This window comes from Streptosporangium sp. NPDC000095, from assembly GCF_042899335.1.
In the GTDB taxonomy this organism is placed as follows: domain Bacteria; phylum Actinomycetota; class Actinomycetes; order Streptosporangiales; family Streptosporangiaceae; genus Streptosporangium.
The window spans coordinates 285,508-341,404 of sequence record NZ_JBIAZS010000003.1; the positions used below are offsets into that span (position 1 = coordinate 285,508).

54 protein-coding genes, 1 tRNA gene and 1 riboswitch (2 of these 56 running past the window's edge) are annotated in these 55,897 nt (G+C 68.6%); of the genes, 27 read left to right on the top strand and 28 right to left on the bottom strand.

The window, feature by feature from the left end; genetic code table 11:
- The 3 genes from ACFY3V_RS09575 to ACFY3V_RS09585 all read left to right on the top strand — a co-directional run.
- Positions 1–263, top strand: partial view of an NAD(P)-dependent oxidoreductase gene (locus ACFY3V_RS09575; protein WP_389771771.1) — the 3' portion only. The gene continues 754 nt to the left of window position 1, outside the view; 263 of the gene's 1,017 nt are visible here — the last part of the coding sequence; its start codon lies beyond the left edge, outside the window; it ends in the stop codon at positions 261–263.
- 3 nt (positions 264–266) lie between these two features.
- On the top strand, positions 267–1,157 hold the full coding sequence (locus ACFY3V_RS09580) for an NAD(P)-binding domain-containing protein (RefSeq protein ID WP_362926151.1): 891 nt from the start codon (positions 267–269) through the stop codon (positions 1,155–1,157).
- A gap of 186 nt (positions 1,158–1,343) precedes the next feature.
- A complete protein-coding gene (locus tag ACFY3V_RS09585; RefSeq protein ID WP_350945207.1) occupies positions 1,344–1,616 on the top strand; it encodes a GlsB/YeaQ/YmgE family stress response membrane protein in 273 nt (90 codons plus the stop codon).
- 384 nt (positions 1,617–2,000) lie between these two features.
- Here ACFY3V_RS09585 and ACFY3V_RS09590 read toward each other — a convergent pair whose 3' ends face one another.
- Positions 2,001–3,032, bottom strand: coding sequence for a sporulation protein (locus tag ACFY3V_RS09590; protein ID WP_350945208.1), 1,032 nt, complete (start codon positions 3,030–3,032; stop codon positions 2,001–2,003).
- 104 nt (positions 3,033–3,136) lie between these two features.
- Positions 3,137–4,012, bottom strand: a complete 876-nt coding sequence (locus ACFY3V_RS09595; RefSeq protein WP_350945209.1) for an ion transporter — start codon at positions 4,010–4,012, stop codon at positions 3,137–3,139.
- Between the two features lie 248 nt (positions 4,013–4,260).
- Here ACFY3V_RS09595 and ACFY3V_RS09600 point away from each other — a divergent pair, with 248 nt between their 5' ends.
- Positions 4,261–4,842 carry a hypothetical protein gene (locus ACFY3V_RS09600; protein ID WP_389771776.1) on the top strand — a complete coding sequence of 194 codons (582 nt, stop codon included), beginning with the start codon at positions 4,261–4,263 and terminating at the stop codon, positions 4,840–4,842.
- 216 nt (positions 4,843–5,058) lie between these two features.
- Here ACFY3V_RS09600 and ACFY3V_RS09605 read toward each other — a convergent pair whose 3' ends face one another.
- Positions 5,059–5,718, bottom strand: a complete 660-nt coding sequence (locus tag ACFY3V_RS09605; protein WP_350945213.1) for a class I SAM-dependent methyltransferase — start codon at positions 5,716–5,718, stop codon at positions 5,059–5,061.
- A 348-nt stretch (positions 5,719–6,066) separates the two neighbouring features.
- Between ACFY3V_RS09605 and ACFY3V_RS09610 the strand changes: the two genes are divergently transcribed.
- Complete coding sequence (locus ACFY3V_RS09610; protein ID WP_350945214.1) at positions 6,067–6,216, top strand: hypothetical protein; 150 nt, start codon at positions 6,067–6,069, stop codon at positions 6,214–6,216.
- Positions 6,217–6,311: 95 nt separating this feature from the next.
- Here the strand turns inward: ACFY3V_RS09610 and ACFY3V_RS09615 are convergent, their stop codons facing one another.
- Entirely contained in the window at positions 6,312–6,758 is a 447-nt protein-coding gene (locus ACFY3V_RS09615) for an ATP-binding protein (RefSeq protein ID WP_389771781.1), read from the bottom strand.
- Positions 6,759–6,826: 68 nt separating this feature from the next.
- Entirely contained in the window at positions 6,827–7,180 is a 354-nt protein-coding gene (locus ACFY3V_RS09620) for a hypothetical protein (protein ID WP_389771785.1), read from the bottom strand.
- A 223-nt stretch (positions 7,181–7,403) separates the two neighbouring features.
- Between ACFY3V_RS09620 and ACFY3V_RS09625 the strand changes: the two genes are divergently transcribed.
- The 6 genes from ACFY3V_RS09625 to ACFY3V_RS09650 all read left to right on the top strand — a co-directional run bounded on the left by ACFY3V_RS09625 (position 7,404) and on the right by ACFY3V_RS09650 (position 15,385).
- Positions 7,404–8,231, top strand: a complete 828-nt coding sequence (locus tag ACFY3V_RS09625) for a helix-turn-helix domain-containing protein (RefSeq protein ID WP_389771788.1) — start codon at positions 7,404–7,406, stop codon at positions 8,229–8,231.
- Entirely contained in the window at positions 8,222–8,428 is a 207-nt protein-coding gene (locus tag ACFY3V_RS09630) for a DUF397 domain-containing protein (RefSeq protein WP_389771791.1), read from the top strand. The genes ACFY3V_RS09625 and ACFY3V_RS09630 overlap by 10 nt, the downstream gene beginning before the upstream one ends.
- A gap of 43 nt (positions 8,429–8,471) precedes the next feature.
- Positions 8,472–8,678, top strand: a complete 207-nt coding sequence (locus ACFY3V_RS09635; RefSeq protein WP_389771794.1) for a DUF397 domain-containing protein — start codon at positions 8,472–8,474, stop codon at positions 8,676–8,678.
- A 220-nt stretch (positions 8,679–8,898) separates the two neighbouring features.
- On the top strand, positions 8,899–12,387 hold the full coding sequence (locus tag ACFY3V_RS09640; protein WP_389771797.1) for a DEAD/DEAH box helicase family protein: 3,489 nt from the start codon (positions 8,899–8,901) through the stop codon (positions 12,385–12,387).
- A complete protein-coding gene (locus tag ACFY3V_RS09645) occupies positions 12,384–13,817 on the top strand; it encodes a restriction endonuclease subunit S (protein ID WP_389771800.1) in 1,434 nt (477 codons plus the stop codon). The genes ACFY3V_RS09640 and ACFY3V_RS09645 overlap by 4 nt, the downstream gene beginning before the upstream one ends.
- Positions 13,814–15,385, top strand: a complete 1,572-nt coding sequence (locus tag ACFY3V_RS09650; protein ID WP_389771803.1) for an N-6 DNA methylase — start codon at positions 13,814–13,816, stop codon at positions 15,383–15,385. The genes ACFY3V_RS09645 and ACFY3V_RS09650 overlap by 4 nt, the downstream gene beginning before the upstream one ends.
- A gap of 164 nt (positions 15,386–15,549) precedes the next feature.
- On the opposite strand, the gene ACFY3V_RS09655 is transcribed toward ACFY3V_RS09650, so the two are convergent.
- The gene (locus ACFY3V_RS09655) at positions 15,550–16,074 is read right to left on the bottom strand and encodes a GNAT family N-acetyltransferase (protein WP_389771805.1); all 525 of its coding nucleotides are present in this window, start codon (positions 16,072–16,074) and stop codon (positions 15,550–15,552) included.
- A 248-nt stretch (positions 16,075–16,322) separates the two neighbouring features.
- Here ACFY3V_RS09655 and ACFY3V_RS09660 point away from each other — a divergent pair, with 248 nt between their 5' ends.
- Positions 16,323–16,769 (top strand): NUDIX domain-containing protein, encoded by a 447-nt coding sequence (locus ACFY3V_RS09660; protein WP_389771808.1) that lies wholly within the window; start codon positions 16,323–16,325, stop codon positions 16,767–16,769.
- A 119-nt stretch (positions 16,770–16,888) separates the two neighbouring features.
- Here ACFY3V_RS09660 and ACFY3V_RS09665 read toward each other — a convergent pair whose 3' ends face one another.
- The gene (locus ACFY3V_RS09665) at positions 16,889–17,272 is read right to left on the bottom strand and encodes a DUF427 domain-containing protein (protein ID WP_350945223.1); all 384 of its coding nucleotides are present in this window, start codon (positions 17,270–17,272) and stop codon (positions 16,889–16,891) included.
- Between the two features lie 101 nt (positions 17,273–17,373).
- On the bottom strand, positions 17,374–17,658 hold the full coding sequence (locus ACFY3V_RS09670) for an antibiotic biosynthesis monooxygenase family protein (protein WP_350945224.1): 285 nt from the start codon (positions 17,656–17,658) through the stop codon (positions 17,374–17,376).
- A 316-nt stretch (positions 17,659–17,974) separates the two neighbouring features.
- On the opposite strand from ACFY3V_RS09670, the gene ACFY3V_RS09675 reads away from it, so the two are divergent.
- The 3 genes from ACFY3V_RS09675 (at position 17,975) to ACFY3V_RS09685 (ending at position 20,998) form a co-directional block, all read left to right on the top strand.
- Positions 17,975–18,292, top strand: a complete 318-nt coding sequence (locus ACFY3V_RS09675) for a hypothetical protein (protein WP_350945225.1) — start codon at positions 17,975–17,977, stop codon at positions 18,290–18,292.
- 348 nt (positions 18,293–18,640) lie between these two features.
- Positions 18,641–19,387: a DUF4253 domain-containing protein gene (locus tag ACFY3V_RS09680; protein ID WP_350945226.1), complete on the top strand. Its 747-nt coding sequence runs from the start codon at positions 18,641–18,643 to the stop codon at positions 19,385–19,387.
- 380 nt (positions 19,388–19,767) lie between these two features.
- A riboswitch (cyclic di-AMP (ydaO/yuaA leader) is annotated at positions 19,768–19,917 on the top strand.
- Positions 19,918–20,167: 250 nt separating this feature from the next.
- Positions 20,168–20,998: a hypothetical protein gene (locus ACFY3V_RS09685; RefSeq protein WP_362926166.1), complete on the top strand. Its 831-nt coding sequence runs from the start codon at positions 20,168–20,170 to the stop codon at positions 20,996–20,998.
- A 177-nt stretch (positions 20,999–21,175) separates the two neighbouring features.
- Here the strand turns inward: ACFY3V_RS09685 and ACFY3V_RS09690 are convergent, their stop codons facing one another.
- The 6 genes from ACFY3V_RS09690 to ACFY3V_RS09715 all read right to left on the bottom strand — a co-directional run bounded on the left by ACFY3V_RS09690 (position 21,176) and on the right by ACFY3V_RS09715 (position 25,361).
- Positions 21,176–21,547 (bottom strand): hypothetical protein, encoded by a 372-nt coding sequence (locus ACFY3V_RS09690; protein WP_350945228.1) that lies wholly within the window; start codon positions 21,545–21,547, stop codon positions 21,176–21,178.
- A 12-nt stretch (positions 21,548–21,559) separates the two neighbouring features.
- Positions 21,560–21,940: a roadblock/LC7 domain-containing protein gene (locus ACFY3V_RS09695; protein WP_350945229.1), complete on the bottom strand. Its 381-nt coding sequence runs from the start codon at positions 21,938–21,940 to the stop codon at positions 21,560–21,562.
- A gap of 58 nt (positions 21,941–21,998) precedes the next feature.
- Positions 21,999–22,901 (bottom strand): hypothetical protein, encoded by a 903-nt coding sequence (locus ACFY3V_RS09700; protein ID WP_389771817.1) that lies wholly within the window; start codon positions 22,899–22,901, stop codon positions 21,999–22,001.
- Between the two features lie 4 nt (positions 22,902–22,905).
- Complete coding sequence (locus ACFY3V_RS09705) at positions 22,906–23,352, bottom strand: roadblock/LC7 domain-containing protein (RefSeq protein ID WP_362899724.1); 447 nt, start codon at positions 23,350–23,352, stop codon at positions 22,906–22,908.
- 86 nt (positions 23,353–23,438) lie between these two features.
- Positions 23,439–24,650, bottom strand: a complete 1,212-nt coding sequence (locus tag ACFY3V_RS09710; protein WP_350945232.1) for a DUF4032 domain-containing protein — start codon at positions 24,648–24,650, stop codon at positions 23,439–23,441.
- Between the two features lie 63 nt (positions 24,651–24,713).
- Positions 24,714–25,361, bottom strand: coding sequence for a class II aldolase/adducin family protein (locus ACFY3V_RS09715; RefSeq protein ID WP_350945233.1), 648 nt, complete (start codon positions 25,359–25,361; stop codon positions 24,714–24,716).
- Positions 25,362–25,692: 331 nt separating this feature from the next.
- Between ACFY3V_RS09715 and ngcE the strand changes: the two genes are divergently transcribed.
- From ngcE to ACFY3V_RS09745, 6 genes are all read left to right on the top strand, one after another.
- Positions 25,693–27,144, top strand: coding sequence for an N-acetylglucosamine/diacetylchitobiose ABC transporter substrate-binding protein (gene ngcE, locus ACFY3V_RS09720; protein ID WP_350945234.1), 1,452 nt, complete (start codon positions 25,693–25,695; stop codon positions 27,142–27,144).
- Between the two features lie 6 nt (positions 27,145–27,150).
- Entirely contained in the window at positions 27,151–28,062 is a 912-nt protein-coding gene (locus ACFY3V_RS09725; protein ID WP_350945235.1) for a sugar ABC transporter permease, read from the top strand.
- Positions 28,062–28,979 (top strand): carbohydrate ABC transporter permease, encoded by a 918-nt coding sequence (locus ACFY3V_RS09730; protein ID WP_389771824.1) that lies wholly within the window; start codon positions 28,062–28,064, stop codon positions 28,977–28,979. Before ACFY3V_RS09725 ends, ACFY3V_RS09730 begins: the two co-directional genes overlap by 1 nt.
- 109 nt (positions 28,980–29,088) lie before the next feature.
- Positions 29,089–29,691 carry a hypothetical protein gene (locus ACFY3V_RS09735; RefSeq protein ID WP_389771827.1) on the top strand — a complete coding sequence of 201 codons (603 nt, stop codon included), beginning with the start codon at positions 29,089–29,091 and terminating at the stop codon, positions 29,689–29,691.
- Positions 29,678–29,968 carry a 4a-hydroxytetrahydrobiopterin dehydratase gene (locus ACFY3V_RS09740; protein ID WP_350945238.1) on the top strand — a complete coding sequence of 97 codons (291 nt, stop codon included), beginning with the start codon at positions 29,678–29,680 and terminating at the stop codon, positions 29,966–29,968. The genes ACFY3V_RS09735 and ACFY3V_RS09740 overlap by 14 nt, the downstream gene beginning before the upstream one ends.
- 130 nt (positions 29,969–30,098) lie before the next feature.
- The gene (locus tag ACFY3V_RS09745; protein WP_350945239.1) at positions 30,099–30,674 is read left to right on the top strand and encodes a superoxide dismutase family protein; all 576 of its coding nucleotides are present in this window, start codon (positions 30,099–30,101) and stop codon (positions 30,672–30,674) included.
- 33 nt (positions 30,675–30,707) lie between these two features.
- Here the strand turns inward: ACFY3V_RS09745 and ACFY3V_RS09750 are convergent, their stop codons facing one another.
- Positions 30,708–31,694 (bottom strand): pirin family protein, encoded by a 987-nt coding sequence (locus ACFY3V_RS09750; RefSeq protein ID WP_350945240.1) that lies wholly within the window; start codon positions 31,692–31,694, stop codon positions 30,708–30,710.
- Positions 31,695–31,742: 48 nt separating this feature from the next.
- Positions 31,743–33,227 carry a serine hydrolase gene (locus ACFY3V_RS09755; protein ID WP_389771832.1) on the bottom strand — a complete coding sequence of 495 codons (1,485 nt, stop codon included), beginning with the start codon at positions 33,225–33,227 and terminating at the stop codon, positions 31,743–31,745.
- 184 nt (positions 33,228–33,411) lie between these two features.
- On the opposite strand from ACFY3V_RS09755, the gene ACFY3V_RS09760 reads away from it, so the two are divergent.
- Positions 33,412–35,247 carry a sensor histidine kinase gene (locus ACFY3V_RS09760; protein WP_389771835.1) on the top strand — a complete coding sequence of 612 codons (1,836 nt, stop codon included), beginning with the start codon at positions 33,412–33,414 and terminating at the stop codon, positions 35,245–35,247.
- Between the two features lie 135 nt (positions 35,248–35,382).
- Here the strand turns inward: ACFY3V_RS09760 and ACFY3V_RS09765 are convergent, their stop codons facing one another.
- A complete protein-coding gene (locus tag ACFY3V_RS09765) occupies positions 35,383–36,231 on the bottom strand; it encodes a fused MFS/spermidine synthase (RefSeq protein WP_350945243.1) in 849 nt (282 codons plus the stop codon).
- Positions 36,232–36,453: 222 nt separating this feature from the next.
- On the opposite strand from ACFY3V_RS09765, the gene ACFY3V_RS09770 reads away from it, so the two are divergent.
- Together ACFY3V_RS09770 and lat are read left to right on the top strand one after the other, a co-directional pair.
- Positions 36,454–37,122, top strand: a complete 669-nt coding sequence (locus ACFY3V_RS09770; RefSeq protein ID WP_350945244.1) for a hemolysin III family protein — start codon at positions 36,454–36,456, stop codon at positions 37,120–37,122.
- Between the two features lie 237 nt (positions 37,123–37,359).
- Complete coding sequence (gene lat, locus ACFY3V_RS09775; protein ID WP_362926171.1) at positions 37,360–38,661, top strand: L-lysine 6-transaminase; 1,302 nt, start codon at positions 37,360–37,362, stop codon at positions 38,659–38,661.
- 31 nt (positions 38,662–38,692) lie between these two features.
- On the opposite strand, the gene ACFY3V_RS09780 is transcribed toward lat, so the two are convergent.
- From ACFY3V_RS09780 to ACFY3V_RS09810, 7 genes are all read right to left on the bottom strand, one after another.
- A complete protein-coding gene (locus ACFY3V_RS09780) occupies positions 38,693–38,947 on the bottom strand; it encodes a LuxR C-terminal-related transcriptional regulator (protein WP_350945246.1) in 255 nt (84 codons plus the stop codon).
- Between the two features lie 153 nt (positions 38,948–39,100).
- A tRNA-His gene (locus ACFY3V_RS09785) sits at positions 39,101–39,176 on the bottom strand.
- Between the two features lie 76 nt (positions 39,177–39,252).
- Positions 39,253–39,855, bottom strand: a complete 603-nt coding sequence (gene orn / locus ACFY3V_RS09790; protein WP_350945247.1) for an oligoribonuclease — start codon at positions 39,853–39,855, stop codon at positions 39,253–39,255.
- A 22-nt stretch (positions 39,856–39,877) separates the two neighbouring features.
- Positions 39,878–41,002 (bottom strand): DUF2510 domain-containing protein, encoded by a 1,125-nt coding sequence (locus ACFY3V_RS09795; RefSeq protein WP_350945248.1) that lies wholly within the window; start codon positions 41,000–41,002, stop codon positions 39,878–39,880.
- 55 nt (positions 41,003–41,057) lie between these two features.
- Entirely contained in the window at positions 41,058–42,509 is a 1,452-nt protein-coding gene (locus tag ACFY3V_RS09800; protein ID WP_389771843.1) for a hypothetical protein, read from the bottom strand.
- Between the two features lie 42 nt (positions 42,510–42,551).
- Positions 42,552–44,261, bottom strand: a complete 1,710-nt coding sequence (locus tag ACFY3V_RS09805) for a serine/threonine-protein kinase (protein WP_389771846.1) — start codon at positions 44,259–44,261, stop codon at positions 42,552–42,554.
- A 296-nt stretch (positions 44,262–44,557) separates the two neighbouring features.
- Positions 44,558–45,232, bottom strand: coding sequence for a pyridoxamine 5'-phosphate oxidase family protein (locus ACFY3V_RS09810; protein ID WP_350945251.1), 675 nt, complete (start codon positions 45,230–45,232; stop codon positions 44,558–44,560).
- 67 nt (positions 45,233–45,299) lie between these two features.
- Between ACFY3V_RS09810 and ACFY3V_RS09815 the strand changes: the two genes are divergently transcribed.
- The gene (locus tag ACFY3V_RS09815) at positions 45,300–46,706 is read left to right on the top strand and encodes a PLP-dependent aminotransferase family protein (RefSeq protein WP_350945252.1); all 1,407 of its coding nucleotides are present in this window, start codon (positions 45,300–45,302) and stop codon (positions 46,704–46,706) included.
- Positions 46,707–46,841: 135 nt separating this feature from the next.
- Here the strand turns inward: ACFY3V_RS09815 and ACFY3V_RS09820 are convergent, their stop codons facing one another.
- Complete coding sequence (locus ACFY3V_RS09820) at positions 46,842–47,924, bottom strand: GNAT family N-acetyltransferase (RefSeq protein WP_350945253.1); 1,083 nt, start codon at positions 47,922–47,924, stop codon at positions 46,842–46,844.
- 195 nt (positions 47,925–48,119) lie between these two features.
- Here ACFY3V_RS09820 and ACFY3V_RS09825 point away from each other — a divergent pair, with 195 nt between their 5' ends.
- Positions 48,120–49,145 carry a phosphotransferase family protein gene (locus tag ACFY3V_RS09825; RefSeq protein WP_350945254.1) on the top strand — a complete coding sequence of 342 codons (1,026 nt, stop codon included), beginning with the start codon at positions 48,120–48,122 and terminating at the stop codon, positions 49,143–49,145.
- A 284-nt stretch (positions 49,146–49,429) separates the two neighbouring features.
- Positions 49,430–50,812 (top strand): xylan 1,4-beta-xylosidase, encoded by a 1,383-nt coding sequence (locus ACFY3V_RS09830; RefSeq protein WP_389771851.1) that lies wholly within the window; start codon positions 49,430–49,432, stop codon positions 50,810–50,812.
- Here ACFY3V_RS09830 and ACFY3V_RS09835 read toward each other — a convergent pair.
- The 3 genes from ACFY3V_RS09835 to ACFY3V_RS09845 all read right to left on the bottom strand — a co-directional run.
- Positions 50,809–52,035 (bottom strand): DUF418 domain-containing protein, encoded by a 1,227-nt coding sequence (locus ACFY3V_RS09835; RefSeq protein ID WP_362899763.1) that lies wholly within the window; start codon positions 52,033–52,035, stop codon positions 50,809–50,811. The two genes, ACFY3V_RS09830 and ACFY3V_RS09835, sit on opposite strands and share 4 nt — an antisense overlap.
- A 92-nt stretch (positions 52,036–52,127) precedes the next feature.
- A complete protein-coding gene (locus ACFY3V_RS09840) occupies positions 52,128–55,457 on the bottom strand; it encodes a hypothetical protein (RefSeq protein ID WP_389771856.1) in 3,330 nt (1,109 codons plus the stop codon).
- Positions 55,458–55,735: 278 nt separating this feature from the next.
- Positions 55,736–55,897, bottom strand: the final stretch of a protein-coding gene (locus ACFY3V_RS09845) for a polysaccharide deacetylase family protein (protein ID WP_362899767.1). 642 nt of this gene lie beyond the right edge of the window; only the last 162 of its 804 coding nucleotides appear in the window; the start codon falls outside the window, past its right edge — the gene reads right to left on this strand; it ends in the stop codon at positions 55,736–55,738.

Below are 55,897 nucleotides of genomic sequence, written 5' to 3' on the forward strand. Positions count from 1 at the left end.
TGGCGAAGGCGTACGACACGAACGACCACTCCGCCACCGCCTCGAACCTGGAGATGCAGGCGACGGGGTTCGTCAACCTGCTGGAGACCGGCAGGGACCAGGGCGTCGGCACCGAACTGCTGGAGCCCATGGGGGCGCTGCTCAACCGGGGGGTCGCCGCAGGCAGGGGCGGCGACGACCTCTCGGCCCTGATCGACCTGCTCCGCACGGACCCCGCGAGGAGGGGCCCGGACGCCGGATCGAACGACCTCGGATCGGAGTAGAAGATGACCCACGACCATCCCGTACCGGTGACGGTCCTCGGTCTGGGACCGATGGGCCAGGCGCTGGCCGGAGCCTTCCTGGACAACGGCCACCCCACGACCGTCTGGAACCGCACGGCCGCGAAAGCCGAGGCCCTCGTCGCCCGGGGCGCGACCCACGCCGACACGGTCGCCGACGCGGTCGCGGCGAGCCCGCTCACGATCGCCTGTGTGATCGACTACGACGCCGTACGGGCGATCGTCGAACCGGCCGCCGACGCGCTGAAGGGCCGCACCCTGGTCAACCTCACCGCCGACACCCCGGAGCACGCGCGCCGGATGGCCACGTGGACCGCCGAGCGCGGCGTCGACTATCTCGACGGCGCCATCATGACCCCGACGCAGACCATCGGCGGACCGGCGGCCGTCGTCCTGTACAGCGGACCTGAGGAGATCCACCGCGCCCATCGGCGGACGCTGGCAGGCCTGGGCGGAACCTCCGCGTACCTGGGCGCGGATCCCGGAAGGGCGGCGGCGCACGACCTCGCCCTGCTCGACCTCTTCTGGACGTCCATGAGCGGTCTCGTCCACGCCTTCGCACTGGCGTCCGCGGAGAACATCGCCGCCAGGGACCTCGCCCCGCTCGCCAAGGGGATCGGCGCCCTGCTGCCCGACATCATCGACGAGTTCGCCGAGCAGGTCGACAACGGTGAGCACCCGGGCGACGAGTCCACCATCGTGTCGGCCGCGGCCACCATGGAACACGTCGTCCACGCGGCCCGCGCCCGGGGCATCGACACCGGCGTGATGAGTGCCGCCCACGCCGTCGCCCGACAGGCGATCGACGCGGGTCGGGGCGGCGAGAGCTTCTCACTCCTGGCGGAGGTGCTCAAAAAGCCCGTACCGGCACCCTGATCGGCACTGTGACGGCCCCCTGACCGGCGACGCCTGCCGCTATGCCTGCGACAGGCAGCGGGGAAACCATGAAGAACGCGGGAGCGGCCGAGGGAACCACGACGAGCGCGAGATCGTTGGGCGTAGTGATCGACTCACAGCCTTCGACCGACGCGAGTCGGCGACCGCCTCCCAGGAGCGTGCAGCATGGAAGTGACGGGCATCATCTCCGCTCTCATCATCGGTGTCGTGATCGGAGCGCTTGGCAGGCTGGTGGTCCCGGGACGTCAGTCCATCCCGATCTGGCTCACCATCGTGATCGGCATCATCTCCGCGTTCATCGGCACCGCGATCGCGACGGTGCTGGGAGTGGCGGACACCCGTGGGATCGACTGGATCGAGCTGGTCATCCAGATCGCGGTCGCCGCCGGTGGCGTGGTGCTCGCGGTGAAGGCGTACGACAAGCGCCAGATCCGCTGATCTCTCACTGAACGATCCGGACCGGCCTGTCGTTGAAGGCCGGTCCACGGTGCTCAGGACGCCTGAACATCTGAGCGCCTGGGCCCTTGAGCACCCGAGCATCTGAGCGCTTGGGCACTCGACCCGAGCCCTTGAGTACCCGAGCCCTTGAGTACCTGAGCCCTTGAGCGCCCGAGCGCTTGGGCATCTGGGCGCCGAGAGGCACCGAGAGGAACCGCGGCGGGTCCGTCCTCGCCCGACCCGCTCACCGCCACGATCGTCGGCGCTTGAGCCGAGGGGAGCCGCGCCGGGCCCGTCCCGCTGCGCTGGCGAGACGGGCCCGGCGGTGTGGCCTCTCCGGTGGGACCTCGGTGAGATCGACGGGTCGATCTCACCGAGGTCCCACTACTCGTCCTCGCCCTCGTCGTCCTCGAAGATCTCGTCGACGATCTCGGCCGCGACGAAGCCGCCGACCACACCGGCCGCCCCGGCCGCGGCGACGCCACCCCAGCCAGGCCCGCTGCCGTGGCCACCGTGATGGCCTCCATGGTGACCGCCGTAGTGGCCGCCGCCCTGGTGGGCGTACGGGTCGTGGTGACCACCGTAGGGTCCGCCGCCGTGACCGCCGTAGGGGTCGTGGCCGCCGGCGTGGAAGCCGCCGTGCCCGTTCTGGGCGAGAGCGGCGAGCCAGCCGTTGATCTCGGCGGCCCAGTCACGGTGCGGGGCCTCGTCGTGGCTGGTCTGCCAGCGACCGAAGGCGTCCCCACCGGAGCTGTAGCCGCCGGAGCGCTTGTCGGCCTCCACGATGACGTCCAGGCCCACGGGACTGGCGACGAAGGTGAGCTCGACCTCGTTGATCTGCCCGGCGTACGCGGGCGGCGGGTAGAACTCGATCTCCTGGTAGAACGGCAGCTGCTGGCTGACACCGTAGAGGTGACCGTGCTCGATGTCGGCGCTCTTGAAGTGGAAGCCGAGCCGCACGAACGCGTCGAGCACGGCCTGCTGGGAGACGAGCGGTGCGATCTCGACCGGGTCCATGTCGCCCTTGTCGACGGCCGCGGCGATCGCGAGCTCGGTGCGCACCCCCATGACCATGCCGTGCAGGCGCTGGCCCATCACCTCGGTGACGGGAGCCTCCCACGGCACCGGCAGCTGGAACGGCACCACCCTGTCCTCGCCGCTGCGCAGCCGGAACGGCCCGCTGACCTGCGTACGGAAGAACTCCACCAGGCCCGTCTGCTCACCCTCGCCGTGCTCAGACTCCATCCTGGTGACCAGGCCGAGGGCGATGTACTCGATGTCGGCGTCGAAGTCGCCGCCCTTGACACGCACCTCGCCGCTCAGCAGCTCGCCGGGCCGCACCCTCGGCGCGGCCAGCACGGTGTCAACCGAGGGAGCTCCGACCCCGAAAGCCCCCAGCATCCGTTTGAAGATCACGGTTTCCTCTCTCTGTCTGGTGTGACGGTCGAGATGGAAACGATCACTCCGTGGCCCGGGTTCCCGATGTCCCATGCCGAATCGGCAGGTAAGAAAAACGTGTCTCACCTGGCGCGGAGGTCACAGGTGCACGATTCCTGCCGAGGTGCGGGTGTCATGTCCGTTGTGTCCACCGTGTCCGCCGCGTCCGCAGTGTTGGTTGTGCCGGGGGCCCGCATCGCCTCGACCGTGGCGTTCAGCCGGGAGAGTTCCTTCAGCACGGTGTTGAGCTTGTCCTCGGTCCGCTGCTCCTCGGCGGAGGTGTTGTAGTCGTCCATCGCGTTGACCACCACGGCGACGAAGAGGTTGAGCACCACGAAGGTCGTCATCAGGATGTAGATGACGAAGAAAGTCCAGGCCCAAGGGATTTCGTCCATCACCTGATCGGCGATGTCGGGCCAGGCCTCGCCCGTCATGACCTGGAACAGGCTGAACAGCGAGGTGGGCAGTTCGTCGAAGTAGTCGGGGGCCACCTCGCCGAACAACTGGGTGGCGAGGACGGCGAAGACGTACATCACCAGGGCGAGCAGCCCGACGATGGAGGCCATGCCGGGGGTGGCGGCGAGCAGGGCGTTGACGACCTTGCGCATGCTGGGAACGGCCGCGACCAGCCGCAGCGCGCGCAGGATGCGCAACGCCCGCAGGACCGAGGCCGGGCCGGAGGCGGGCACCAGCGCGATGGCCACAATGACGGTGTCGAACCAGTTCCAGGGATCCTTGAAGAACGCGCCACGGTAGGCGTACAGGCGGGCGACGAGTTCGACGACGAAGATCGCGACCACGATCCGGTCGGCGACGTGCAGCAGGCCCCCGATCCGCTCGATGAGGAAGGGGGAGGTCTCGGCGCCGATCGTGATGGCGTTGAAGACGATGACGGCGATGACGAAACGTTCGACGAGGGGGTTTTCGAGGGAGGAACGTACCCGTTCTCGGTCTGGCAAGTGGTCAGCTCCTGCTGGGGGCGAGACTGCGACAACGATGATCGTAAACACGTGCGAGCAGGGATCGGCGAGACGATCGAGGTATGACCTCCCTCACAACCGGACATTCGGGGCTGTCGGCCGCGCCCCCTCACGGCTCCGGCGGGGTGAAGCTCACGTGCGGCGGGAGCGGCCCGTTCCCGCCGCGAGATTCCCATCGCAAGAGATATGCAAATCCCCCGCAAGTCCGGATCAATAGCATCGCCGCCATGATGAAGAGAACGATCACGCTCGCCGCCGTCGCCGGAGCCGCCCTGCTGGTGGCCCAGCTCCCCGCGTCCGCGAGTTCCTCCACCGCGGAGCTCCGGCTGCGCGGCGGTCTGACGCTGAGGATCCCCGACTCCTGGTGGGTGTCCGGGACCGCGGACCAGCTCCGGGTGGTGACCGGTGCCTGTGCGCGGCCCAAGGGCGGCTACTTCCAGCCAAAATGTAAAAGCTTCTGGGTGATGGGGCCGAAGGCCCTCAAGTCTGGGGGAGAGGGCTTCCGGCGATACGACCCGACTCAGGGTCCGTACTACCCGGCCTCCGACGTGGCGCCCTGCGCGACCAACCCCAAGTACGGTCAGGTCATCGGTAAGGCGATCGCGGTCGGCTACCGCAACATCGGGGTGGCGCACAAGGCGCACTACCGGGTCTGGCCGGGCCGGTGCGTGACCTACAGCGGCGGCGAGCAGAAGTCGACGTTCAAGCAGCGCGAGTGGTATCTGCCCCAGTCGAAGATCCTCATCATCGACCAGTGGGCCACCCCTGGCCTCGCCACCATCCTGAAAAACGCCACCTGGGACAACTGACCACCTACTCGAACCGCCCCCTCCGGTTCCAGTGAGCCATCTCCTGGAGCCGGACGGCAGCCCATCCGAGTGTGACCTCACCGTTGATCAGCCGAGTGCCGACATCCCGACCAGTGGTTCGCCGGCAGTCGTTGAAGGGGGCTGTGGTCAGGATTGCGATGGATTGAACGAGACGCGGTCCGAGGTCGTCCCATCGAAGGTGGCGGTTTCTTGAGGTCAGGACCGCTTTCCTGCTCCCCAGTAGAACGGCCCAGAGGTCGAGTGAATCTTGATGCGCCATCCGATCTGCTCAAGTTGCCGTTCGAGGTCCGACGGGCGGTGCGGGACTTTGACGATCCGGTAAGCGGTCCCGTCCATGAGCCGGCGTTGTATGGTCGCGGATTGCTCGCCCTCGATGAGTTCGTCGGCGGTGCGGTAGCCGTCGTCGACGAAGAACACCCGCCCCTCCGGCTTTAGGCAGTCGGCCACCAGCGACCAGAAGGACGCGAAACGTTCTGGCGGAACGTGCGACAGCCAGAACCCGAAGAAGACGACGTCGTAACGACGGTCCGGCTGCCAGCGAAACAGGTCGGCCGACACGAAGCGCACCCGCTCGTCCTCGCCCACCCGCGTCGAGGCGAGAGCGAGCATTTCCGGAGACGCGTCCACGGCCGTGACATCGGTGGCGTGCTGGAGCAGTTGGGCGGTCCATCTGCCTGGGCCGCAGGCGAGTTCGAGCACGCTGCCGGTCGGCCGGAACGCATCAAGCGCCGCCGACAGCTCAGAGGCTCCGGGAAAGGGGAGAGCATGACGCTCGTATTCTGTGGCAATCGCCCGGTAGTAGATGATCTGCTCGTCGAGTAGCTCCTGCTGGTTTCCGCCATCAGCCGATTCCATGGTTCGACTATCACAAAATCATTCGGCGGGTTGCAACACCGACAAGATCGACGACTGATCTTCTCGGTGCTGTCCGGGAGGGCTTGGAGAGCGGCCTCCCGAATCAGATGAGAGAGGCTGCCGATCGTGCCGCCCGTCCGATCATGCAGGTAGGAGCCTCATAACCCACACCGAGCTCGGGGCTGCCAAGACCGCCCACGTGATCCCATGCTGTGACTACTCTGTATCCGGACAGGCTCGACAGAAGACGCAGGCGAGCGGATGGCGGATTCAGGAGGCGAAACAACGCTTCAGAAAGGTCGTGCGGTGAGCGAAGGTCCTCAAAGGGGTACTCGGCACGGAGAGCAGGTGGTCGACGTCATCGACATCACCGAATGCCGCCACCTCGAAGGGGACGCTCCGGACTTCAGGCGATTTCTTCTCGCGGCCCCCGACTGGGACGACGACGTGGACTTCCCGCGAAATCAGGACTTTCCCCAGGCAGTCGATTTCCGCTGAACTCTGGCCATTCGGAAAACAACGACTTATCCGGCACGTGGGTGTCCGTCGTCAACCCGTTCGACGTGCTGACCTGACCTCCGCCGCCCTGGGCACTACCCCGTGACCTGGTACCAGACCGACCTGCCCGTGCCGTCGTGGTGGGATCCCCACTCGGTGGCGAGCAGGTCGACGAGCCACAACCCTCGCCCGCCGTCGTCGTCGGCCTCCGGTACGCGTACGGCGGGCGCGCTCGTGGCGGAGCCTTCGTCGGTGACCTCCACGTGGACCAGCGTGGTGGTACGAGCCAGGTAGACGGTGAGGCGGCCCTCCGTGGTGCGTCCGGAGTCGGAGTGGGCGACCGCGTTCGTGGCCAGCTCGCTCAGCAGGAGCAGCACGTCGTCGAGCACCGGGGCCGCGACGCGTCCGGTCAGCAGGTCCCGCGCCCAGGCCCGCACCTCCGGTACGGATGCCACCCTGCCGGGAAAGACCTGCCGCCACGCGCTGTACGGCCCACCCGCCCACGGCATCGCGTCGTGACGTCCCGTTTCCCGGCATGACATCGTTGAGGTCCCCTCACCGCGATGCCCGGAACGGTCGCTCTCTTCCCCCGACGCCTCCGGCTCGGACCTCATGCGGTCACCGCCGACATGATCATGTCGGCCGCGTTGTCGGCTTCCGCCCAGACCCATTCGCCGCGCTGCCACAGCCGCGCCCACCAGGGCCGCCAGACGAACGCCCAGCCGCAGTGGCGCCGGACGACGGTGACCCTGACCAGTGCCGTGCCCGTCCGGATCTCCAGAATCGGCTGCCCGGCCACCGGAAGGACCAGCGAGGTGCACACTCCGAGGCCGTGCAGATCCCAGCTGAGCCGGGTCAGATGAATGAATCGCGCACGCCGCTCGATCGCCGTGACGCTTCTGTCCTCCGGATGCGTACGGTGAACACGACCGAGGCGCGAAAGGTCGCCGTTCTGATCATTCATAACTCGTTCTCGTCCCTGATTTAAAAGTATGAGGATGCTTTCTTTTTCGTCCTGTCGGATCGAGAGGACGTGTGATTAGATTGCCCGCGTGGCAGGTGGATTCATGGCTGGATTGACACCCCGGTGGATGCTCTGGAATGTCTGGCGAGGGTTTCCGCATACCAGGGCCTGGAATCGCCGCTATAACTAAAAATCCGTTTTTCTCTATTTCAGGAGGAATGCGATGAGCGACGAGATCCCCCCGGACCCGGGCTCCCCCCGCGCGCGCTTCGGCGCCGAGATGCGCCGCCTGCGCGAGGCCGCCCAGCTCTCCCAGGCCGCCGTGGGCAGACGTCTCGGCTGCACCCAGACTCAAGTGAGCCGCCTGGAGAGCGCCGCCCGCACCCCGTCCAAGTCCGACGCCGAACGCCTGGACATCCTCTTCGGCTCAGACGGCAGCACGTACTTCGTGGACATGCGCCAACATATCGTCGCCCGTCACGGTGGCCCGGTCTGGTTCATGAGCTGGACCAAGGAGATCGAGCCGTTCGCCCTCGTCATGCGCTCGTGGGATCCGCTGCTCATCCCCGGTCTCCTGCAGACCGAGTCCTACGCACACCAGGTGCTTAGCCAAGAACCACGGATGACCCCTCAGCAAGTGGACGAGCGTGTCCAAGCGCGCATGCAGCGTCGACAGCTTCTCGATGAGGATGACTCTCCTATGTTCCTGTCTCTCATCGATATGGGAGTGCTACGCCGTCCGGTGGGGTCCGCAGAGGTAATGCGCGAACAGCTTGGTTATCTGTTGGAGGTCACTCAGCGCCCCAACATCTCCATCCAGCTCGTCGATCAGCGCTGTCTGATGGGCTTGCTGGGCGCTTTCATGATCGCAGAGCTCCCAAATGGTCAGCCTGACACTATCCATATCGATTCTCCCGCAGATGGGCAAATTTCGGCTGATCCTAAAGTTGTATCCTCGATATGGAGTCGCTATGAAGCGATACGACGATGGGCTTATCCTGACCACATGTCCCTCAAAATGATCGAGGAAGTGAGACAGGAATGGATCTGAGCACGGCCGTTTGGCGGAAGTCGTCCCGTTCTGGATCGAATGGTGGCCAGTGTGTCGAGGTAGCCGTCAACCTGCCCGGTGCCGTGGCGGTCCGCGACAGCAAGGACCCGCACGGCCCCAACCTGCTCTTCACCTCCGGCGAGTGGCGAGCTTTCGTCGGCGGCATCAAGTCAGGGGAGTTCGACCGCCTGGTCTGATCGCTCCGGAGGCATGGGAATCGCTCGCAGGAAGGAGACAGCAATGGATCTGAGTGCTGCGGTATGGCGGAAGTCGTCGCTCTCCGGCGACAACGGTGCTCAGTGTGTCGAGGTCGCCGCCAACCTGCCTGGCGCGGTCGCGGTCCGTGACAGCAAGGACCCGCACGGCCCCCACCTGCTCTTCGCCTCCACCGGGTGGCGGTCCTTCGTTCGTGGCGTCAAGGCGGGAGACTTCGACCCTCTGAGCTGATTGCCGGGATTGAACCGTTTTCGGTTATCCCTTAATGGCGAATAGGATTTCGTCCTTTTTGCTATCGCAACCCCCGATCGGTCAACCGGTCGGGGGTTTTGTGCGTCCAGTAACGGTCTCGGGACGAGCCGGGATAAGAAGTCCGAGGAAACGTGTTGCGCAAAGAGTGATTTCAGATATTCTGCAAGGCTTTGTTGAGGTCGGGCGTCTGCGAGGATGAATGAGCGGTGGGATCGAGGGACTGGCCGGAGGGTCTCCCAACTTCGGGTTTCTGCTCGCGCATGAGCCGCTGCTCGTGGTGTACGGAACGGGCGCCGAGACGTCCGTCTTCACCGACCCCAACGGTGCCCTGGTCAAGTGCCGTCAGTTCATCGAGGTTCTGACCACGGTCATGATGCGCAGGACCGGCATCCCGGTGTCCCATGACAACCGGCTGGAGACCAGGATCAAGGTCCTCTCCGAGAACGGCGTCATCCTCAGGAGCGGCGCGGACGCCTTTCACGACATCCGCAGGATCGGAAACAGGGCCGTTCATGAGCACTACGCCGACTCCCGATCCGCCCTCGACGCGCTGAACAAGTGTTTCCAGCTCGGCCTGCTGCTGCACCGCGCCATCACCGGCGACCGCCGGGTCATCACCTTCGTACCGCCTCAGCCGCCGGTCGACGTCACCGGCCAGCTCCGCGAGGACCTCGAACGCTACAAGCGGGAGCTCGTCGAGGCGCGGCTCGTTCTGGACGGTAAGCGTTCGCACGCCCAGGCGGCCCTGGAGGCGAGGGCGAGGGCGGAGGACGAGCTCGCCCGCATCAAGGCCGAACGCGACCGGCTGGCCACGCGACTCGAAGCGCTGCGGGGCACCGAGGCGGAGCTCAGGTCGGCGTTCGAAGAGCGGGAGCAGCAGAAGGTCTCCCTCCGCAGGCGCAGGCTCTTCATCGAGCAGGCCCGCGCGCCGAAGCCGCTCAACGAGGTGCAGGCCCGCCGGGAGATCGATCGGATGCTCCGCGAGGCCGGGTGGATCGTCCAGGATCGCGACCAGCTCAACCCGCTGGCCGGCACCGGGGTCGCCGTACGGGAGTTCACCTTCACCAAGGGCAGCTCCGACTACGCCCTCTACGTCGACGGCATGCTCGTCGGCGTGATCGAGGCGAAGCGGGAGGGCACCTCGCTCACCGGGGTGGAGTGGCAGAGCGCCGGGTACGCCACCGCGCTTCCCCAGGAGTACGCGATGGCGACCTGGCGCCGGAACATCCCACTGCCGTTCCGCTACGAGAGCACGGGCGTGGAGACCCGTTTCACCAACGGCCTCGACCCCGACCCTCGGTCCCGGGGGGTCTTCTCCTTCCACCGCCCGGAGACCATCGCCGCCTGGATGACCGAGGCCGACGAGCGGCCGGAGGCACAGACCTTCCGTGCGCGGATCCGGCAGCTGCCCGCGCTGGTCGAGGCCGGACTCCGCCCCGCCCAGATCGACGCGGTCAACGGGGTCGAGACCTCGCTGAGCCTGGATCTTCCCCGTGCCCTCGTCCAGATGGCCACCGGTGCCGGGAAGACGTTCGCCGCCGTCACCCAGACGTACCGGCTGCTCAAGCACGCGGGCGCACGGCGGGTGCTCTTCCTGGTCGACCGGAACAACCTCGGCGACCAGGCGGTGGGGGAGTTCCGCAACTACACCACGCCCGACGACGGTAGGAAGCTCTCGGAGCTGTACAACATCCAGCGGCTCGCCGGTGGGGTGGTGCTGGGCTCGACGGAGGTCGTGATCACGACCATCCAGCGGCTCGACCTCGCGCTGCGCGGTGAGCAGCTTCCGTCCGATGACGACGACCCGCAGATCGACGGCTATGTGCCCGATCGGCCGGTGGACGCGCGCTACAACCAGGAGCTCCCACCGGAGACCTTCGACCTGATCATCGTGGACGAGTGCCACCGGTCGATCTACGGCAAGTGGCGGGCGGTGCTCGACTACTTCGACGCGCCGATCGTCGGCCTCACCGCCACGCCCACCGCGCAGACACTCGGCTTCTTCGACCAGAACCTGACTTCGGAGTACACCTACGAGCAGGCCGTCGCCGACGGGGTCAACGTCGACTACGACATCTACCGGATCCGCACGAAGATCAGCGAGAGCGGCAGCAGCATCCCGGCCCTCGACGAGGAAGGCACCCGCACCGTCGTCCCGTTCCGGGACCGTCGCACCCGGATGCAGCGCTACGAGGAGCTTCAGGACGACCTCACCTACTCCGGTCAGCAGATCGGCCGCTCGGTGGTGGCCAAGGACCAGATCCGGCTGGTGCTCAAGACCTTCCGCGACAAGGTCCTCCCCGAGCAGTACGCCGACCGCACCTCCGTTCCCAAGACGCTCATCTTCGCCAAGAGCGACGAGCACGCCGACGACATCGTGCAGATCGTCCGGGAGGTCTTCGGCAAGGGCAACGACTTCGCCGCGAAGATCACCTACAAGTCGAGAGAGCTGGGCAACGACCCGAAGAAGCTGCTCCAGCTCTTCCGTACCAGCCCCGAGCTGCGGATCGCGGTGACCGTCGACATGATCGCGACCGGGACCGACGTACGGCCCCTGGAGATCGTGTTCTTCATGCGCGGCGTGCAGAGTGCCGTCTACTTCGAGCAGATGAAGGGCCGTGGCGCCCGTACCGTCGACGAGACCGAGTTTCGGCAGGTCAACCCCGACCGTACGGCCCGGCACAAGGACCGCTTCCTGCTGATCGACGCGGTCGGTGTCACCGACAGCCCGCTCTGCGACGCGCGACCGCTCGACCGGAGCCCGGGGGTCAGCCTGGAGAAGCTGCTCGCCAAGGCGGCCAACCTCTCGATCGACGAGAACGAGACCGCCGCCCTCGCGTCCCGGCTCGCCAGGCTCGACATGGAGATGGGGGACGACGAGCGCGGCGAGATCGCACGCGTGGCCCAGGGCACCACACTGCGCGACATTGTCCGTGGGCTCGTCGAGGCCGTCGACACCGACGAGCTGATCAAGGCCAGGGACGAGGGCGGCGACAGGGCGATCCAGCGACGCCTTCGTGAGGCGGTCGCCCCGCTCGTCGCCAACCCCGAGCTACGTCGGCGCATCCTCGACATCCGTCGTCAGCACGACACGCTCATCGACGAGATCTCGGTCGACGTACTGATCTCGGCCGAGGGTGCGGACCGTGCGGAGGAGGCGGTCAAGTCCTTCCGCCAGTTCCTGGCCGAGAACCAGGACGAGGTGATCGTCCAGCAGCTCCGCCACGGCAGCGGGACCCGGCTGTCGTACCCGCAGCTCCAGGACCTGGCCGACCGGGTGAAGCGACTGCCGAACGTCTACAACGTCGACTTCCTCTGGAAGTCGTACGAGAAGTTGGGCCATGCGCCGTCCCTCGGCGAGGGGGAGGCCGCGGTCACCGACCTGGTCTCCCTGCTCCGCCGCGAACTCGGTGTAGACACGGAGATCCGGCCCTTCCGGTCGATCATCGAAGAGCGTTACACCGCCTGGCGGGCGGACCAGGAGCGCGCCGGGGTGACCTTCACCCCGGAACAGCGCTGGTATCTCGACGGCATCGTGAGCGTGATCGCCACCAGCATCGAGATCACCGCCGAAGACCTGCACGGCATGCCTTTCGACCAGCGCGGCGGCCCCTACGGCTTCGCCGCCGCCTTCGGCAGCCGCGCAGAAACCATCCTCGAAGAACTCAATAGGGAGTTGACCGCGTGACCGACCTTCCCCCCGGCTGGGAATGGACAACGCTGGAAGATTTGCTCGCTGCCGAACCTCGAGCGATCACTGATGGTCCTTTCGGGTCCAAGCTTGCATCCAAGCACTACACGGCACATGGGGCTCGTGTCATTCGCCTCCAAAATATCGGCGATGGTGTATTTCGTGATGAACGTGCTTACATCAGTAGCGAATATTTTGAAGAACTACGCGCTCATGAGGTTCAGGCAGGAGATCTGCTACTAGCGTCTCTGGGTGAAGTCCTACCTCGGGTCTGTATTGTGCCCGACATAGGGCCTGCCATTGTCAAGGCGGATTGTATTCGGGCTCGCATACATCCGGATGTCGACACTCGTTGGGTCCTCTATGCGCTCATGTCGCCTGAGAGTCGAAGCCATGCCGCTTCGTTGATAAAAGGCGTGGGGCGTCCAAGGCTAGGGCTTGGTGCAATTAAGAAGCTGCCGATCCCTTTGCCGCCGCCAGCTGAGCAGCGGAGGATTGCCGCAGCTTTCGAAAGTGATGTCTCTCATCTTGATGCTGGTGATAAAGCCATTGATCAGTCAATGGAACGAGCTAAGGCTCTATGGCAATCAGTTTTGAATGGTGTTGTGGGTGGCAGAATAGCTGGCCGTGATGCTGGCTTCAATGTCAGGGCGGTTGGCGATGTTGCTAGCGTTCAAGGTGGGATCCAAAAGCAGCAGAAACGTCGACCCGTGAAGAATAAATTTCCTTTTCTGCGTGTAGCGAATGTTTCAAGAGGAGGGCTAGATCTAAACGATGTTCACGAGGTTGAACTTTTTTACGGAGAGATAGAGCGCTTTAAGCTCGATTTCGGAGATCTTCTGGTGGTCGAGGGTAATGGAAGTCCTGACCAGGTTGGGCGTGCAGCAATGTGGCATGGCGAGATTCCGGATTGTGTTCATCAGAATCATTTGATCAGAGTGCGGCCGCATTCTGATCTGAATCCAAGATATCTGGAGCTTGTATGGAATGCTCCAGCGACAAAAACCCAGCTTCGTAAGGTTGCCAGCTCGACGAGCGGGCTACACACGTTGAGCACAGCTAAAATAAAAGCGATACAGATACCTGTTCCACCTTTGGACGTTCAGCACAGCCTTCTTGCCGAGGCACAGCGTTGGCGCTCCCATCTTGATGTCGTTGAGCGGGAGATGGGCGACGCGAGGCAACGAAGCAACGCGCTACGGAGGTCTCTTCTGAAAGAAGCTTTTGTGGGACGGCTCCTGCCGCAGGATCCAGCAGACGAGCCCGCCTCCGAGCTGCTCGCACGGATCAAAGCCGAACAAGCTCAACATTCCAAAACCACCCGCGCACGCCGCGCAAAGCCGAAAACCTCACTCGCCGCAACCCGTACCGAATGGCCGGACGCTGGCCGTACCCCCACCACCTACGAGCAGGGAGAACTGCTGTGACGACGACCATGCCCGACGGCGACCAGGCCGAGCGGCAGGCCGAGGCGCGGCGGCAGGCGGAGGCGCGGCGGCTAGCGGACAAGATGTGGAGCTACTGCGACGTGCTCCGCGACTCGGGTGTGTCGGCGATCGACTACATCGAACAGCTCACCTACCTGCTCTTCCTCAAGATGGCCGACGAGCGGGCCAAGCTGCCCGCGAGTCTCGGCGGTGGTCAGATCCTGCCCGAGGGGATCAGCTGGGAGATCCTCAAGAATCTGAGCGGCGGGAAGCTGGAGGAGGCGTACCGGGACGCGCTCACCGAGATGGGCAAGCAGGAGGACACCCTTGGGTTGATCTTCCGTAAGGCTCAGAACAAGGTGCAGGAGCCCGCGCTGCTCAGGAAGCTAATCGTTGACCTCATGGACAACGAGACCTGGGGGCAGCATGGCACCGACGTCAAGGGTGACGCCTACGAGCAGCTGCTCGCCCGGAGCGCGACGGACGTCAAGTCCGGCGCCGGGCAGTACTTCACCCCGCGTTCCTTGATCACGGCGATCGTCGACTGCGCGCAACCGACCCCCGGTGACACGATCATCGACCCGGCCTGCGGCACCGGCGGCTTCCTGCTTGCCGCCAACGACTACATCCGCAGGCACCACAAGGACCTGACCCCCGGTCAGCGGCACCGTCTCACCCATGGCGAGGCGTTCCGGGGGATCGAACTGGTCGACGGCACCGCCCGGCTGGCCGCGATGAACATGCTGCTGCACGGCATGTGCCAGGCGGACGGGCCGTCGCCCATCGAGACACGTGACGCGCTCGCCATGCCACCGTCCCTCCGTGCCTCCCTGGTGCTGGCCAACCCGCCGTTCGGCAAGAAGTCCTCGATCACCGTGATGGGCATGGACGGCAAGGCGACCCGGGACGACATCTCGTACGACCGGCAGGACTTCTGGGAGACCACCACCAACAAGCAGCTGAACTTCGTCCAGCACATCGCCCGGCTGATGGAGATCCACGGCCGTGCCGCCGTGGTCCTCCCCGACAACGTGCTCTTCGAGGGCGGCGCTGGGGAGGGGATCCGCCGCAGGCTGCTCAAGGAGTATGACGTCCACACCCTGCTCCGGCTGCCCACCGGCATCTTCTACGCCGGAGGGGTCAAGGCGAACGTGCTCTTCTTCGACCGGAAGCCGGCCAGCGAGGAGCCCTGGACGAAGAACCTGTGGGTGTACGACTTCCGTACCGCACAGCACTTCACCCTCAAGCAGAACCCGCTCCGCCGCGAGCACCTTCAGGACTTCGTCGACTCCTACCTGCCGGGTAAGTCACCCGACGAGCGGGTGGAGACGGAACGCTTCCGGAAGTTCGGCTATGACGAGCTGGTCGCCCGCGACAAGTGCAACCTGGACATCTTCTGGCTCAAGGACCCGAGCCTGGAGGACGCCGACGCGCTCCAGCCTCCCGAGATCATCGCTCAGGAGATCGTCGACGACCTGGAGGCCGCCCTCAGCGAGTTCGCCGCCATCGCCGAAGCGCTCCAGGCCCGCGCCGCCCTCCGAGACTCGAAGAGTCCATTGGACGAATGACAGATTCGCCACCCGCGCCGCCCGGCTGCGACCTCGCTGCGGATCTCCGTCCGTGCTTGCGACGACCGGAAGGGACTGCCCACACTGACGTGGTGAGCGCGTTGGACACGGCACCTCGCGCGGTGAGCGGCGTTAACCTCGCCAGGTGGCCGATCTCCAGCGCCTCATCGGCGAATCCGGTACAGCACATGCCGGCGTAGCGGCCCCTCGGGCACGTTCGGGTGGTCGAAGTCGGCGTCGGGGTCGCGGGTCATGCCGATCCGGCGCATCACCGCGTGGGACCGCAGGTTGGTGGTGGTCGCCATTGCGGCGATCTCCGGCAGTTCGAGGGTCTCGAAACCGAAGGTCAGGCAGGCCAGGGCGGCCTCGGTGGCGTAGCCGTGGCCCCATGCCGAGCGCGCCAGCCGCCAGCCGATCTCCACGCCGGTGAACGGCATGCCCTCGACCGGATTCAGGCCGGTGAAGCCGATGAACTCACCGGTCGCCACGACCTCCACCGCCCACCACCCGTAGCCCCGCCTGCTGATTTCTTCCTGGATGCGGGTGAGGAAGGCGGCACTCTGCTCATGTGTCAGCAGGTCCGGGAAGTGTTCCCTGACCTCGGGGTCGGCGTTCATCGCGGCCCAGGGGGCCAGGTCGGAGTCTCGCCACTGGCGGAGCAGGAGACGGTCGGTGCGCGGTTCGAGCATGCGGCCACGCTAACGTGATCAAACTTGGGGAGTCGATCGGTTTCGCCGAACGGCGATCCCGGTCCGTGGCGGGGGACTGTCGGCCCACGACGGAGACCTCCCGGTCAGGTGCCGGATGTTCAGCGGGGCGAACCCGATCGAACCGTCGGCGGTCTCGTACGAGACGGGGCCAACCGGCGGCGCCGCGTCGTCTTTTCCCGATAGCGTCCAGCCTTCAGACAGGCGCCGACCCGTAGATGGGACCTACCGTGAAGAAGCTGATCGTCCGGCTCTGGAGGCTCGTCAACGGTTCGCTCCAGTGGCGCATCCTCTGGCTCCGGCACGCCAAGTTCACGGTCGGGGTGACCGGGATCGTCCGTGACGCGGACGGCAACGTGCTTCTGCTGAAGCATCGTTTCTGGCCGATGGGCAGGCAGTGGGGGTTGCCCACCGGGTGTGCGAACAGGTCGGAGACCTTCGAGGACACGGTCCGCCGCGAGGTGCGCGAGGAGACCGGCCTGAAGGTCGACGTCGGAGAGCTCGTGCAGCTCAAGAGCGGCTACAGGCTCCGCCTGGAGGTGGCGTACGAGGCCGAGCTCGTCGGTGGAACGCTCAAGCTCGACGACTTCGAGATCCTGGAGGCGAGATGGTTCGCGCCACACGATCTGCCGAAAGAAATGCAGGAGGCACATCGCCTCCTCATTCACCGCAAATAGGTCTGGTTCCCGATCTGGGTTGTGTCCTGCCTGGTGTCGAGCGAGCATCTCGAAGGCGATTCGGCTGCACGCAGTCTTCTGATCGATGGGTCTCCCGGCGCACTCGCGCCGGGAGACGCTCAGGCGGCCGGTTCCTCGACGATGGAGTCGACCCGGTCGGGATAGAAGGCGACATGGTCCTTGATCTCGGCGACGGCCGGATGCGGCGACTCGTAGAACCACACCGCGTCCACCGCCTGCTTCCCGTCCACCGTGACGGTGTAGTAACTCGCGTCGCCCTTGAAAGGACAGTAGGTGGCGGTGTCGGTCCGCTCCAGCAGCGAGCGGTCGACGTCGGTGATCGGGATGTACTGCACCGGCGGGTACGCCGCCTCCCGCAGTGTCAACGCGCTCCGCGAGTCGGCGACCACCCGGCCGGCCACCGAGACGACGATCCGGGCCGGGTTCGGCGTGATCGTGATCGGGTGACTGGGGCTGGGCTCCAGGATGGGCTTGTCGGTCATGACGAGAACCCCTTTCTGTCATATCCAGTCTGCCGGACCCCGGACCCTGAACCGCGTCGCCGTCCCCCTCCCCGGTGGAGGGGAGATCTGTCGCCTCCCGCTCAGGCGGGGCCGACGCCGGAGATCTGGTAGCGAGACACCTCGGCGTCGCGGATCATCGTCTCCTGGCCGTCGCTCGGCCCGGAACCCCGGAAGGCGTCGAGGGTCTCCTCCGACTCCCATCGCTCGTAGACGTTGATCCGGCCGGTGTCGACGAGGTCGGCGCCGAGTGTGAAGTCGAGGCAGCCGGACGCGGCGCGGGCCTGCTCGATCACGCTCACGCATCCCTTGAGGTAGTCGTCACGGGCATCGGGGTCGACACGGATCCAGCCGGAGATAATGATCACGCTGGCAGGGTACGGCCCGCCACCGACATTTAGCCTCGCTCATGGACACGCGTGCCCCCTTTTCGCGTTGTCCTGGCCCACCGCGCCCCCTCCTCGTCGGCCGCGTATATAAAGGTGTCCGTCCTCCGCGCCGGTCGCGCATTCCAGACGTCGATCCTTCCGCGCCGGTCGCGCATCTCGGGCGTCGACCTTTCCGTACGGTTCGCGCATATCAGGTGTCCGCCGGGCACGTAGGATTCGACGGCTGGGCAGGCGACGACGAGGACGACGAGGACGACGAGGACGACGAGGACGACGAGGACGACGAGGACATGGTGTGAGCTTTGATCTCGGAGTCTGGTTCGCGGCCGGACCGATCACCGCGCGGGAGGCCCTTCTTCGATATCTCGCCTGGGACGAGAGCGGAGCCGCGCCCGGTGAGCCGCGCCCGGAGGTGGCGGCCTTCTACGAGGAGTTGACGGCGCTCTTCCCCGACCTGACCGTCGAGAACTACGGCGCCTCACCGTGGTCCGAGCCGCTCACCGTGGGGGAGGACTTCGTGCTGATGAACGCGGTCTTCCCACGGGCGGGGGAGGTGTGCCGCGTGGTCCTGGAGATGACGCGGCGCCATCCCCTGGTGCTCTTCGAGCCCTAGCTCTCCGGCTTCGCGGGCCTGTCCATTACCCCCGAGACTCACGGCGCCCTCGCGGACGTGACGTGCGGCCCCGAACGGCCTCGTTGAGCATTCGTCGGGCGTGGAGGGGTGGCACCCGCTCGGCTTCGTTCCTCTCTGTACCGATAATTTTTGCCTGGACCAGGGCAGAACTGTCCCTCGGGGTGGTTGACAGGCCAAAATTGATCCGTGGTCAGGATCGGATCGGTAGAGATGAGCGATTGCGAGCGTGAGAGACTCCCGCCAGTTCTGGGCCAGTTGTTCGCCGATGGGGGAGAAGGAGCCCACGAAGGCGAGGGGGACGGGGGAGGCGGGGGCAGGAGGCTCTCGGTGGAGTTGCCGCCGGGGGACGTGGTGTGGCCCGACCCCGGTTACGCTCAGCTCGCGGTCCGTCGCCGTCCGGCGTTCTGGCTGAGTGAGGTGACGGTCTCCGGTGAGTACTGGGCCCGGTTGAGGGCTCAGCACGAGCAGTCGGGCCTGTGGCCGGTCCTGCTGGAGGACTCCGTCCAGCCCTGGTCGGCGGGTCAGATCGCCCCCGACACCGCCGCTCAGATCGACAACTACAACGCCGCCGCGTTCATGGCCGAGGTGTGGTCCGACTGGATCGAGAGGGCGACCCTGGACCAGCTCGAACTCCTCGATCCCTACGGTCCCGAGTGTCCGGGCCCGGCGCCGGCGGGAAGGCTCGCCGCCGATCCCGGTGTGGTCGCCGACTGGTACGCCGGGCTGGTGGCCGAGCGCAGGACCCCGCTCGGGCTCGTCGCGGTGGAGCGCGGGGCCGACGCCCTGGCCGTGATGGGCTGGCAGGGCGCCCTGAACCACAACGAGTGGATGGTCCCGCTCGCGGCCGTCGTACGGAGCTGGGAGGAGAGGTTCGGGGTGCGGGTGGTCGGAATGGGGTTCAACACCCTCGACCTCAGCGTCGCCGCGCCGCCGACGACCTCCGAGCACGCCCTGCACGTCGCGGCGGAACACTGGACGTTCTGCCCCGACAGCATCATCCAGGGAGCGGGGACCCTCGTCGACTACGCCGAGCAGATCAAGGGCAGGAACGCCTGGTCGTTCTGGTGGGACTGACCGGACGGGGATGACCCGCGGGGTGGGGGAGATCCCGTGCGGGTCTCGGTGAGGGGCCCGCGATGGGCTGTCGACCCCCCGGTGAGGAGGCCCTGTGTGGGTCTCGGGGGAGGAGCTTCGTCCCGCGGGCGGGGGTGCCGGCCGCCGGTGGGAAGGCCCTCGTACGGGTCCGGGGCGGGGGTTCTCGCGGCGGATGCCGGGTTGGGGAAGGCGTTCTCGCTGGTAGGGCGGGTGCCGACCTGGCGGGGCGATCGATGGGGCTTCCTTGAAGCTTGTAGGTAGATCTTCTGGGTTTTTCATGGTGTTTGCTTTGCTTTGTCCGGTTTGGTGGGTAGTGTCCACTGTTATCGGTTGGCGACCTGCCCTTCACAAGAGGAGGCGGCCGGCCGACGTCGAATCCCGAGGGCCCGCAGGGCTCCGGAGCCGGGGAACCAATTTTCCGGGGTGAATCCGCCGCGAACGCGCGGCGGTAGGGCAACTCCACCGCCCGAACCCGTCAGCTAACCCGGTAGACGAGATGGAGAGGAGATCCCCTCATGGATCACCGCGTCACCACGTCGGTGGACCCCCTGTCGGCACCGACCACCTGAACTTCAACGCCGCCCCCCGTCCCCTCGACCTCGCCGCCGCGCCTGATCGTGGCACCTTCAGGACCGTGCTCCGCGTAGCGATCGGCTGATCCGGCTACGCCACCTTTTCCGATGAGCGCGTCCCCGCCAGTGCACCCCTTCGGTGTTCGCACCTGGCCGCCCCGTTCCCTCGCGAAAGAGCCATTTCTCCATGCACCCCTCCTTTGGTATGCACAAGAACGACCTGAACACGCCCTGTCCGGGCGAGCGATCCCCGTACAGGAACACCTCCCTCGGGCGCGGCCTCGCCGCGGCCCTCACCGCCGCGAGCCTCCTCGTCTCCGGCGGTGTCGCCCTCGCGCTCCCCGCCTCCGCGGCCCCCGCCTCCGCGGCCCCCGCCTCCACCCGCCTCGCGAACGACCCGGCGGCGGGCGCGCCCGCCGGTACCGAGGCCGTTCTCCTCCAGGGCGCGACCACGGCCTCCTACTTCTGGGACGACTCCTCGGGCCGGGCCGGTGACACCGGACTTCCCGCCAGCGGCAAGCCGATGCAGAAGGGCATGATCGCCAGCCCGAGCTGGCCCCTGTTCACCGAGGGATACATCCTCTACAAGGGCAAGAAGGCGAAGTTCTTCGTCGGCGACCGCGGCCCGGGTAACCCCTCCAACCAGGGCATCATGATCGACATCGACGCCAAGACCTTCGCCGACCTGACCGGCGGCACGTTCAACGCCGGCACGCTCGGCGTGGACGGCAACGGTGGCATGGGCCACATCGACATCCAGTACGTCGTCACCAAGTGGGGCGGCGGCACGGGGATCAAGAACCACCCGGTCGCGTTCTCCACCGGCGCGTGGAACCGCAGGGACACCAACCCGGCCCAGCCGCCGACGACCGTCTTCGCGATGGCGAGGAAGCTGGGCATCGGCCTGCAGACCCAGCTGGTGAGCGCGGAGGCGCGACCCTGGCTCGGCAAGCCCAAGGTGATGGTCGAGCATGTCTCCGAGTACGTCCCCGGCGGCGTGGCCGCAGAGGAGAACTGACCCCGACGGCGCGGCCACCGGGCAGAGACGGTCCTCGTCACCGGCTCCGACGGTGTGGCGGCCAAAAAGAGCCGTCACCGTCCCCGGCGGCGCGGCCATCGGGAAGAACCATCCTCGAAACGCCGAGGGTTCCGGTGCGGTCCGCGCCTGCCGGGGCGCGGACCGCGAACCAAAGGGTCAGACTTCGAGCTTCTCCTCGATGCCGCGCAGGCTGTGCCGGGCGAGTGCGAGGTTGGCCCGGTTCCGGTCGAGGGCCAGGTAGAGGAACAGCCCTTTACCGCTCCGGCCCGAGATCGGGCGGATCACGTGATACTGCGTGCCGAGCGTGATGAGGATGTCCTCGATGCCGTCCTTGAGGCCGAGCGACTCCATGGTCCGCATCTTCGCCCTGACGACCTCGGTGTTACCCGCGGCCGCGACCTGGAGGTCGAGGTCCTTGGACCCGCCGAGCGCGCCGAGCGCCATCCCGCTGTTGTAGTCGACGACGACCGCGCCGATGGCACCGTCGATCGCCATCATCTCCTTGAGCGAGATGTCCATGTTGCCCATTACTGTCTCCGATCACTGGGATATCGATGTGCGTGAGCTGACGGCGGCGAGTCGGTCCGCCGTTCTGCGGCCCTCCAGCCTGAGCAGCCCGAGATTGGTCCCCGGGCGTGCCAGGACTGTGAGAACGATCTTGGGTCCGGCGGCGTAGAACGCCGCGTAGCCGTTGGTTCCGGAGATGAGCGTCTCCTCGAAGGCGCCCTTGCCGGCGATGCCCGTCATCCGGCGGCTCAGGGCGAGCACCGCGGAGGAGAGCGCGCCCGTCTGCTCGACGTCGTTTCTCAGGTCGCTGGCTATCGTCAGGCCGTCGACACTGCACGCGATGCTCCCGTCCACGTCGGGTACGCGTTCTCGCAGCATCGCCATCTCACGGCGTATCTCCTCGCGCAGTTCCACCGGCATCCTCCTTCCGATCAACTTCAGCGTCCGTAGCCTTATCGGCATGTGACCGGGCTCAAGTCATTGCCTCCAATGCGTTCCTGAGCCGGATGAGCAGGTTGACGTCGGCCGGGTCCCCGTTCGCCCTGGGGATCCACTCCGACGTCTCCACGGAGCCCGTCCCGGCCGCCGGGATCTCCGTGGCGCCCTTCGTCCGCCTGGGCAGCGGGTCCGGGGCGGCGGGGGCCTCGGCCGGACCGGGCTCCGGGACGCGGAGCAGCCCGGAGGAGGCGAGCTGTCGTACGGCGAGCAGCACCGAGTACGCGGGACGGCCCAGTTTGCGCGCCAGCTCGGCCGGGGTCGCGACGGAGTCGGCGCCGACGAGCACCTCCCACTGGAGTGCGCTCAGCACCACCCGGTGGGCGCCGATACGCTCCACCGGGACGACCGGGAGCGTGTCCAGCTCCGCGGACGGCCAGATCTGTTCCAACTGCGCCTTCCTCCGCTCGCACTCCCGGAGCAGGCCGGTCGCGTCGAAGTACCACTGCGGTCCGAGCCAGTGCAGCTCCCCCCGCCGGAACCTGGGCCGGTGCCCGGTGGCCCGCAGCAGGAAGTACGCGGCGTCGAGCACCGTGCTGAGCACGCAGAACTCCAGCTCACCCCTGGTGAGCAGGCCCTGGGCGATCAGCCGCTCGCCCCCCGTCGGCTGGGGCTCCCGCGACTTCCGCGACTCCTGCGGCCCGGGAGGGAGCGCGGGGTCCGGTCGCCGGCGGGTGGTGGCCTGCCTGATCTGCCGTACGGCATGGGCGGATATGCCGCGGCGGGCACCCAGCAGGTCCTCCAGCCGAGGGGCGGACGCGCTCTCGGCGTAGGTCACCCGGCCGTCGGTGAGGTAGATGACCCCCGCCTTGCCGAGTCGCAGGGATCCGGTGGCGTGGTCGCCGGCGAGTCCGCTGAGGATGTTCTCGACGCTGGGCACGGGCTCACGTCGATATCAGACGGCCGGAAAGGGCCTGGAGGCGGTGGCGGGCCAGTGCCAGGTTCGAGCGTTCCGGATCGAGCCTGACGTAAATGACGAGCGGGCCGTCGAACGGCGTTTCCAGCGGCTTCAGTAAATGGTGTCCGCCGTCCGTGGTCACGATCATGTCGTTGATCCGGACCGTGCCGCCGGGCACGGTGACGGCGAGCCCGTCGAGCGTCGCGCGCAGGGTCTCGCTCAGCCCCGCGGCCGACCTCTCCACGTCGGCATGGCGGCTCGCACCGCCGGCGGCCACCGCGGTTCCGCTGGTCTGATCGATGAGAATCGCGTCCAGGGCCCCGGGGATGGCCATTACCTCGGTGAGGCAGTCTTCGATTCCGAGCACGTGCTCTCCCTTGCCGACGACTTCGAACGTCGCCCGGTCAGCGTAGGGAAAAGCCTCGGAAACCACTCTCTCCGGCTGGGGCTTTGATGGGAGAAGGGGGAGGATTCACCACCCCGAGGGGAAGTTATGCACCCCGGGTGGAAATCAACCCTTTAGTCCTCGGCGATGAGTGCCTTTTCGTCCGGCTTGAAAATGAGAATGTTCTTCACATAGGAATTCACTGCGGCGGGCAGGCCGACATCGGTCCCGGCCTCCTCCGACATGTACCAGCGGTGGTCGAGCACCTCGTGGAAGAACTGCGCGGGCTCCAGCTTGCCCCGCATCTGGAGGGGGACGGCCAGCACCGTGGGCTGGAAGACCTCGGCGAGCCAGCGGTGGGCCACGATCGCCTCGTCCTCGTGGCGAAGGCCGTGTGACACGCGGAAGGAGTCGAGGTCGTTGAGGAGGCGTCTGGCCTGGTTCTCCTCCACGTCCAGGCCGGTGAGCCGCAACAGCCTGCGCTGGTGGTGCCCGGCGTCCACGACCTTGGGCCGGACGATGAGCCGCCCGGTGCCCGCCTTGCGGCGGACCATCATCTCCGCGACGTCGAACCCCAGGGAGTTCAGCCGGCGGATCCGCTGGTCGATCATGTGCCAGTCGACCTCCTCGATGATCTCGTCGGAGGTGAGCTCGCCCCACAGACGGTGGTAGCGGCGGCAGACCGAGTCGGCGACCTGCTCGGGGTCGATGGAGGAGTGCAGCAGCCCGCCCGCCTCCAGGTCGAGCATCTCGCCGAAGATGTTGGTGTGCGCCACCTCGATGTCGTACAGCCGCTGCCCCTCGCTGATCATGGGGTGCAGCTCGCCCGTCTCGGCGTCGACCAGATAGGCGGCGAAGGAGCCCGCGTCCCGGCGGAACAGGACGTTCGACAGCGAGCAGTCGCCCCAGTAGAAGCCGCTGAGGTGCAGTCGTACGAGCAGCACGGCGAGGGCGTCGAGCAGCCGGTTGAGCGTCTCCGGGCGGACCGTCCCCGACATGACCGCGCGGTAGGGCAGCGAGAACTGCAGGTGCTGGGTGATGAGCGCGGAGTCGAGCGGCTCGCCGTCCGCGCCGGTCCGCCCGGTGACCACGGCGACCGGCTCGACGGACGGGGTGTCCATCCGGCTCAGGTCCCACAGCAGGCGATACTCGCGCTTGGCGTAGTACTCGCTGATCTCCTTGATCGCGTACACCTTGCCCGACAGGCGGGCGAAGCGCACCACGTGCCGGGAGATGCCCCGGGGCAGGGAGACCAGGCGGTGCTCGGGCCACTGCTCCAGCGGGACGTCCCAGGGCAGGCGGATGAGGTCCGGATCGCTCGGCGCGCCGGTGAGCTGCAGGGGCATGGGGTCAGTCCTCGCGATGGGTGGTCCGGCGGTGTGCAGGACGGGCAGGTGGTCGCGCCGCGCTCAGTCCTCGCGGCGGGGAAAGGCGGGCGGGTCGAGGGCGCGCCGGACCACCGAGGCGAGCTGCTCCTCGGTGAGCACGCGGGGCTCGCCGACGCTCCTGGCCCGCACGTAGACCTCGCAGAGCCACTCCAGCAACCTGGTCGCCTCGAAGGCGCCGTCCAGGTCGTCGCCGATCGTGACCCCGCCGTGGTTGGCCATCAACGCGGCACGCCTGTCCTTGAGCGCGGCCCTGACGGAGGCGGCGAGCTCGGGGGTGCCGTAGGTGGCGTACTCGGCGACCCGCACGGTCCCGCCGAGCAGCAGGACGTTGTAGTGAATCGGCGGCAGCTCGCTCATGGTCGTGGCGACCACGGTGCCGAAGACGGAGTGGGTGTGCACGACGGCGCCGGCGCCGGTGGTCGCGTAGACCGCGAGGTGCATGGGGGTCTCCGACGACGGCCGCAGATCGCCCTCGACGAGGTGTCCCTCGATGTCGACGACCGGGCAGGCCTCGGGCTCCAGCCGGTCGAGGGAGACGCCGCCGGGTGTCACGGCGACCAGGTCGCCCACGCGGACGCTGAGATTTCCCGCGGTCCCGACGACCAGTCCGGTCGTGGCGGCCCGATGGCCGTACTCACACAGCAGGCGGCGCTGCTCGGCCAGCAACATGTCGTCAAAAGTAGGGGGTTGCGGTACCGGGCGGCAAACCTTCATTATCTGGTCTAGACCGGTTGCCGCCTGTCGGCGGTCGGCGAGTAGGGTTCCTCTACCTCTCCGGCGGTCGTGCGTCAACGGTTGGTAGAGGAATTTAGACCGCTATGTGCTGTTTCGTTGCCGGATAGCACTTCCCTGGCGTTTGGTTGCTACCGGATAGGTCGCGAGGACATCACGGCTCGGTCTAGACCGGATGCGGGCCCTTGACGGTGGGCTCCAGGGATACGTACCTTCGGGCAAACGTTTAGGAAACTTTCCTAATTGATCCCCCGTGCAGGAGGGTTACATGTCCACATCGGCCAGTACGCCCGGAGATATCACCCGGCGGCAGATGCTCCGCCGGATCGGCATGACCGCTCTGATCGCCGGCCCCGGCGCAGGGATGCTCACCGCCTGCGCCACCGGCGGCGGCCCGGCCCCCGCCGCCTCCGCGGCACCCTCCGCGAGCGGCGCGGTCTCCGCGGCGAACCCGTTCGGCGTCGCCGCCGACGCGCCGCTCGAGGTCGTCATCTTCAAGGGCGGCCTGGGCGACAGCTACGCCACCGAGGTCCACGAGCCGCTGTACAAGAAGGCGTTCCCGCAGGCCCAGATCAAGCACGTCGCCACCCAGCAGATCGCCCAGACCCTGCAGCCGAGGTTCGCCGGCGGCGACGTCCCCGACATGATCGCCAACTCCGGCACCGACCTGATGGACAACGGCGCCCTGCAGCAGGAGGGCCAGCTCCTGGAGCTCACCGAGCTGTGGGACGCCCCCTCCATCGACGACCCGAGCAAGAAGGTGCGCGACATGGTCGCGCCGGGCACCGTCGAGTCCGGCCTCATCGACGGCAAGCCCTACCTGATGAACTACGTCTTCTCCGCGTACGGCCTCTGGTACGACTCCGCGCTGTTCGAGAAGAACGGCTGGACCCCGCCCAAGACCTTCGACGAGTTCAAGACCTTCGCCGAGACGGCGAAGGCGGCGGGGATCACCCCCTTCGCGTACGCGGGCAAGAACGCCTCCTACTACATGTACTGGATGATCCTCATCTCCGCCGCGAAGATCGAGGGCAACCAGATCCTCATCGACGTCGACAACCTCGCCGACGGCGTCTGGCAGCGCGACGCGATGAAGCAGTCCGCCGCAGCCTGGGCCGAGATCGCCAAATACATGGACAAGTCCTTCGAGGGCCTCATCCACACCGAGGTGCAGCTCCGCCAGAACCAGGGCAAGATCGCGCTGTACCCGTCGGGCTCCTGGCTGGAGAACGAGCAGAAGGAACAGACCCCCGACACCTTCAAGTACGCGCTGACGCCCACCCCCAGCGTCACCGCCGCCGACAAGATGCCGTTCGAGGCCATCCGCGCCGCGGCCGGCGAGGCCTACATCGTCCCCGCCAAGGGCAAGAACCCCAAGGGCGGCCTGGAGTATCTGCGCATCATGCTCTCCAAGGAGGGTGCGCGCGGCTTCACCGAGAAGTCGGGCAACATCACCGTCGTGACCGGGGCCGCCGACGGCCTGGAACTGTCACCGGGCAACGCGAGCCTCAGCGCCGCGCAGACCGCCGCCGGCCAGAACATCGTCACCTTCAGCAGCTTCGAGAACTGGTACAAGGAGTTCGAGACCGAGCTGCGCAAGCAGACCAACGCGCTGATGTTCGGCCGCATCTCCGCCGACGAGTTCTGCGAGAAGGTGCAGAAGGCCGCCGACAAGACCAAGGCCGACTCGTCCATCACCAAGCAGGAACGGACGGTGTAGCTCCCGATGCGGCAGGGCAAGTATCCGTTCATCGTCGGCTTTCTCGCCGCGCCGGTCCTCCTCTACGTGGTCTTCGTGATCAGCCCGTACATCCAGGCTTTCCAGATCTCGATGACCAACTGGAAGGGCATCTCGGCGAACCCTCAGTTCATCGGCCTGGAGAACTTCACCAGGCTCTTCGAGGACGAGGTCTTCTGGGCCGCGGTGCGGCACCACGGTGTTCTGCTGCTTGTCATGCCGCTGGTCACGATCGTGATCGCCCTGTTCTTCGCCTTCCTGCTCAACCTGAGCGGCGGGCAGCGGGACGGGCGGATGACCGGGATCTGGGGTTCGAAGGTCTATCGGGTGATCTTCTTCCTGCCCCAGGTCCTGGCCGTCGCCATCGTCGGCGTGCTCTTCCAGGCGATCTACCGCCCGGACGGGACCGGCGTGATCAACGGCCTGCTCGGCAAGGTCGGCATCGAGCCGGTCGGCTGGCTCATCGACCCGGACATCGCCCTGATGTCGATCATCGCGGTGATGGTCTGGCAGGCCGTCGGTTTCTACGTGGTCCTGTTCTCGGCCGGCATGTCCTCCATCCCCAAGGACGTGTTCGAGGCCGCCGCGCTCGACGGCGCGGGCCGGTTCACCCTGTTCTTCAGGATCACGATCCCGCTGCTGTGGGACACCATGCAGGTCGCCTGGGTCTATCTCGGCATCGCCGCGTTCGACGCCTTCGCCCTGGTCCAGGTCCTCTCGGTCGACCGCGGCGGGCCCGACAACTCCACCACGGTGCTCCCGCTGGAGATCTGGCGTACGGCGTTCAACTTCTCCAAGTTCGGCTACGCCTCGGCGATGGGCGTGGCGCTGTTCTTCATGACCATCACGTTCGCCGCCCTCACCCTGCGCGTGACCCGGCGCGAGAGGATCGAGTTCTGATGGCTGCGCCTCCCACGGACACGGCTCACAAGCCCGACGCCACCCGCCCCGCCGCCCCCGCGCGCGCCGGGCGCCGGGTGAGAAACCCGCTCGGGATCTTCGGTGCGCTCTCCCACGTCGCGCTGCTGGTCTGGGCGATCCTGATCGTCGGCCCGATCCTCTGGACGTTCCTGTCCTCCTTCAAGACCAACACCGAGATCTTCGGGGACGCGATCACGCTCCCCGCCACGTTCGGCTGGGACGCCTGGGGGCGGGCCTGGGAGAAGGCCCACATCGGCCAGTACATGCTGAACACCGTCTTCGTGGTGGCGTGCAGCACGGCGGGCACCATGCTGCTCGGCTCGATGGCCGCGTACGTGCTGGCGCGCTACACCTTCCCCGGCAACAGGTTCATCTACTTCCTGTTCGTCTCGGGGATGACCTTCCCGGTCTTCCTCGCGCTGGTCCCGCTCTTCTTCGTGGTGAGAAACCTCGGCCTGATCGACACCCACTTCGGGCTGATCCTCGTCTACATCGCCTACTCGCTGCCGTTCACCGTCTTCTTCCTGTCGGCGTTCTTCAAGACGCTGCCCACCTCGGTGGCCGAGGCGGCGATGATGGACGGCTGCTCGCACACCCGGACGTTCTTCCAGATCATGGTGCCGATGGCGAGGCCGGGGCTGATCAGCATCACGATCTTCAACATCCTGGGCCAGTGGAACCAGTATCTTCTGCCGATCGTGCTGCTGTCGGGCAACGTCGAGGACAAGTGGCTGATCACCCAGGGCGTCGCCAACATCTCCACCAGCGCCGGGTACGAGGCCGACTGGCCGGGGCTGTTCGCCGCGCTGAGCATGGCCATCATCCCCGTCATGATCATTTACATCATCTTCCAGCGCCAGATCCAGTCGGGTCTGACCTCGGGCGCCGTCAAATGACCGGATCCGGTCAAATAAACGGTCTCGGCGAGTAATCCCGGGGGCGTCGTCGGGAGTCGTTCATATTCGGAACGACTCCTGTCCCCTTCTCCCGTGGAGAACCCGACACATGGCCCACCCCGACCAGGATTTCCCCTTCCCCTTCTTCGGCGCGGGGGAGGCGAGTTACTACATGTGGGCCGAGGTGCACGTACGCTTCGCCCGTCAGCCCAGCAGCTCCCAGCGCGCGGTCATCGTCGACACCGTCCCGGCGCCCCTGCGCGGGGCGATCGACTGGTGCGAGGGCCGCCAGCTCATGGTGGCGAGCGGCCTGCTCCTGCACGGCACGGTGGTCCGCACCTACCCGCTCGCCGACGGCGAGTCCGACCGCATCGGCGACGACGGCTGGCTGTACGCCGCCCCCTCCCGGATCGCCGCGTTCAACGCCGACATCGAGCGATGGCTGCTCCGCATCAACCGCGAGTGCCCGATCCTGGCCGCCTACCGCGCCGAGGACCCCGACAGCGGGGGCACCCGCCTGTCGGGCTGGCACGAGTGGAGCCTCGCCGGGCTGCCCGAACTGCTGCCCGAGCTGGAGCCTCTCCTCGACCAGGCCAGCCACGCGACCTCCATGGCCCAGGGCATCATGGCCATGGCCAGACGCGCCGGAAGCCTGCCCAGGCTTGGTGTCCTCGCCGGAGACATGATCTCCTGGGGGGATGAACCTGCTTGACGACTCCACGGTGGACGCTCGGCTGACCGGCCTGCCCGAGTGGCGGCGCGAGGGCGACGAGATCCGCCGCACGATCAACGCCACCGACTTCCCGACCGCGATCCGCATCGTGGACGAGATCGCGGTGGAGGCCGAGAAGCTCGACCACCACCCCGACATCGACATCCGCTGGCGCACCCTCCACCTGGCGCTCAGCACACACAGCGCGGGCGGCCTGACGGAACTCGACTTCACCCTGGCCGCCCGCATCGACGAGATCGCCTCGGCCAACGCCTGAACCGCTCCCGCGCCGATCACGTCTCGCGCTTCCCGGCGGCATGGCCGAGAGCGGTCAATACCAAGAGTGATCATATGATTACTCGATATGGTGGGCTCTGCTCTTCTCCGGCCGCTCAAGGAGATCGTGGATGCGCATCATGGGAGTTCTCGCCGCCGTGGCTCTGCTCTGCGCGGGCTGCGGTGATCAGGCCGCCGATCCGGCCGGGCGCGGCCCGGCCGTGGCGTCGGCCACCCCGGGCGCCCGCGAGATGCGTCTCGTCGGGGGCGGCACGTTCACCGATCCGGCGCCGCGCGCCTCCGCCATCGTCTACGACACCCGGCTGGTGCCGCCGGGAGCCTGGGCACAGGTCAACGTGGAGTCCGGGGCGGTGCTCGCCACCGCCACGGTCACCGTGAAGGGCATGCTCCCCGGGCGCACGTACGGGGCGCACCTGCACGTCAACCCGTGCGGCTTCAAACCGGAGGACGCCGGGCCGCACTACCAGCACTCCCACACCCACGCGAGCGCCGAGAACGAGGTCTGGCTCGACTTCACCACCGACGCCCAGGGCGTCGCCACCGGCACCGCCACCCAGGACTGGGCGCTCGTCCCCGGGCGGCTCCCCAGGTCGCTCGTGATCCACGCCGAGCCCACCCGCAGCACGGGTCCTGAGGCCGGCGCGGCCGGTCTTCGCGTCGCCTGCGTCACCCTCGTCGAGCGCTAAGCCCGGCACCGGATGGTCGGTGCCGGACCGCGCTCAGGCGTGGCCGGCGGGGATGGTGCCGAGGCGGCCCGCCTGGTAGTCCTCGAACGCCTTGGCCAGCTCCGCCTGGGTGTTCATCACGAACGGCCCGTAGTGCGCCACCGGCTCGCCGATCGGACGGCCGCCGAGCACGATGACCTCCAGGTTGGGGCTACGGCTCTCCTGCGTACCGGCGGCCGAGAGCGTGATGGACTCGCCGTCGGTGCCCAGCCCGGGCAGGTTGCCGAAGCCGTCGAAGACGGCCAGCTGACCCGACTCGATCGGCTGCCGGTCGCCGCCGACGGTGCCGCGTCCCGACAGGACGTACGCGAGCGCGTTGAAATCCTTGCGCCAGGGGAGCGTCAGCTGGGAACCGGGGCTGAGGGAGGCGTGCAGCAGGGTGATCGGCGTCCGGGTGGAGCCGGGGCCGGTGAACTCGCCGACCTCGCCCGCGATGAGGCGGACCAGCGCTCCGCCGTCGTGGCTGCTGAGAAGGACGACGTTGGTCCTGCCGATGTCCTGATACTTCGGCGCGACCATCTTCTCCTTGCCCGGCAGGTTGACCCAGAGCTGGATCCCGTGGAACAGGCCGCCCTTGGCGACCAGCCACTCCGGGGGAGCCTCCTTGTGCAGGATGCCACCGCCGGCCGTCATCCACTGCGTGTCGCCGTCGGAGATCGTGCCGCCGCCGCCGTGCGAGTCGGCGTGGTCCATCACGCCGTCGATCATGTAGGTGACGGTCTCGAAGCCCCGGTGCGGGTGCCAGGGGGTGCCCTTGGGCTCGCCCGGCGCGTAGTCGACCTCGCCCATCTGGTCCATCATGATGAACGGGTCGAGATACTGGGACTTGATCGTCGCGAGTGCCTTGCGGACCGGGAATCCCTCTCCCTCGAATCCGCTCGGCGCGGTGGTGACGGCCAGCACCTGGCGCTCGCGGGTCGCGTTCAACGGCTGCGGCAGGCGGGGCAGGGTCAACGGGTTCTCAACGGTCACGGCGGGCATCTTGGATTCCTTCCTGCGATGTTCGCCGGTGACAACTCGGTTGATGTTTCAACTATTCCTTGCCGGGTCGGCCAACGCGAAGCCGCCCCGGCTCAGCGAGATCAGTTCGGGGGTCGCGACCCGCTCGTCCAGCGCGCCGGCGGGGTCGCTGGTCAGCGCGGTCACGACATAGGTCCTCCCGTTGGCAGAGCGTGCCAGGTACGACAGGTCGAGGACCCCCGGCTCCGAACCGCCCTTGGCCCAGACCACCGGCCACTTCTTCCTGTCGAGCTTGATCCCGACGTCGTTGGCCGACATCACCGCGCTCACCTGCTTGCCTCCCAGCTTGAGGAGCCCGGCGTAGGCGCGGCAGACGTCACGGGGCGAGCCGAACCACTCCAGAGTGTCGATCTCCCTGGGCTTCTGCCAGAGCACGATGTCCGACAGCGACTGTCCGGCGACCGTGTCCTTGAGGTAGGCGCGCCTGCCCGCGGTGTCGAGTGCCAGGTAGGCGCGGGCCTGCGCCGGGTGGTTCACGCCCTTGAGCAGGAAGACCTCGCGCGTGGTGAGGAGGGGGATGTTCCGGGTGGCGTGGCTCGACCACTGCCGTACCTTCGCCTCCACCGCCTTGCGGCCGACCGTGTGGATCAGGATGTCGGTGGCGGTGTTGTCGCTGATCGAGATCATCAGCTTGGCGGCCTCCTTCACCGTGGTGGTGCCGCCGTCCGGACGGCCCGTCAGCCCGTCCTCGCCCAGGCTCTTCCACTCGGGCTTGATCGTGAGCTTGGTGTTCCAGCTCAGCTTGCCGTCGCGGACCTTCTCGGCCACGGCGCCCAGCACGTACAGCTTGAAGATCGAGCCCAACGGCCGGACCGTGTCCGGCGCCACGGCGTGCGCGACGTCGCACCTGCCCCGCGAGTCGATCTCGGCGGAGAGGAAGCCCACGCGCGGTGCGACCTCGCGGAGCCGGGCGTCGAGCTGCTTCCAGTTTTTGGGAGCGGCGGGTACGGAGGGCTCCGGAGGCGTCAGCCCGAGCAGGTTGATCTTCCCGTCGCCGTCCACACCGAGCTGCAGGACGAACGCCTGCTCGCCGATCGCCCCGGTCCCGGCCAGCGCGGACGGCGTCTCCCTGGTCAGCTTCTCCAGGCGGAACCCCTTCGACGCCTGCAGGAAGGCGTTGACGCCGTTGACCGTGAGCGACGAGAGGTAGCCGGAGTTGAGATGCACCCCGAGCTCGCTCTCCGAGAGCGGTGCCCGGTCGGGCGCGCCGAGGAACCAGCGCAACTGCCGGCCGGCGGGGCTGTCGGGGATCTCCGGCTCGGCGAGAACGCCTCCGGCCGTAACCGTTCCCGACGTGGTCGTCTCGGCCGTGACCGCTCCTGACGCGACCGTCCCCGCGGTGGTCACGGAGGTGGCCGCTCCCCCGGTGACCACCTCCGTGACCACCTCCGTGACCGCTGAGGCGGGGACGGCCAGTGGCAGGGCCGTCGCCGGAACGGCCGTGACGGCGACGGCGACGGCGAGCAGGCGCTTCGATCGGAACGGCAACCGCATGAGGTTCTCCTTCTGATGGTCTCCGGCGTTGCGGCCATCTCCCCGATGGCCCTCATCCGAAACTAGAAAGCGCTCCCGGCTCACGACACCCGGTGGTCCTCCGTCTCGCGGGTGCGGCGAACCGCACCGGATGTGCGGACAACCCCCTGGACGGCGGAGCCGGTGGCAGGTCACCCTACGTGCCATGACGTCCACGGCCTCCCACACCGTCCCGGCACCCGCGTCGTCGCCGGGTCCGTCGGCGTCCACCGCCCCGACTCGTGTCCTCGCCACGTCGATGGCCGCGGTGTCGGTGGCCGGGATCGTCGCGGGCGTCCTGCTGACGGGCGGCATGTCCGTGCCGTTCACCGAGTGGTTGTTCCTCGTGGCCTGCGCGGCCCTGCCGTCGGTCGGTCTGCTCATCGCGCTGAGGCGCCCCGACAACCCCTACGGCTGGCTGCTGCTCGCCGCCGCCTGCTGCCTCGGCCTCGGCCTTCTCGGGGTGGGCATCCTGACGACGTACGGGGACGGGAGCGGCCCTCTCGCCGTGGCCGCCGTGCTGCTGACCTCGGCGCTTCCCGTCTTCTACGGTCTGAGCTGGGTTTTCATCCCGCTGATCTTCCCCGACGGCAGGTTGCCCTCGTCGCGCTGGCGCCCGGTCGCCTGGATCGCCGCAGCGGCGATCTTCCTGCACTGGCTGGGCATCCTGCTGAGCCCGGACGAGGTCTACGCGCCCCTCGCGTACGGCAACCCGCTGGGGCTCGAAGGCATGGCAGGGCTGCTCGCCGCGCTGGTGGGCGGGTTCGGGCAGCTCGCGGCCTTCCTCGTGTCACTGTCGGTGCTGGTCTCCCTCGTCCTGCGCGCTCGGCGCGGACCCCGCGCCGAGCGCCGCCTTCTCCGCTGGATGGCCCTGGGGGTGGCGGCCGGTCTGAGCGGTTCCGTGCTGACGGTGATCCTCGGGCAGGTCGGGCGGGTCGGGCAGGGAAGCCACGCGCTGAGCTGGCTCGGCGTCGTGACGGCGATGGCGGCCCTGCCCGTGGTGATCACCACGGCTGTGTTCCGCCACAACCTGCTCGACATCCGGGTTGGCATCAGGGGCTCCAGAGTCTTCCTGATCTTCGATCTCAGGCCCACGGTGGACGAGCTCCTGACGGAGCTCGGGCCCGACCTGGAGGAGGTGGAGCCCGTGGAGCAGCTGGGAAGGCTGGCGGAGGCCGTACGGGCGGGCCTGGAGACGCGCTGGGCCGCCGTGACGCTCGCGGACGGCACGCGGGTGGTGGCGGGCAGGGAGGAGGGCGAGGCCGTGCTCACCGTCCCGGCGGGGCTGGGGCAGATCGCCTGCGGGCCCAAGGTCGTGGGGCGCCTCAACGCCGAGGACCGCAGGCTGCTCGGCTCGCTCGCGGTGCCGATCGGGCTGGCGATCCAGAGCGCGGGCCTGGCGGCACGCCTGGTCAACGCCCAGGAGGCCGAGCGGCGGCGGATCGAGCGCAACATCCACGACGGGGCACAGCAGCAGCTCGTCGCGCTGATCGCGGGGCTGGAGCTGGCCCGCGCCACCGGCGGCGGCCCCGACAGCTTGACGCTCCTGCGCGAGCAGGCTCGCCAGACCCTCGCCGACCTGCGGGAGCTGGCGGCGGGCATCCACCCGTCCGTGCTCAGCCAGGGCGGTCTGGCCGAGGCGGTCGAGGAACGCTGTTCGCGGCTGCCGGTGGCCACGACCGTGACGGTCGATCCCGCGCTTCGCTCGCGGCGCTTTCCCGACGAGATCGAGGGAGCCGTGTACTTCACGGTCAGCGAGGCCATCGCCAACGCGCTCAAGCACGCCGGCGCCTCCAGGATCGAGGCGCGGCTGGCCTGGTCGGGTGGGCGCCTGCGGGTCGCGGTCTCCGACGACGGCAGGGGTTTCGAGCGGGACGGGTCCGGCCACGGGGGCCTGGGCGCGCTCGCCGACCGGATGGCCGCGCTCGGCGGCGGCCTCGACGTCTCCTCGACGCCCGGCGAGGGCACCCTGGTCAGCGCCTGGGTTCCCGTCCCGGACTGAGGCGCGGAACGGGGGGCAGGGGCGACGCGTTCGGCCCGTGCGTCGGGCTGGGGTGACGGGCTGGGGTGGCAGGCCGGACGGACAGCCGGACCGGTGCGCCGGAGGGAGAGGGGCGGAACAGGCCGGGAGGCCGGGTCAGCCGAAGACCGCGGGCGGGGGGACGGGGATGACCACGGCGTCGCCGTCGTGCAGGGGCCGGGCTCCGGCGATGAAGTTGACGATGTCGTCGCCGTACACGCAGCGGGCCTGGGTGAGGCCGCCCGCGGCCCTGCGGGTGAGACCCGAGACGGGCAGGGGCAGGCGGGAGGCGGCGACGATGAGGTTGCCGAAGCGCCGTCCCCGCATGACGCCGGGTTCGGCGAGCAGTACGACCTGGGGGAAGGTGCCGCGGACGGTGGCGAGCACCCGGCGGACGAAGGCGAGTCCCTTGCCGTCCGCGACGTTGATCAGCACGGTGCCGTCCGTGCGCAGGACGCGGGCGACGTCGCCCATGTACTCGGAGGTGGCGAGCTCGATCGGCATCGTGGCGCCGCTGAAGGCGTCCAGCACGAGCAGGTCGGCGGAGGCGTCGCCGAGTCCGGCGGTGGCGGTGCGGCCGTCGAGGATCCTGACCTTGAGCCGGGGCACCGACTTCAGCCGGAGCTGGTCCCTGACGAGCTGGACGAGCCCTTCGTCCGGCTCGGCGACGATCTGCCGGGACCCCGGGCGGGTCGCCGCGACGTAGCGGGGCAGGGTGCAGGCGCAGCCGCCCACGTGCACGGCGTCCAGCGGACCCTCGCGGAGGAGGTCGACGACGTCGGCCATCAGCCGGACGTACTCGAAGTCGAGGTAGGTGGCGTCGTCGAGGTCGACGTACGACTGCGGCACACCGTCCTTGGAGACCACCCAGCCGGAGGGCCGGTCGAGGTCCTGCAGGAGATCGACCTCGCCGAAGGTCACCGGATACCGTCCCGGCATCGGCTCCCGCGCTTCCCGCCTGCCCATCGGTGCGGTCCTCTTTTCCCTGATGCGAATCCGTGGGTTCCTGATGCGAACCCGAGGGGAAACCATATGCGCAGTGGCGACCGGTCGGCGTCCGGGTGGGGCGGATCACCGTCTGCACGGTCCGGCGTGCGGCGCCTTGTTCTGGCCGAGGCTCTCGCCGAGTCGACGCCGTGTAGGACGGATCACAACCTACGAACGCGTAACTTACGCTACCGTAGGTTCATGGCCACGTCCCTCACGGAAACGCTCACAGAGTCCGTCAAGCCGCGCCTGCGCGGCTGGTTGCACGCCGGGACGCTGCCCGTGGCGCTCGTCGCGGGCTTCGTCCTCGTCGCGCTGGGCCCCACCCTGGAGGCGAGGCTCGCCGCCGTCGTCTACGCGATCACCTCCGGCCTGCTCTTCGGCATCTCGGCCACCTATCACCGGGGGAAGCTCTCCCCGGGCCTGGAGGAGGTGCTGCGGCGCCTCGACCACGCCAACATCTACCTGATCATCGCGGGCACCTACACCCCGTTCGCGCTGCTCGCCCTGGACGGTGTGGCGGGCGCGGTGGTGCTCGGCGTGATCTGGACCGGCGCGATCGCCGGGGTCCTCTTCCGGGTGCTGTGGACCGGCGCTCCCCGGTGGCTCTCGACCGCGCTCTACATCGGCCTCGGCTGGACGGCCGTCTTCGTGCTGCCCCAGCTCGTGGAGGGTGCGGGGACGGTCGCGGTGGCCCTGCTCTTTCTGGGCGGGGTGCTCTACACGGCGGGCGGGATCGTGTACGGCATGCGCAGGCCCGACCCCTCTCCCGGCTGGTTCGGCTTCCACGAGGTCTTCCACGCCTTCACCGTCGCCGCCTACCTGGCGCAGTACGTGGCGGTCTCGCTGGTGGTCTACGCGGCGACGTGATCCTTCCCACTGCCTTGTCGCACGACAGGCCGATTTGACCGGCTGATGGTCTCGGCGGGGGCGGGCTCGGGGAAGGAGAACGGTCATGCGGGAAGGCCGGGCCGCGCGGTCCGATATTCACGCCCAGACCACGCGTATGCAAGAAAATCTTCACAAGAACCGGCCTTGACGCGTAATGTCTCCGTGTAGATGTGCGAACAGCGGGGGATCATCTTCTCGGATCACCGTGGAGGGGACATGGACGTTCATGGCCGTCTCGCCCGTCACCTGCTCGTCGACGGCTATCGGCTCGTACTGGACCTGGAACGGAGCCGGGGGTCCCGGCTCGTCGACGCCGGCTCCGGCCGGAGCTACCTCGACTTCTACTCCTTCTTCGCCTCGGCCCCGCTCGGGGTGAACCCGTTCGACGACGATCCGGAGTTTCTGGCTCTGCTCGGCAGGGTCGCCGCGAACAAGCCCGCCAACTCCGACCTCTACACCGCCCACCTCGCCGACTTCGCCGAGACGTTCGCCCGGGTGCTCGGTGATCCCGAACTGCCGCACCTGTTCTTCGTGGAAGGCGGCGCCCTCGCCGTGGAGAACGCGCTCAAGTGCGCCTTCGACTGGAAGAGCCGCCTCAACAGTTCGCGGGGACACTCGCCGGAACTCGGCACCAAGGTCCTCCACCTCACCCGGGCCTTCCACGGGCGCAGCGGCTACACCCTCTCGCTGACGAACACCGACCCGATCAAGACCGACCGCTTCCCGAAGTTCGACTGGCCCAGGATCGAGGTGCCCGCGATCCACCTCGGCGACGTCGAGGCGGCCGAGGAACGGTCCCTGGCCGCGGCGCGGGCGGCCTTCGAACGCCACCCCCACGACATCGCCTGCTTCATCGCCGAGCCCATCCAGGGAGAGGGCGGCGACAACCACATGCGGGCGGAGTTCCTGCTCGCCATGGAACGGCTCTGCCACGAGCACGACGCCCTCTTCGTCCTGGACGAGGTGCAGACCGGCGCGGGGACCACCGGGACCCCCTGGGCGTACCAGCAGCTGGGCCTGCGTCCCGACGTCGTGGCCTTCGCCAAGAAGGTCCAGGTGGGCGGGATCATGGCGGGTCGCAGGGTCGACACGGTGCCGGGCAACGTGTTCCAGGTCAGCGGCAGGATCAACTCCACCTGGGGCGGTGGGCTGGTCGACATGGTCCGCTCCCGCCGGATACTGGAGATCGTGGAGCGTGACGGCCTGATCCCGCGTGCGGGAAGGCTCGGCGCCGAGCTCCTCGCGGGGTTGCTGGAGATCCAGGAGCGCTTCCCCGACCTGGCGGAGAACGCGCGTGGACGCGGCCTGATGTGCGCCTTCGACCTGCCGGACGCCGTGGAACGCGATCTCCTGGTGGCCCGCCTGCGGGAGGAGGAGGGCGTGCTCGTCCTGCCCTGCGGAGAGCGGTCGGTACGGTTGCGTCCGGCGCTCTCGATCACCTCGGCGGAGCTGGGGGAGGGCACGTCCGCCATCGCCCGGGCCCTGGAGGCGTCCCGCTGCCTGCGGCTCACCGCCTAGCACGGACCTGACGGTCCCGGGCCGGCGGGCGCTAGTGGCGCTGCGGCTCCTCGTGCGCGGCCCGTTCCAGCCACAGGTCGATCGCGGTGACCCGCGAGTCGACGCCGAGCTTGGCGTATATCCGGTTCACGTGGTTCTTCACGGTCTTCTCGCTCAGGAACAGGTGCTGAGCGATCTGCCCGTTGGAGCGCCCCATCGCGATCAATTCCATGACCTCGGTCTCACGCCTGCTCAGATCCGTAACGGCTCTGGGCTCCGCGTCGAACGGGGCATCGTCGACTCTCATCCGGCCTCCGTGGCTGAAACACGGTCAGGTCGCCGAAACCCCCGGTCCTAACGGCGTTGCGATAGCAGCGAGCATAACCTGCAATATCCACTTTTGGTGGGTAATAGTGCCGGAAATGCGGAACGGCCGGTCCTTAAGGACCGGCCGTTCCAGTGGGGTGAGCGAGGGGACTTGAACCCCCGACATCTAGGACCACAACCTAGCGCTCTGCCAACTGAGCTACGCCCACCATCGCCGCCGCAGCAGCACATGAAAAGTGTAGCGGTCTTTGGGAGTCGTTTCGTACCGGGTTTCTCGTGAAACGTTCAAGGCCTGCGCGTGGACACGCTCTCGGCCAACTCCCTCGCGGTGGCGGAATCGGGGCCAGGCTGGGACACGAAGACCGCCGCGCGGTAGTAACGCAGCTCCCGGATGCTCTCGACGATGTCGGCGAGCGCCCGGTGGCCGCCCTGCTTCTCCGGCGAGGCGAAGTAGACACGGGGGTACCAGCGGCGGGCCAGCTCCTTCACCGAGGAGACGTCGATCATCCGGTAGTGCAGGAACCCGTCCACGGCGGGCATGTCGCGGGCGAGGAAGGAACGGTCCGTGGAGATGGAGTTACCGCACAGCGGGGCCTTCTTCGGCTCCCGGATGTGGCCCCTGATGTATTCGAGCACCATGGACTCGGCCTCGGCCAGCGTGACGCCGCCCTCCAGCGCCTCCAGCAGGCCGGAGGCGGTGTGCATCTCCCGCACCACCTCCGACATCTGCTCAAGGGACTCGGGCGGGGGTTTGATGACCACGTCCACCCCCTCGTCAAGCTGGTTCAGCTCGCCGTCGGTGACCACGCAGGCCACCTCGACAAGCGCGTCACGGCCAAGGTCGAGCCCGGTCATCTCACAGTCGATCCAGACCAGCAGGTCACTCATAGCCCTCAGGGTAGTACTCACTTCAGGGCAGCTTGAATGACTTGATCACCTTGTCTACTGCAGATATGTCTAGATTGTCCGGTATGGAGACGTAGGCCAGCGCCGGACGGGTGTTCTCGCCACGGTCAACGATCAAGAACGCGGCCCGCTCCCGCTTCCACTTCCAGCCGTTGACCTCGGACTGCTCGGAGAAGTCCAGGTCGAAGACGAGCAGCCAGGCGTCCTTGCCGCTCACCTTGACGGCCTTGTCCTCGACGATGTTCCGCTTGTGCGGAGGGCTGTAGAAGGCGGGCTCCACGACCTGCAGCAGGGTCGCGGCGGCCGAACGCAGGCTGCCGACGCCCTGGTAGCCGTACTGGTCGGGAAGCTCGCCGGTGAGCACGTTGCCGAGCCAGTCGCCGCCCCTGCCGTCGAAGTTCTCCTGGGCGACGGCGATGGCCGCGCTGTTCCAGACGAACCCGAGCCCGCCGCCGACGGTGGGAGGCACCTCCCAGGGCCCCTCGGGCATCTCGAACGACAGGCCGGTCACCGGGTCCGTGACGCGCCCGTCCACCGCCTGGGGCGGCGCGCTTCCCGAGGGCGCGGGCGTCGCCTCGGGAGTCGGCTCGGTGGGCTCCAGGCTCGCCGTGGGGGGTGGTGTCCGGGGCGCGGGAGACCTGCCCGCGGTGTTCGTGCCGTCTGGGTTCATCAGGTACATCGCGGCGACCACGATCACGATCACGAGGATCAGCGCGCCTCCGCCTCCCAGGATCCACGGGAGAGGGCTGCTCTTGCGCGGCGGAGGCCCGGACGGGTAGCCGCCGTGCGGCGGCATGGGCATCTGCGCCGTGTCGCCGTTCGGCGGCCCGCCGCCCCACAGTGGCTGTCCCGTGCCCGCCGCCCCGGGGCCGGCCTGCTGGGTCCACTGGCCGGTGGGACCACCCCCGTGCGCCCCTTCCCGCGCGGGAGGCGGGCCCGCCTGCCGGGAGTCGGGTCCCGCCGGGTGCTGCTGGAGGGAGGGGCCGGTCCGCGGCCCCTCCGCCGTGCCCTGTCCGGCGGGAGCGTCCGCCTGGTGGGTGGCGTCGGTCCACTGGTTGCCGTCCCACCACCGCAACAACGGTGAGCCGTAGGGATCGGGGTACCAGCCGGAGGGGGTCTGCGTGGTCATGGCCGCCAGAGTAGTAAGAACGGCTTTGTGCCGCATTGTGGACCTTGGTGATCAATCATGAACATTTGTAGGCGAAGGTAGCCTTGTCCTGGATCTTCTTCCCCTCGGGTACCGGGGAGAGCAGCAACAGGGTGGCGGTTCCCTTGAAACTTCCCTCACCCTTGACCGTCCACTCCAGGCTCACCTCGTGCGAGGTCGTCCCGGACGGGATCTGGTCGGTCTGCGCGATCGGCTTCTTACGATCGCTCCGCTTCCACTGGTAGCGCACCTCGCCGCCCGCGCCGTTGGTGGACAGCACGCCGGTGATCTTTACCGTGGTGTCGCACCCCTGCGTCTTCTTCGGGGCGCTGACGTCCACCTTCGTCACCTCCAAAGGCGTCGCCGAACCCCGGAACAGCCAGAGTGCCAGCGCGCCCACGACCATCAGCGCGAGGATCACCGAGGCGAGGATCGTACGGCCGCGCCTGCGACGCGCACGGGGGGCCGCACCCGCGTCGAGCCTGCCGGAGGGCGGTTCGGTCTGCTGCTGGTCCCTTCCGGCCCGCCAGAGCTGGGCTGCCGTGGTCTCGGAGGGCACCCCGGGACCGAACCTCATGACCACCTCCTCGGCCCCCCGCCGGTCGCCCCCGGGGGCCCACTCGCCGGTCTCCCGGGCGCGCGGCTCATCGGCCCTCGGGACGTGCAGCAGGGTCGCGATCTCCCCCTCGTCCGGGGCCGGTCGTACGGGGGCCGCGGGGCCGCCCGGAGCGGGTGCCTCGTGCGCCGGCCACAGGTGCAGGGTCTCCACGAGCCTGTCACGGGTGGTGAACCCGGACGGCAGCACGTCGCGCCCGGCGAGCAGCGCGTCCCGCGCGGGGGCGAGCCCCCTGGTGGAGGCCGTGGCCGCCGCCCTCTCCAGCAGGGCCGCGGCACCGCGATCGGCCGAGGCCCAGGTCGCGGCGAGCCCTCGGGCGAGCGACGCCCAGGCCGCCACGTCACGTTCCGGTGCGGAGGGGCGGCCGAGAAGGGCGTCGGCCAGCCCTCGCCCGGTGAGCAGCGCCGACCCGTCCGAGGCGATCACCACGGTGCCCGGGTGAACCTGTCCGTGGGCGAGCCCGGCGGCGTGCACGGCCAGCAGCGTCTGCGCGGTCTCCACCAGGACGGTGGCCGCGCTGCCCGCGTCGGGCCGGGACGATCCGGGCGAGAAGGCCGGCCCGGCAGAGAGCAGGTCGCCCACCGTCGGATCGACCGGTTTCGAGGTGATCAGCCAGACCTCGTCCCTCGCCGTGATGAGGTCGGCGACCGGGACCAGCCCGGTCACGCCGCCTCGCGCGAGCCCGCGATCGGCGAGCACGGCCGCGACCAGCCGCTCGCGCGCCGCGGGATCGGCGACCAGCCGCGGGTCGAATCTGAGCGCGCCGGCCGGTCGTCCGTCGGGCGCGACGGCCGACGACCAGACTCCCAGGTCGTCCGCCCGGGTACGGCCGGTCAGCCGGAACCCGGCGATGTCTCCGCGATCGGTGCTCATGGGGTGATATTCATGATCGCGATCGTTCCCCTGTCTACCGGTCTACCGGCGTCTCCGGTGCCGTCCTGCCATGCCGCGCTTGACGGCCAGTGTGAACGGTACGACACCGCTCGTCACCAGGCCCAGTGCGAGGAACGCCGCGGGGGCCGTCTCGACCGGCGGCAAAGGCGAGCTGGAGAGGGTGGGAGGCGGCTCGGTGCCCGGTGAGGAGGGGTCCGTCTGGGTGGGAGTGGGCTCCGGGGGCGGTCCCGACGGCGTTCGCGTAGGGGATGTCCGGGTCGGCTGGGCCGTGGGCTGGGTGGGGGCGGTCGTCGGCCGGGTCGGGGTGGCCGACGGCGGCGCGGTGGTGGGCCGGTCCGGGTCGCGGGGGCCGCCGTCCAGGGTGGTGCTCTCCTCCGGGGTGGGCTCCGTGGCCGGCCGCCGCGTCGGGGTCCTCGTCGGCCGGGTGGTGGGCCTCGTGGTGGGCCTCGCCGACGCTGTGGGCGTCGCGGCCGCCGACGTCGCGGTGGGTGCCACGGGCGGAGGACCGGAGGTGGTCGTGGTGCTCGGCGTCGGCGTCGGGGTGGGCGTGCCCGCGGACGGAGAATCCTCCACAGGCTCGTCGAGCTCGTCGGGGTCGTCCTCGGGGGCGAGCGTCTCCAGCGGGTCGGAGGGGGAGGGGCTGTGCGAGGTGACGGCACCCTGCGACTGGATCTCCGTGGGGTCGCCGGAGCCGACCAGCACCGCGGTCAGCCCGCCGATCACCGCGATGCAGCCGACACCGACGAGGATCTTGATGCCCAGCCTGCCGACCGAAGAGGTTCTCGTCCCGTCGAGGTCGCCGCCGTCGAGCTCGGTCATGGCCAGCGAGGTGTCGGCCCCGGGAACGGGCGCCTCCATCGGGAACATCCCGGCGAGCAGTCCGGCGACCGCGGCCAGGCGACGCCGGCCGCGGTCCTGCCAGTCGGGGCCGTAGGCGTCGGCGGCCACCGCTTCGAGTTCGGTGAGGAACGCGCTCGCGGTCGGCGGCCGGTCGGCGGGGTGCTTGGCCAGGCCGCGTTCGACCAGTCCCTGCAGGGCGGAGGGCACCTCCTCGACCGGCGGCGGCATGATCTGGTGCTGGCGGGCCAGCGCGGCGACGTTCGTGGCGCGGAAGGGCCGGGTGCCGGTCAGGCATTCGAAGAACACGACGGTGGCGGCGTAGACGTCGGTGGCGGGTCCGGCGGGCCCGCCCACCCACTGCTCGGGGGCCATGTAGGGCGGCGTGCCCGCCGGGAGGTCGCCGTCGCCGGAACGGACCGCGATGCCGAAGTCGACGAGCTTGCTCCTCCCGTCGGCCTCCACCATCACGTTCTCCGGCTTGAAGTCGCGATGTACCACGCCCGCCGAGTGCGCGGAGGCGAGCCCCAGGAGCGAGCCCTTGAGCACGAGCAGCGCCGCCTCGGGACCGGTCGGCCCCTCGGAGCGCAGCAGCGCGCGCAGGGGGACGCCGTTGATCAGCTCCATGACGATGGCCGCGCCGTCGCCGGTTTCCACGTAGTCGTACAGCCGGACGGAGTGCGGGCTGCTCAGGGCGTTGAGCAGCCTCGCCTCGTGCCGGAAGCGCGCCACGAACCCGACGTCGCTCCTGAGCTCGTCGGACAGATACTTGATCGCGACCATGATGTCGTCGGCGTCGTGCCGAGCCATCACCACACGCCCGGCCGCACCGGCGCCCAACTCGCGGATCTCGGTGTATCCGGGGACTCGCCAGGCCGATGGCGTGCCGTACATAACGGTCTCCTCAGTTGTCTGGGCCCCCACCCATAACAGACGAACCGCAGCTTAGCGATAGATAACGGCATTCCGCTCATTAACCGGGGATCAGTCTCACAGAGTGGAGCTGATCAGTGATTATCCACCGTGGCCGGCCCGGACGGGCGGCTTTCGCGACAGGACCGAAATCCCGATCAATCCTCGGTTTCGGCGCTACGTCGCGGTTCGCCGGCGGCCTCACGACGGCCCGCCGGTGCCCGGCGGCGATGCGGGTGCGGGTGCGGGTGGGAAGGCTTTCGAAGCGCTCCCCGCGGCTAGAGCGGGAGGTTCGCGGCCGGCATCTCCGGCGGGGCGGGCATGGTCCTCGACGCGATGTGCTCGGGCACGGCCAGGTCCGCGGTGAGCGCGGGGTCGGGCTCGGGGGCTCCCCAGGACTGGTGGAGCGGCAGGACCCCGGCCCAGATCGGCAGCTCGTAGTCCTCGTCCTCGTCGACCGGAGGGCCCTGGCGCACCTTCACCGACGCCTCCTCAAGGGACAGGGCGAGCACCATGGTCGCGGCGAGCTCCTTGCGGGTGGGCTTGCGGGCTGCCTCCCACTGGCCGGGGGCGAGCTGCTCGGTGATCGCCCGCAGCGCGGCGAGGTGCTCCTCGGGGTCCTCCACCCGGCGGGCGCGGCCGTAGACCATGGCGCAGCGGTAGTTGACCGAGTGGTTGAAGGACGAGCGGGCGAGCACGATGCCGTCCAGGTGGGTCACCGTGACGCAGACCTCGTCCGCGTCGCGCAGGGAGGTCGCGCCGGTGGAACCGTGCAGGTAGAGGGTGTCGTCTATCCGGCCGTAACCGGTGGGTACGACCATGGGAAAGCCTCGGCTCACGACGCCCAGGTGGCAGACCAGTCCGGCGTCCAGCACCGCGTACAGGTCCTCGCGGGAGGTCCTGGCCTTGTCCTTCGCGCGGTTGAGGGTGGTACGGGGAGTCGTAGAGAGCATGACCCTAACCTAGAAAGAAGTGGATACCGAGAACACGTCCACTCTAATGCTCTTACAGGAGACCACTTTGCCACGCCCTTCCGTCGACCTACCCGTATCGGTGGACCGTGAGGCGGGCACGGCGCTCGCCGTCCAGCTCGGCGACAGCCTCAGGGACGCCATGCGCGGCGGCGCCCTCACCTCGGGGGAGCGCCTGCCCTCCACCCGTGCCCTCGCCCGCCAGCTCGCGGTGAGCCGCACCGTCGTCACCGAGGCATACCAGCAGCTGTACGCGGAGGGCTGGGTCGAGGGACGCCACGGCTCCGGCACCTACGTGGCCGAGATGACGTTTCCCGCCGTGGAGGAGAGGGGGCTGCGGGCCCCCGTCCCCGTGCCGGTCGAAGGGGGCGAGGGCGGGGGGTGGAACGGCTACCGGAGCGAGAGCGGGCAGGGGGTGATCGACCTGCGCCCGGGGCGGCCGTGGGTCCACGACTACGACAGGGCGGCCTGGCGCAGGGCCTGGCGGAGAGCGGCCGACCTGCCGCCGGTGAGCGACCCCGACCCGCGCGGCCTGCCGAGGCTGCGCGCCGCGCTGGCCGAGCATCTCCGCAGGACCAGGGCGATCCCCGTCGGCCCGGAGAACGTGATGGTCACCCGGGGCACCGGCAACGGGCTCGGCCTGGTCGCCGCCACCCTTCTGCGGCCCGGTGACCGGGCGGGCGTGGAGGAGCCGGGCTACCGCGTCGCCAGGAACGTCTTCGCGGGGCGGGGCGCCGAGATCGTGCCCTGCCCGGTCGACGAGGACGGTGTCGTCGTGGACGGGCTCCCCGGCGACCTGCGCGTCCTGCACACCACCCCCGCCCACCAGTACCCCCTCGGCGGGCGCCTGCCCATCCCGCGCAGGGAACGCCTCCTGGCCTGGGCCCGCCGCACCGGCGCGATCGTCGTGGAGGACGACTACGACGCCGAGTTCCGCTACGACGTCGCCCCGCTGCCCGCCCTCTACGGTCTCGACCCCGCGTCGGTGGTGCTGCTGGGCAGCCTGAGCAAGATCCTGACGCCGGACATCGGCGTCGGCTGGCTGGTCGCGCGTCAGAGCCTCGTCGAAGCCTTCGCCGTGACCAGGGACGCCCTCGCCGACCGCACGAGCGGTCCGGCACAGCAGGCGGTGGCGGTGCTCCTGGAGAAGGGGGATCTGGACCGGCACCTGCGCCGGACGCGCCTGGAGTACGCGCGCCGCCGCGCCGTGGTCGTCGAGATCCTCGGTTCCCGGGTCACGGGCGACACCGCGGGCCTGCACGTCATGGTGGAGTTGCCCGAGCACACGGTCGCGCCCCTGGTCGAGGCCGCCCGTGCCCGGGGGGTGCTGCTCGACTCGATGGCCCGCCACTACCACGGGCCGCGGCTGCGGCACGGTCTGGTGATCGGCTACGGCTCCGCGTCGCGGGCCGACGTCAGGCGGGGTGTCTCGGTGGTCGCGGAGCTGATCGGCTGACCGGCCGCCTGCCCTCCGAACGGGTGGGCCGGCAGGCCGTCGGGGGAGGGCGGACGGATCGCGTGACCGGCCGCCCGAACCCGAAGGACGGGTGCCGCCGTGGCATGGGACCGTTCCCAAACCACGGCGGACGGATCACGCCTGTATGGACGTCCGCAGGCGGCCGTACGTCTTGAGCGCGCGGTCGGCGGTGGTGCGCAGCAGCGGGCTCGCCAGGACCGTGCCACGTGCCTTGCGTACCGGGACCCGCAGCATCCAGTGGACCCCGGCGCCGGGGCTCAGCCTGGCGATCCTGCCCTCGGCGACCTCGTACTCGCCGTTCTTGAGCTTCTCCTTGTACTCCTTCTCGCCGCGGCCCATGTCGATGACCTGGATTCCGGCGTCGGCGGCCTTCTCGGCCATGGCGAGGTGGTGGATCAGGCCGGGGGAGTACTTCGCGAAGGCGGTGTCGTAGGCGGGGAACCAGCCCGCGAGGGTCGTGCCGGTGCGCAGCCCGAAGTGCCCGGCGACCGGCCGCCCGTCCGCGTACAGCATGTCGAGGACCCCGCCGAAGTGCTCGGTGTCGGTGGCGAGGAAGCGTTCGACCAGCTCCACGATCCACGGCTTGGCGAACCTGTCGGTGCGGCCGGTGCGGCGGTACTGCTCGGTCTTCCAGCCGAGCAGCGTGCGCAGCGGCGCCAGGTCGGTGGTGGCGTAGTCGTGCCGGAGCGGCCCGACGTCGCGCTGGAGCTTGCGGCTCTTGTACGCCGTCGAGCGGTAGGTCTTGCCGGAGGTGACCTTGATCGTCTCGATGTACGCGTCGTGGCCGTCACGCAGGTCGATGATCGGCGAGGGGTGCCTGCTGTGGCCCGCCTGGAGCAGCGGCTGCCCGGAGACCAGGTGGTCGAACTCGTAGACGGCGAGGCCGCACGCTCTGATCAGCCGCTGCGCGTCGATCTCCACGTCCTTGGCGTGCACCAGTCCCTGCGCGTCGGTCAGGCCCGCGGCGACGGGCATGCCGATACCCATCGGGTGGCGCTCGAAGGGGAAGAATCCCACCGTGTCCGTCCCGTCGTGCAGCACCGCGACCCGGACGCGTTCCTGGAGCGCGCCGACGGTCACGGTGAACTCCGGCGACAGGAACGGGGTGTCGAAGGCGGGGTCGGCGCTCTGAAGGACTCTCCATCGGTCGATGTCGGCCGGTCCGAGATCACGGGGCTGAACAACTGAAACGCGCATGAGCTCCTACTGGGATGTGCGGGGTCCCCTACGTCACCCCGAAGGATGCCGTAAAGCTCAAGCATGCTGGTAGGGACGTAATGTAACGATAAAGGACGGAACTGAGGGCAGGCTGTGTACATCGCAACGTTTCGGAATCTCCTTGGAAGACCCCGGGTGGCGCCGCCGGCCCGAGTGACGTTCTAATTGGTGGCTATGAGCACCCCTGGCATCGACTGGTCACACCTTGTCGGATGGATCGCGGCCAATGTCCCCGGCGTCGGTGAGCCTACCGGGGTCTCCCTGATCGCGGGCGGCAGATCCAACCTGACGTACGTCGTGGAGACCCCCGGGCGCCGCCTGGTGCTGCGCCGCCCGCCGCTGGGGCACGTGCTGCCGACCGCCCACGACATGAGGCGCGAGTGGCGGGTGATCTCGGCACTCGCGCCGACCTCCGTCCCCGTGCCCGAGCCGGTCGCCTTCTGCGAGGACCCGGCGGTGATCGGGGCGCCCTTCTATCTCATGGGACACGTGGACGGCGCGGCCGTGCGCACCCAGGAGGACGCCTGGGCACTCACCCCCGAGCAGACGCGGCGGCTGTCGGAGCGCCTGGCCGAGGTGCTCGCCGCGATCCACGCCGTCGACTACGAGAGGGCGGGGCTGGGGGACTTCGGGCGTCCCGAGGGATACATGGCCCGCCAGCTGGAGCGCTGGGGGCAGCAGTGGGAGCGGTCGAAGACCGCCGAACTGCCCGCGTACGACCGCCTGGTGGCCCGCCTGCGCGAGCGACTGCCGGCGCGGTCCGCCTCGGCGCTCGTGCACGGCGACTACCGGCTCGACAACACGCTCGTGCGGCTGTCCCCGGATCCCGACATCCTCGCCGTCGTCGACTGGGAGATGTCCACGCTCGGCGATCCCCTCGCCGATCTCGGCCTCACCCTCACCTACTGGCAGGACCCCGGTGACGAGGAGCGCGCCTCGGTCCCGGTCGCGGCGGGCGTCACCGTGGCCCCCGGCTTCCTCACCGCCCGCGAGTTCGCCGCCCACTACGCGAAGGTCTCCGGCGCGGACCTGTCCGACCTGGACTTCTACGTGGCCTTCGGCCACTACAAGCTCGCCGTCATCGTGGAGGGCATCCACGCCAGGTTCAAGCAGGGCAAGACCGTCGGCGAGGGCTTCGAGGAGATCGGCGCCGCCGTCCCCACGCTCGTCGAGCGGGCTCTGCGGATCCTGGGAGACTGACCGGCGGCTCACAACGGGCCCGTCTCCTTTGTTCTGAGAGTCCCGGGAGGCTCACCGATCCGGCCCGCTCGCCGGGGATTCGCGGTCGCCGGGTCCGGCGACGGCCCGCCGGCTGGAGAGCGGGCGGGAACTACGGTAGAAGTTTCAAGCGTTGTGCAAGCCACCCTGGATACGCTGGCGGCATGGCCGGTAACGCTTGCCTGTGAACCATGTCGAGGCACCGTCACGGTCCGCTGCCGCTGTGGAACGCTACATTCGTTGACCTGCGAGGATTGAGGAATTCGGTGATACCGACTAACGGACGGCACCAGCGACGGCGCCCGGCCTGGCCGGTCGCACTGGGAGCCATGGTCGTGACGGTGGTGCTCGTGGTCGGCATCATCGCCTACGCCGCGAAGCCGGACGTTCCCCGCGGACAGGCCATGACCGCGGCTCCGACGGAGCCGGCACCCGTGCTGGAGGCGCCCCCCTCCCTCGAGGAATGGCCGCGCTGGGGCATCACCCACACGGAGTTCAGCGCCGACAACGAGGGCAGCGATGTCACCGAGGCCGCCTCCCACATGCTGAGCCGGGTCCCGATGCTGCAGAACCAGCACATCATGGGCTGGGGCGCGGGCAATCCCGAGCCGGCGCCGGGTAAGAACGACTTCCGCGACCTCGACCGCAGGGTGAGACTCATGGCCGGCTCCGAGGCCGTCCCGATCATCACGCTGTGCTGCGCGCCCGACTGGATGAAGGGCGGCAGCTCCGGCAGGACCGACTGGACGCAGCTGGAGACCGCACCCCGGCGCGAGCACTTCGACGACTACGCCAAGCTCGCCGTGACCGTCGCCAAGCGCTACCCCACCGTCAAGCACTTCATGGTCTGGAACGAGCTGAAGGGATTCTGGAACACCCCCCAGAACCGCTGGGACATCGAGGGCTACACCGAGCTGTACAACAAGGTCTACGCCGCGCTGAAGGCCGTCGACAAGGACATCAAGGTCGGCGGCCCCTACGTCTCCGTCGGCAGCACCACCGTCCCCGAGCGGGGCGCGGAGATCCAGGGGCCGTGGGGGAGCATCGTCCAGCGCGACCTGGAGGCGGTCCGCTACTGGATCGAGAACAAGGACGGCGCCGACTTCATCGTCGTCGACGGAGCCTCGGTCACGAAGGAGGCCGGGGCCTTCCCCGACGAGTTCACCGCCCTGGGCAAGTTCGGCGCCCTCACCAGGTGGCTCCAGGAGAAGAGCAGAAACCTGCCGGTCTGGTGGGCCGAATGGTACGTCGAACCCAACAACAGCGACTGGGAGGAGGATCGCCGCATCGCCGTCCACACGGCCGCGATGATGGAGTTCGCCACCAGCGGCGTCACCACCTCGCTCTTCTGGAACCCTCAGCGCAAGTCCATCGACGCGAACCAGGCGTGCCCCGGCTGCCTGTGGCATCCGACCACCGGCGTCGAGATGCCCATGGCGGGCATCATGAGCGGCTTCACCAAGTGGTTCCCCCTCGGGGTCACGCTGGAGACGGTCACCTCCTCCAACACGCAGGTGCGGGTCCTGGCCCAGGAGCGCCAGCTCGTGATGGTCAACACCACCAACGCGCCCGCCACCACCGTCGTGGACGGCAAGGAGTTCCAGCTCAGGCCGTACGAGGTCAGATGGAGCGACCGCACCGGAGCCTAGGCGGCGCCCGCGGAGGCGGAGGGGGAGGGCCTGCGCCAGTTGGTGAACCAGCGCAGCACCCACTCCACGGGCCCGTAGCGGTGGCGACGCAGCCACCACAGGCTCCAGAGAGACTGCGCCGCGAAGATGCCGACGCCGATCGACACGACGTGAAACGGGCTGAGCCGGTCGACCAGGCTCAGCCCGTAGCCGGTGAAGATGAGTGAGCTGATCAGCGACTGCGCCAGATAGTTCGTGAGCGCCAGCCTGCCGGGCGCCGCGAGCGCCCCCGCCAGGCGCGGCATCGCCGGGAGCAGGCGCAGCAGGGTCGCGGCGTAGGCGGCGGCGAGCAGCGGCGCGGTGAGCAGGTTCACCGCCTGGCCGACCATGTGGTACGCGTGCCCGCCGCCCGACCAGGTCGAGTGCGCGTAGACCAGCGCCCCGGCGAGCCCGACGGTGAACCCCGCCCACTGCATCCGCCGCAGCGTGGCCGTGTGCCCGGAGAGGTCGGTCAGCAGCCGCAGCTTGCCCACGGCCAGCCCGACCAGGCAGGCGGCGAGCACCGTGGGCCCCTGGAAGGAGACCCGCAGCACGAAGATCTTGGCGAGCCTGTGCAGGTGCTCATTGATGATCATGGAGGCGGAGCCGTGCAGCGCCTCGTCGGACAGGGCGGCCTGCGCCGCGTTCTCCGACATGGCCTGAGAGGCGTCCGTGCCCAGTGTCGCGAGCGCCGCCAGCAGCAACATCCCCGCGGCCAGCGCCACCGTGAGCGCGAGCGCGATGATCAGCGCGGTGCGCGGGGCGATCCGCCGCATCGCCAGCAGGACCAGCCCCACGACCGCGTACGTCGTCAGGATGTCACCGGGGAACAGGAGGACCGCGTGGGCCAGTCCGAGCAGGAACAACCCTCCCAGGCGGCGCAGGAACCGGGGGGCGAACCTCGTCGCCGACCTGTGGGCCGAGTCGATCTGCAGGGTGAAGCTGTAGCCGAACAGGAAGGCGAACAGCATGTAGAACTTGTTCTCGAAGAGGATCGAGACGAACCAGCGCACCTCCCAGTCGAGCGGTGCGGAGAACGTCGGCGTCGCCAGCCCGGCCATCCGGTACCCCGAGGCGAGGTAGGTGATGTTGACCACCACGATGCCGAGCAGCGCGAAGCCGCGTAACGCGTCGACCGCCGCGATCCTCGGCGCCGTGGCCTCGGCGGACGTACCTGCCCGGCCCCGGGGCTCCCCTGCGAGCATCTGACCGTCCTTCGAGCAGCGCCGGGACGTGCGTCCCGGCGAACGATGCTCAGTATGGTGCGGTTCGACCGCCCACAATGAGACTTTGTTCCTTATTGAAGCTGGTAGCCGATGACGATGAACCGCTCCGCGATCACGGCCAGGGCCAGCACGAACGCGGGCACCGCGACGAACAGGATGCGCCTTCTTCTCCGGGTCGCCTGGTCGCGGCCGCGCAGGCAGGTCACCTCGTAGGCGAACAGCGCGATCCAGGTCACGGCCAGCGCGGCCAGGCCGACCGGCGTCCACGGCGACGTCGGGTCACTGCCGTTCAGCTGCACCCCCGGCTCGGGGATCTCGGCCCCCTCGGGATAGGAACTCAGTGTGTAGACGGCCGCGTCCTCGCCGTTGAAGACCCGTTTGAGCTCCTTGTTGGCGTCGAGCGCGGCGCGGAACCGCTGCGCCCAGTCGTGGGGGAAGCCGTGGTTGAGCTGCAGGTATCCGGCCTGCCCACGGGTGGCCACCAGATAGGTGTTGGGCGGCGAGACCCGGAGCTTGTCGATCACCGAGGAGAGCTGGGCCGGATCCTTGTCCACCAGCACCTGCTGGTAGGAGATCTTGTCGAAGTCGCGCTCGCCCCACGGGATGCTCGGCGTCACCTCCTGGCCCAGCACCGGGACCAGGTAGAGGACGCGGGCGCTCGGCTCGTCGTTGTCGTAGATGTAGTGCATCGCCGCGACCTCGCTGGCGGAGACCCGTTCGAACTGCTCGTTGCCGTAGCGCGCGACCAGGAAGACCATCGCCAGCATCATGGCGCACCCGGCGGCGAGCAGCAGCGAGATCCGCCGCGTCAGCTCGGGGTTGAACCGGATGTTGCGCCTGCGGATCGGCACCGTCTCCTCCGGCGCGTCCTCGGTGCCCGCGGGGAGGTTCGGGAAGAACGCGTACGCGGCCAGGATGCAGGCGCCGGGCAGCGCGAACAGGTAGATGCGCAGGCCGATCTCGCCGCCGTAGTTCTGCAGGCCGAGGGCGAGTACGGGGACGCACAGCAGCAGCAGGGCCGCGCGGTCGCCGACGCCGCGCCGCAGACGGCGGAACAGGCCGGCCGCGGCGAGCGTCAGGATGACGCCGCAGATGCCCAGGCGGGCCATGAGGACGAGCGCGTGCTTGGGATCGCTGCCGTCGATCCGGTCGCCGGTGTTGCTCTGCAGGTTCTCCAGGATCCGGCCCAGACCGCCGAAGAGCTGGTCGATGTGCCCGCTCCAGAAGGTGACCGTCTGGTAGCTGATCCAGGCCAGCACCATCAGGCCCAGGAAGAAGGGCAGCCCCCAGCTGAGCGAGGAGCGTCGGAGCAGGATCAGGCCCGTCAGCGCGCCGAGCATCATGAACGGCGTGATCTGGTGCGAGGCGGTCGCCGTCGAGAACAGGCCGATCAGCACGATCAGCATGATGGCCCGGTCGTAGACGCCGGTGGAATGGGGCAGTTCACCCGGCGTCAGCCCGTCCAGGCGGGCGAGCAACCGCCGGACGGGCCCCTTGGCGGGCATCGGTTTGACGCGGGGCTCCACCTTGCCGAACCAGCGCAGCACGATCGCGACGAAGGCCAGGTAGATCGCGTACGTGAAGCCCTGGGACGAGAAGTAGTCCTGGCCGATCCACTGCACGATGACGAACAGCAGCGCGGCGAACCAGCGGGCCCTGGTCGTGGCGACGACCTGGCGCAGGATCAGCACGAACGGCAGGAGATACAGCAGGTTCGACAGCAGCGGCGTCCACCGCATGATCGTCGTCAGGTCGGTGACCCCGGCGGCCTTGGTGACGAACGCCACCAGCGCGAAGAACCCCGGCCACGCCAGACGGGCGTCGAGGATGGCGGAGGCCTCACCGGTGCGGTTGATGTACTCCACGAAGCCCGCGTGGACGTAGGCCGTGTGGAACCTCGCCTCGTCCTCGATCAGGGCCGCGGCCCCGTGCAGGGCGAAGGTGATCGCCGCGATCTGGAAGAGCAGCAGGAACTTGCGGTCGGTGTTCTGCGCGATCGTGACGAAGAACGCGACGAGCATCAGCAGGATCGCGGCGAACGCGGTGGACGGCATGGCGGAGATCAGGCCCACGCCGTCGATGTCGTTCAGGTCGACGCCCCGCAGCGGGCCCGGCGACACGCGCAGGGCCAGCACGTACATGACCAGGCCCTCGACGGTGAGCAGCGGAGGCAGCCACACCATGGCCGACCGCATCAGGGTCTGCAGGCGCGTGGGCCTGCCAGCGGGGCCGGGAGTGGGGTCGGGAGTGGGTCCGGCGGGCGTCGTGACCGGCGGTTCGACGGTGTCCACCGCGGCCGGGGGCATCGCGCTCGTCGCCGGTGCCGCCTTCCCCGTGAGCCTCCCGGCGCTCTTTCCCGCTCCCGAGCCGGTCTCCGAGCCCCTCTGCGTGTCCTGTGAGGCCCGATGGGCCGCCGGGGTCTCCGTGACATCGGAGAAGGACTCGGAAGCTTCCAGGGGGACCCCAGGGGCTCCGGTGGACCTCTCTCGAGACTCCACGCCCGCAGGCCGGTCGAGTCCCGAAGGTCCGGAGGACACAGGGCGCACCGGGGGCGCAGAGGGCGTAGAGGGCGCGGTGGACGGTGGGGACGCTGTCAGGTCGGGCAGGCGGAACTCCGCCGTGTTGTCGGCCCCGTCCTCGTCCTCGGCGTTCTCAGTGTCCTTACCGTCCTCGGCGTTCTCAGTGTCCTTACCGTCCTCGGCATCCCCGGTGTCCTTGGCCTGCCAGGCGTTCTCGCGGCGCGCGGGCGGGGCCTCTGTCGTCTCGGAGCGGGTAACGCTCGCGGAGGGCGGGGACGATGGGCTGAGGGGCAGCCGGATGACGGCGGTCACCTCGGGATCGTCACCGTAGGCGCTCTCCTCGGGAGAGTCTTTCGCGCCTTTCGCGTTTTTCGTGCCGGTATCGGGGGCCGGCGACAGGTCATCGGCGGCGTCGTCGTCAACGTCAACGTCAGGATCGGCGTCCTCGGCGGAATCCGGCGGCGTGCCGTCATCGGCCGTCTCGTCGTCCGCCGTCCCGTCGCGAGGGGCGCCCGCAGGGGTCTTCTCCTCGGACGTCCGCCCGTCGGGAGTCTCCCCGTACGGGCTCCTGCCGTGGGGGCTCCCGGCGCCGGATGCCTCCCCGTACGGGCTTCTGCCGTACGGGGCTCCGGTCCCGGCCGTCTCGTCGTCGGGAGTCTCGCCGTGCGGACCCCCGGCGCCGGAGGTCTGATCGCCCGGAGCCTCGTCGTCGGGGACCTCGCCGCCCGGGATCTCGTCGGGAGCCTCGTCGCCGGGCGCTCCGAAGGGCGCCGTGCCGGCGGGCTCGCCGTCGGCCCCGGCCTGGGGCTCGTCCGAAGGCGCGGGGTGAGTGGGATCGATCTTCCCGACCTCGGCGGTTTCCGCCGCCCCCGTCGTCGTCACGTCATTACCTGCCCGTTGCCTCACGTCTAACATCATGGCGGCTACGCGGACCAGGCTGTGACGGGTCACTACGGATATCCGTCATGTCCGGACGCTTCGCGTAGATCAGTTAAAAGCGGTATCGCGGCTGTACTCCGGCCAAATGGCCCTCTCCTGGCGTCCCCGATCCCCCTGGGGGCGGGGAAGCCAGGCAGCGGAGACCGTCGAGCTCGCCGGGGCGGCCACCGGTGCGCGACCCGCTTCGCGGATCGCGCTCTTTCCGTGGCGTACCCGGCCGTTCACACCTGGCCGCGCACCTTGCGCAGACCGTATCTCGTGCGCCTGACGACGGCGTACCCCTTCGTCAGCATCCGTTCCCGCATGTAGATGAGCGGGACCTGGTTCCCCTCGACCGCCCGGGTGAACATTCCCATCGAGGTGCCCTCGGCGACGGTGAGGCG

Excerpts from the sequence above, each read along its gene's own strand:
- ACFY3V_RS09655 (WP_389771805.1), bottom strand. The coding sequence starts at position 16,074 with ATGCTCGAACCGCGCACCGACCGTCTCCTGCTCCGCCAGTGGCGAGAC.
- ACFY3V_RS09745 (WP_350945239.1), top strand. The coding sequence starts at position 30,099 with ATGCGCATCATGGGAGTTCTCGCCGCCGTGGCTCTGCTCTGCGCGGGC.
- orn (WP_350945247.1), bottom strand. The coding sequence starts at position 39,855 with ATGAGTGACCTGCTGGTCTGGATCGACTGTGAGATGACCGGGCTCGAC.
- ACFY3V_RS09725 (WP_350945235.1), top strand. The coding sequence starts at position 27,151 with ATGCGGCAGGGCAAGTATCCGTTCATCGTCGGCTTTCTCGCCGCGCCG.
- ACFY3V_RS09825 (WP_350945254.1), top strand. The coding sequence starts at position 48,120 with ATGAGCACCCCTGGCATCGACTGGTCACACCTTGTCGGATGGATCGCG.
- ngcE (WP_350945234.1), top strand. The coding sequence starts at position 25,693 with ATGTCCACATCGGCCAGTACGCCCGGAGATATCACCCGGCGGCAGATG.
- ACFY3V_RS09735 (WP_389771827.1), top strand. The coding sequence starts at position 29,089 with ATGGCCCACCCCGACCAGGATTTCCCCTTCCCCTTCTTCGGCGCGGGG.
- ACFY3V_RS09685 (WP_362926166.1), top strand. The coding sequence starts at position 20,168 with ATGCACCCCTCCTTTGGTATGCACAAGAACGACCTGAACACGCCCTGT.
- ACFY3V_RS09690 (WP_350945228.1), bottom strand. The coding sequence starts at position 21,547 with ATGGGCAACATGGACATCTCGCTCAAGGAGATGATGGCGATCGACGGT.
- ACFY3V_RS09755 (WP_389771832.1), bottom strand. The coding sequence starts at position 33,227 with ATGCGGTTGCCGTTCCGATCGAAGCGCCTGCTCGCCGTCGCCGTCGCC.
- ACFY3V_RS09600 (WP_389771776.1), top strand. The coding sequence starts at position 4,261 with ATGATGAAGAGAACGATCACGCTCGCCGCCGTCGCCGGAGCCGCCCTG.
- ACFY3V_RS09770 (WP_350945244.1), top strand. The coding sequence starts at position 36,454 with ATGGCCACGTCCCTCACGGAAACGCTCACAGAGTCCGTCAAGCCGCGC.
- ACFY3V_RS09625 (WP_389771788.1), top strand. The coding sequence starts at position 7,404 with ATGAGCGACGAGATCCCCCCGGACCCGGGCTCCCCCCGCGCGCGCTTC.
- ACFY3V_RS09615 (WP_389771781.1), bottom strand. The coding sequence starts at position 6,758 with ATGTCATGCCGGGAAACGGGACGTCACGACGCGATGCCGTGGGCGGGT.
- ACFY3V_RS09800 (WP_389771843.1), bottom strand. The coding sequence starts at position 42,509 with ATGAGCACCGATCGCGGAGACATCGCCGGGTTCCGGCTGACCGGCCGT.
- ACFY3V_RS09765 (WP_350945243.1), bottom strand. The coding sequence starts at position 36,231 with ATGGGCAGGCGGGAAGCGCGGGAGCCGATGCCGGGACGGTATCCGGTG.
- ACFY3V_RS09630 (WP_389771791.1), top strand. The coding sequence starts at position 8,222 with ATGGATCTGAGCACGGCCGTTTGGCGGAAGTCGTCCCGTTCTGGATCG.
- ACFY3V_RS09780 (WP_350945246.1), bottom strand. The coding sequence starts at position 38,947 with ATGAGAGTCGACGATGCCCCGTTCGACGCGGAGCCCAGAGCCGTTACG.
- ACFY3V_RS09605 (WP_350945213.1), bottom strand. The coding sequence starts at position 5,718 with ATGGAATCGGCTGATGGCGGAAACCAGCAGGAGCTACTCGACGAGCAG.
- ACFY3V_RS09635 (WP_389771794.1), top strand. The coding sequence starts at position 8,472 with ATGGATCTGAGTGCTGCGGTATGGCGGAAGTCGTCGCTCTCCGGCGAC.
- ACFY3V_RS09795 (WP_350945248.1), bottom strand. The coding sequence starts at position 41,002 with ATGACCACGCAGACCCCCTCCGGCTGGTACCCCGATCCCTACGGCTCA.
- ACFY3V_RS09805 (WP_389771846.1), bottom strand. The coding sequence starts at position 44,261 with ATGTACGGCACGCCATCGGCCTGGCGAGTCCCCGGATACACCGAGATC.
- ACFY3V_RS09620 (WP_389771785.1), bottom strand. The coding sequence starts at position 7,180 with ATGAATGATCAGAACGGCGACCTTTCGCGCCTCGGTCGTGTTCACCGT.
- ACFY3V_RS09585 (WP_350945207.1), top strand. The coding sequence starts at position 1,344 with ATGGAAGTGACGGGCATCATCTCCGCTCTCATCATCGGTGTCGTGATC.
- ACFY3V_RS09820 (WP_350945253.1), bottom strand. The coding sequence starts at position 47,924 with ATGCGCGTTTCAGTTGTTCAGCCCCGTGATCTCGGACCGGCCGACATC.
- ACFY3V_RS09760 (WP_389771835.1), top strand. The coding sequence starts at position 33,412 with ATGACGTCCACGGCCTCCCACACCGTCCCGGCACCCGCGTCGTCGCCG.
- ACFY3V_RS09730 (WP_389771824.1), top strand. The coding sequence starts at position 28,062 with ATGGCTGCGCCTCCCACGGACACGGCTCACAAGCCCGACGCCACCCGC.
- ACFY3V_RS09835 (WP_362899763.1), bottom strand. The coding sequence starts at position 52,035 with ATGCTCGCAGGGGAGCCCCGGGGCCGGGCAGGTACGTCCGCCGAGGCC.
- ACFY3V_RS09710 (WP_350945232.1), bottom strand. The coding sequence starts at position 24,650 with ATGCCCCTGCAGCTCACCGGCGCGCCGAGCGATCCGGACCTCATCCGC.
- lat (WP_362926171.1), top strand. The coding sequence starts at position 37,360 with ATGGACGTTCATGGCCGTCTCGCCCGTCACCTGCTCGTCGACGGCTAT.
- ACFY3V_RS09740 (WP_350945238.1), top strand. The coding sequence starts at position 29,678 with ATGAACCTGCTTGACGACTCCACGGTGGACGCTCGGCTGACCGGCCTG.
- ACFY3V_RS09665 (WP_350945223.1), bottom strand. The coding sequence starts at position 17,272 with ATGACCGACAAGCCCATCCTGGAGCCCAGCCCCAGTCACCCGATCACG.
- ACFY3V_RS09640 (WP_389771797.1), top strand. The coding sequence starts at position 8,899 with ATGAGCGGTGGGATCGAGGGACTGGCCGGAGGGTCTCCCAACTTCGGG.
- ACFY3V_RS09715 (WP_350945233.1), bottom strand. The coding sequence starts at position 25,361 with ATGTTGCTGGCCGAGCAGCGCCGCCTGCTGTGTGAGTACGGCCATCGG.
- ACFY3V_RS09810 (WP_350945251.1), bottom strand. The coding sequence starts at position 45,232 with ATGCTCTCTACGACTCCCCGTACCACCCTCAACCGCGCGAAGGACAAG.
- ACFY3V_RS09750 (WP_350945240.1), bottom strand. The coding sequence starts at position 31,694 with ATGCCCGCCGTGACCGTTGAGAACCCGTTGACCCTGCCCCGCCTGCCG.
- ACFY3V_RS09580 (WP_362926151.1), top strand. The coding sequence starts at position 267 with ATGACCCACGACCATCCCGTACCGGTGACGGTCCTCGGTCTGGGACCG.